The sequence below is a fragment of the Deinococcus aestuarii genome, assembly GCF_018863415.1.
Taxonomy (GTDB): Bacteria; Deinococcota; Deinococci; order Deinococcales; family Deinococcaceae; genus Deinococcus; species Deinococcus aestuarii.
On record NZ_JAHKSN010000024.1, the window covers coordinates 1 to 55382 of the forward strand.

A 55382-nucleotide genomic window follows, 5' to 3' on the forward strand; every position below is an offset into this window, starting at 1 on the left:
GCAGGAAATGATACGTCTCGTCATCGACATCACTCGGGTACCCTTGTCGCACCATCCCCCATTCTGCTCACCACAGACCCTCTCCCCTCAACTTGGAACGCCTTTTACACAGCCTCTAGGCCCCTGTACGAAAACCGGCCCCCTCGCCCCCTCCCTCCGCTCTACACTGGGGGGGTGAAGAGGGCTTGGGCCGTGGGTCTGTCTGCCGCCGCGCTGCTGGGCGGCGCACTCGCGCTGGGAGTCGCCGTGGGGGACGGCGGCGGCGGGCGGCTTGCCCCCGGATTGAAGGTCGCCGGGGTGGACGTGGGCGGCCTCACCCGCGAGGCGGCGGCCCTGGCCCTGGAGGAGCGGAGCGCTGCCCCCCGGGTCACGGTGACGGCGGGTCCCCGCACCTGGACGGTGGGCGCCGACCGGCTCGGCTGGCGGGCGGACGTGGGGGCGAGCCTGGACGCCGCGGCGCGGGCGGGCGCCGAGCGCACCGTGCTGGAGCGCATCCGAGGCCTCATCGGCCAGGCGCGGGTGCAGGAGTTCCCGCTGGTGACGAGGGTGGACGCCGCCCGGGCCCGCTCGGGGCTCTCGGCGCTCACCCGCGAGGTCAACACCCAGCCGAAGGATGCGACCGTCTTCTTCGACAAGGCCACCCTCCGCTACGCCGTGACCCCCGACTCTCCGGGCCGCCGCGCCGCCGTCGAGGTGGCCGCGAACGCCTACGCCGCGAACCCCGCCCTGACCACCCTGACCGTGCCCGTGACCGAGTGGAAGGCGCGGTACCCGGCCCGGGCCGTGCGGGCGCACGTGGAGCGCGGCAACCGCCTGATCCGGCCCCTTACCGTGCGGCTGGAGGGCACGGCTCTGGTGGGGGAGCTGAAGCCCCTCCAGGTCGCCAACCTCTATTGGGTGCGCGGGTCGGGCATCGTCCTCGACGACGCGATGGTGCAGGCCGTCTTCAACCGCTTCGCCGGGGAGATGGACCGCCCCGCGCAGAACGCCCGCTACGTCCTGCGGGGCGGTGAGTTCGTGAGGGTGGGGGAGAAGGCGGGGCTCGTCACCCGCAGGGAGGCCGCCCTCGCCGCCCTCCGCAAGGCGATTCTCGACCCGGCGGTCACGACGCTCGTGTTTCCCAGCGAGGTGAGCCGCCCCACCCTGGGCCTCGCCGCGTTGCCCGATCCCGCGGGGCTCGAACTCATCGCCAGCGGGCGCAGCACGTACTTCCGCAGCAGCCCCGAGCGCCGGGCCAACGTCGCCGTCGCCGCCGCGAAGATCAGCGGGGTGGTGGTGCCCGCCGGGGAGGACTTCAGCTTCCTGAACGCGCTCGGGCCGATCACGCCCGGCAACGGTTTCGTGGGCGGGCTGATCATCAGCGGCGGGAGGACGGTGGACGGCCTGGGCGGCGGGGTGTGCCAGGTGTCCACCACGGCCTTCCGCGCCCTGTACTCGGCGGGGCTGCCCGTCGTCGAGCGCAACCCGCACTCCTACCGGGTGAGCTACTACGAGCCGCAGGTGGGCTTCGAGGCCGCCGTGTACGACCCCGGCGTGGACCTCAAGATGAGGAACGACACCGGGGCGCCCCTCCTGATCCGCACCGTGAACGACAACGCCCGCAGCACGCTGGAGGTGCAGGTCTGGGGGGTGAAACCGGAGCGCACCGTCACCGTCCACCCCGCCGTGATCCTCTCTCGCACGCCGCACCCGCCCGCCCAGTACGTGGCGAACCCGGAGATGCGCCCCGGCGCCCTGCGGCAGGTGGACTGGGCCCAGGACGGGTACAAGCTCTCCATCACGCGCACGATCAGGGACGCGGCGGGCACCCGCACCGACAAGGTGGGCACCGAATACAAGCCCTGGCGCGCGGTGTACGAGTTCGGCCCGAGGGACTGAGCGTCACCGGAGCGCCTTCCCCGCCAGCCGCGTGGGGATAAGCCGCTCCAGCAGCGTCACGAGGTCCGGGTCCATGACCCCGTACTCGTCGGGAATGCCCAGGGTGAGGAGGCGGGCGTCGGGCAGGGCGCCCCCCAGCTTCGAGCGTATCCAGTCGCGGTGCCTTTTTTTCATACACACGGCCACGTCCGCCCACTCCAGCAGGTCGCGGGTGAGGGGCGTGTCCGCGTCCCGCGCCGTGCCCGCCGAGGCGACCTCCCAGCCGGGGTGGGTGCGGAAGAGGGCCTCGGCGGTGGGGCTGCGCAGGCGGTTCTGGGTGCAGACGAACAGCACCCGCAGGGGACGGTCCGGGACGGTCAAGGTTCCCGCCCCCACGTCAGCCACTCGGCCTCGAACTCGCCCTGCTCCCGCGGGGCGTGCGCGCGTGCCCACGTGGCGGCGGCCTCCGTGTCGTAAGCCGTGCGGCGGAACTCGGCGGCCCAGGTCCCCTTCCGGCGGGTCAGCAGCACCCAGCGCGCGAGGGGGAGGCCGTCTTTCTGGCGGCTGACCGGGCCCGCGTTCACCACCGTCACCCCGTCCACCACGCTCAGCAGCTCGCGGTGGGTGTGCCCCACGACGCAGACGCGCCCCCCCGAGTCGAAGGTGAAGCTGCCCAGCCGTTCCCTCACCTCCCGGAAGCGGGCGGGCCGGGTGTGCTCGCCTTCTTCCGTGAGCAGCAGGTCCTCCCACGGGCTGCGCGGGCTGCCGTGGGCCACGCGGACCTCGCCGTCCGCCACGTCGAGGAAGGTGGGGAGGGCGGCCAGGCGGCCCGGCACCTCGGGAGGAAGCTGGGCGAGCAGCCACGCACGCATGGTCTCCTTGCCCTCCCGTAGCCCGGCCACGCGCTCGTCGGTGTTGCCGCGCACGGTGGGCGGGGCGTGTTCAGCCTGAAGGGTCCACGCACCCCCCGGGTCCGCCGCGCCCCACACCGTGTCGCCGAGGTTGCAGATCAGGTCCGGGGCCGCTTCCCCGATCTCGGCCAGCACCGCCTCCACCGCGAAACGGTTGCCGTGAACGTCCCCCAGAACGGCGAGTCTCATGCCTTCCTCCCTGCCCGTCGTCCCGGGTCGGTGAACCGTGGGTTTCGTCTGGCGACTGGAAACTGGCGACTGGCCGCCTTCCCTACTGCGGCCTGCGGATCGCCGCGAAGATCAGTCCGAAAAGGACGCAGGTGAACACGATGGCGAAAAGCGAGGCGGTCGCGTTGAAGGTGGGGCGCAGGGCGTCGCCCGTGAAGCGGTAGACGGCGTAGGGGGCGAGCCAGCCCAGGGCGTAGAGCAGGGCACGGCGGGGGTAGGCGCGGGTGGCCGCGGCCTCGGGAAACATGCGGGCCGGGACGATCATGGCGGGGATCAGGAGAAGTTGCGCGAGCCAGAACCACACGGGCAGGTCCCCGAACCCGTACTCCAGCCCGGCGAAGACCACGTTCAGGGCCGCGATGAGGAGGCCCGTCACGAGCATGGAACGAAGCAGCAGCGAGTTCACACCCGGCATGTTCGCACAGACCACCCGGCCCGGCCCGCGTCGCCCGGACCCACCGTCCGCGTGACGCTCCACGCGCCCCGGCGAGCGTCTTGTGGCCGGGGCCACCCGCCTCCATCATGGGCGGGATGACCGACCACGCGCACAAAGACCCCCTCCACGGCGTCACCCTCGAACAGATCGTCGTGCGGCTCGCGGAGCGCTACGGCTGGGCGGAGCTGGGGCGGCGGGTGCCGGTGCGCTGCTTCCAGCAAGACCCCAGCGTGACGAGCAGCCTGAAGTTCCTGCGGCGGGTGCCGTGGGCGCGGGCGAAGGTGGAGGCGCTGTATGTGACCCTGGTGCGTGACGAGCGGGAGACCTGAGAACAGCGACAGCCTCGCGCCCTCACAGATCATTTGACACAAAAATGCTGTCATGTTGAGCGCGGGAGAAGCACCCCCAGGCTGTGTACATGACCCCTCGCTTGCGCTCAGGGAGACGACTGTTCTTCCGTCAAACGTTCTGGGTACTTCTGGGAAGGAGGTGAGTCGTCAGCACGGCGGGGAGCCGTGGTCCGTCATCTCACATGGAGGGAGATCGTCGGACCACTGCCGTCCTTCCGGATGCGGTGGTGAGCCTCAGCGGCTCAGCCTGAGCACCCGCCCGCTGCCGTACTCGACCACGTACAGCTCACCGGCCTCGTCCTCCCCGAAGGCCGAGGGATTTTGCACCTGCCCGATCCTGACCTTGTTCCAGTTCTGCCCGGCCGTGGGGGCGGCCCAGACATTGCCCGAGCCGAAGTCGCCGAAGACGTACCGGCCCTTGAGTGCCGGGACGGCATTGCCCCGGTACACGTACCCGCCCGTGATGCTCTGGCCCTCGGTGCGCCCGTACTGCAACACGGGGTCGGTCAGGCCCTCGGTGCGGCAGCCGTTCGGCGGGTTGAAGCACGAACGGCCCTCGCGGACGCGCCACCCGTAGTTCTCGCCGCCCCGGCTCGCGCGGGGCTGGCGGTCCACCTCCTCGAACTCGTTCTGGCCCACGTCGGCGATGATCAGGTCGCCGGACACGCGGTCGAAGGAAAAGCGCCAGGGGTTGCGCAGGCCGTATGCCCAGATGTTCGGGTTGGCCCCCGCCCGCGTCAGGAAGGGATTGCCGGGGGCGGGCCGGGCCGCGTCGCCGCCCACGTCGAAGCGCAGGATCTTCCCGAGGGGCGAGGCGAGGTTTTGCCCGTTGTCGAGGGGATCGCCCCCCGACCCGCCGTCCCCCAGCCCCAGGTACAGGAAGCCGTCGGGCCCGAAGGCGATCTGCCCGCCGTTGTGGTTGGCGTACGGCTGTTCGGCGGTGAAGAGGACGCGGGCGCTCTGGGGGTCGGCGCGGGAGAAGTCCGGGGTGGCGGTGTAGCGGGCGAGCACCGTATCTCCCTCGCGGTCGGTGTAGTGGACGTACAGGCGGCGGTTGGTCTTGTAGGCGGGGTCGAAGGCGAGGCCCAAGAGCCCGCGCTCGCCCCCCGCGCTCGTCAGGCCCTGGACGTCGAGGAAGGGCTGGTCGCGCAGCCTCCCCCCCTCGATCACCCGAACAAGGCCCGCCTGCTCGGTGGCGTACATCCGGCCCGAGCCGTCGCCCGCGTGGGTGAGGGTGGTGACCTGCTCCAGGCCGCTCACGAAGGGGGTGAAGCGGACCTGCGGCGAGGCGGTGTTCTGGGCGCAGGCGACCGTGGCAAGCAGGGCTGCGAGGGCCAGCGCGGCGGGGAGGCGGGTTGTCGACATAGGCCAGTGTGCCGGGTCGCGGTTACGGGAAGTGTGAGCGATTCGGGGCTCAGTCGTCCTCGTCGTCACCTTCCCCACCACTCGGGCCGCACGCCGCGAGGCTGAAGACGACGAGCCCGCCCAGCATCCACCGGATCCCGTTCTGCATGGGTCACGGTCGACGCGGGCGGGGGGTCCTTGCGTGTGGGGCCGTTGAGGAGGGCGTCCCGTTCTCCGTGCCGCCGGGAGCGGGTAGGCTGGGCCATGACGAAAACGGCGCCCACCCCCGCTTGGCTGGAGAAGTACCGCACCCCCGGCCCCGAACGGCTCAGGCTCCACGCCTCGCTCTTTGTCCTCCTCGCCGTGACCGCCGTGCTGGGCCGCGCCCGCCCGGATGACCTCGGTGTCGGCGGCACGTTGCGCCGGAGCACCTTCGCCCGCGTCATGTTCATGGATGTGGGGGCACTGAGCACCCTCGGGGCGCTCTCCCTCGTGCTGAACGGCAAGACGGCGGTGCGGGTGCCCGCGGCTCTTGCGACGCTCTTCGTCGGGAGCTTCGCGCTGCTGCCCGCGCTGGCGTGGGAGGACTGGGTAGAGATGCAGGAGGAGAAGTGAACTGGCAAAACTTTGGCGGATATGACCCTGCGAGACTCACGCTCTCCTGCTCGTAGGGAGAATCGGGGATGTCGCCGGATACGGAAAGTGAAGCCCAGAGGGACGTCACCCTGCGATATCTCGGAGATGCTGTTCGGGCGTTGGCGCAGCCTGCCTTGGTTCAAAAAGAATTGTGTGCTGAAAATCCTCTGGCTGGTGATGAGCTGGCGGTGGATTTCGAGGCCTGGTATGAGCCCGCGGTTCGCAACGGACTTCTGAGCGACTGGTTGGCGGAGCAACGTGAGGCGATTGAGCAGGTTGACGCCCTTTTAACCAAAATGGCATCGCTGAACGACATGGGGCTATGGACGCAGGAGGCGTTGGAGACGAGCCCGTGGTGGGAAAAAATGCGAGTTGTCGCCCGTCGTCTGCTGATAGCAGTGGGCTGGTCATTGGAACGACCGTTGACCGTAGTGAATGTCATCGTCGTCGACCCAAAGGAGTGAAGGAGTTCTGCTAGACCCCCATGTGGAAGGAGGCGCCTGGAGTGGCAGTGTCATTCTCCGCTTCCGTGGTTGGAACGACTATCCTGCTGCTGGCCGCACTGCGTCGGCGCGGCCGAAAGAAAGCCGCCCAACCCTCCGGACGGCCTCTTCTGACGGGTTCGGCTTACGCCTCCGCCGCCTCCCCCTTCTTACCCCGCTTGTACGGCCCCTTCTCCTTCCACTTCAGGCGCACGGGGACGCCGGCAAGCCCCAGGTCCTCGCGGATGCGGTTTTGCAAGAAGCCCTCGTAGGCCCGGGTCACGAACTCCGAGCGGTTGCAGAAGATGGCAAACGTCGGCGGCGCCGTCTCCACCTGCGTCATGAAGTACATCCTCAGCGGCTTGCCGTGGAAGTTGGGCATGGCCTGACGCATCTGCCAGACCTCCAGCCAACGGTTGAGTTCGGCGGTGGGGATGCGGCTTTGCCACTTCTCGTGCAGCTTCATCGCCTCGGCGAGCATGTCGTGGATGCCGTAGTCGTTGATCGCCGAGGTGTACACGCGCGGCGCGAAGGCGATGTGGTGGAGCTTCTGGTTGAGGTCTTTCTCGGTACGTTTGAGGTCCTCGTCGGGCACGAGGTCCCACTTGTTCACCACGACGATCACGGGCTTGCCGCTGTCGTAGGCGAGGTTGGCGAGCTTGAGTTCGTGGTCGCCGATCTCGGTGGCGTTCACGACGAGCCAGATCAGGTCGCTTCTCCCGATGGCCGCCTGGCTGCGCTGGATCGCGTAGTCCTCGATGGCCGTGTCGGGCTTCTTGCGGATGCCCGCCGTGTCCACCAGAACGAAGCGCTGCCCGCCGTAGTTCCACTCCACGTCGAGGCTGTCGCGGGTGGTGCCGGGCCTGTCCGCCACGATGGCCCGCTCGCTCTGGGTGATGGCGTTCAAGAGACTCGACTTGCCCACGTTCGGGCGCCCGATCAGGCTGATTCGGATGGGCGCGACCTCCGGCACGTCCTCGTCGTCCTCGGGGAGGTGGGTCATCACCCGGTCCATCAGGTCGTCGAGGCCACGCGCGTGTTCGGCGCTGACGGCGACCGGATCGCCGAAGCCCAGGCCCCACAGCTCGGCCAGATACACGTCGTGCTTGGGGCTGTCGATCTTGTTGGCGACGACGATGACGGGCTTGCCCAAGCGGCGCAGCCACTCGGCGACCTCGTAGTCGGCCGCGGACAGACCCTCACGCGGGTCGAGGACGAAGATGACGGCCTGGGCCCCCTCCATCGCCCACTCGGCCTTCTCGCGGATGGCCTGCTCCCACTCGTCCCCGCTCCACAGCCCCCCGGTATCGACCAGGGTGATGCGGTGGTTGTGGTAGAGCATCAGGCCTTCCTTCGCGTCCCGCGTCACGCCCGGGAAATCGGCCACGACGGCCTCGCGCCGCCCTACCAAGCGGTTGAACAGGCTGGACTTGCCGACGTTGGGCCTACCCACGATGGCGACTTTGTGCATGTGGACGCTCCTTTCGGTGTCGAAACTTCCCTGGCGTCAGCAGGAGGTTTCGCCGCTGCCCGCCGCCTGTCTCAAGGCTGGGCGGGCCATAGACCAAGAAGATTAACAGGGAGAGACCTGACGGTTTGAAAGCTGAGTCGCCGTGTAAGCGTCCGCACCGTCTTGAGGGCGGCGGCGGGCGAACATCCCCCATGCGGAAGAGAAGTTGGGGGCTGGGCCTCCTCCTGGCGGGGGGCGGGGCGGTGGCCTGGGCGCACTACGCGCCCGCCCTGCCGGACAGCGCCATAGCGAAACCGTCCCGGCAGTTCGGGCTGCCCTTCGCCGGGGCGCCGGGGCCCGAGACGTGGCTGCTGGGCCAGGGCTACGGCAACACGACGGGGGCGTACCGCCAGCGCCGCTCGACCTACGTCAACCTTCAGGGCGTCCACGCGGGGCTGGACTTCAGCGCCCCCTGCGGCACCCCGGTCCGCGCCATCGGGGACGGGGTGGTCGCCGAGGTGGACGGCCCGCACGGCAGCCCGCCGCACAACGTGGTGATCAACCACGCGGGGAACCTCAGCAGCCTGTACGGGCACCTGCGGGTGCGCTCACCCTTGCGGGTGGGGCAGCGGGTCACGCGCGGGCAGGTCATCGGCGAGAGCGGCGACTCGCAGTTCACCTGCGTGAGCGCCCCGCACCTGCACCTGGAGCTGCGCGACCGCTCGCACCAGCGGTTTTTCAACCCCCTGCCCTACATCGCCGCCGACTGGGATTCCCTGGCGCTGGCGGGCAGCTTCGGGCGCGGCTACGAGTACGACCTCGCCGCGCCCCGCAAGTGGCAGACGCCCGAGTCGCAGCCTGAAGTGCGGCGGGGCGGGCGCATCCTCAACGAGTTCGCCCGTCCGTGGCCGCCCTCGCCGGGAGGTGCCAGGTGAGACGCGCCCTCGCCCTCGCCCTGGCCCTCGCGCTCCCGGCCTCTCCCCTCGCCGCCACCCTGCCGTCGCGGGCCGTGCTCTCGGGAACCTGCTGCCCCGGCGCGGTCTGGACGCCGGACTCCCAGGCCCTGCTCTTCCTCGACGGCCCGCCCGCACGCCCCACCACGGGCATCTATCAGGTGTCGGCGGACGGCGAGACGGTCAACCGCCGCTTCTCCACCGTCGCCTTCTTCTCACCGAAGCTGCGCTGGGCGGTCAGGCCGGGCACGGGGGAGAACACGACCATCGAGCGGCTCGCGGACGGGCGGAGATTTACCCTCCCCACGCGCGGCGGGGACGTGACGTGGACGGCTTCCGAGAACCGCCTCGCCTACACCCGCAGCGACACGGCGGGCAACTTCGACCGCCGCTCCACCCGCGTCTTCGTGGCGGACGCGTTCGGCTCGCCGCGTCAGGTCGCCACCCTGTACGGCGGCGGGATCAACGGGTGGCTGAACGAGACGACCCTCCTGCTGAACGGCAAGCGCAGCGCGGCGAACCGCGACCGCGAACTCTTCACCCTGAACACGCGCACGGGGGAGCGCCGCCCCCTCGCCTCCGCCCTCTCCTTCCGGGGAGTGAGCGCCAGCCCCGACGGTTCGCGCGTGATCTACTACGTCGCCTTCGACTCGGCGGCCCGCAACGGCCTGTGGCTGCGGCCCACCTCGGGCGCCGCGCCGCGCAAGCTGGACGCCTTCGGCTCCTACCGCTGGCGCGACGCCCGGCGCCTCCTCCTGATTCCCCTCAAGGCCGACGGCTCCCCCCACGTCCTGCGCGAGTACGACGCCCAGACGAACGCCTGGCGCACCCTCGGCGACCTCGGCGATCAGGTCCGCCAGGGCGACTGGAACGTCAGCCCCGACGGGAAAAAGGTGTCGTACCTCAGCGCGCGCGACGGAAACGTGCGGGTGGTGGAGCTGCCTTGAGAGCGGTCAGCTTTCAGCCGTCAGCAAAAACGGTTCTGCTGAAAGCTGATGGCTGACAGCTACGTCAAAAACAGCCGGTACGCCGCGTTCCCCGTCATCTCCGTCGCCGGGTAGCCCACCCCCCGGAGGAAGGCGGCGAACGCGCCCAGCTCCTCGTCGGGGACCTGGATTCCGGCGAGGACGCGGCCATGCGCGCTGCCGTGGTTGCGGTAGTGGAAGAGGCTGATGTTCCAGCCCGCGTGGAGGTGGGTCAGGAATTCGAGGAGGGCGCCGGGCCGCTCGGGGAAGGTGAAGGAGTACACCCGCTCGTTCGTGGCCTCGGGGGCGCGTCCCCCGACCATGTGGCGGATGTGGACCTTGGCGATCTCGTTGTCGGTGAGGTCGGTGACGCCGTACCCGTGCGCGGTGAGGGCGTCCACGAGTTCTGACCGCTCGCCGGGGTGCCGGAGCTGCACGCCCACGAAGATGCGGGCCTCGGGACGGGGAGCGTAGCGGTAGTTGAACTCGGTGATGGCGCGCGGGCCGATCACCTCGATAAAAGTGCGGAAGGCGCCGGGCCGCTCGGGAATCGTGACGGCCAGGGTCGCTTCGCGCCGCTCGCCGATCTCGGTGCGCTCGGCGACGTGGCGCAACCGGTCGAAATTCATGTTCGCCCCGCAGGTCAGCGCCACCAGCGTCTCCCCCGCGAGGCCCCGCTCGGCGGCGTACTTCTTCAATCCCGCGACCGCCAGCGCCCCGGCGGGTTCCATCACGGCCCGCGTGTCGTCGAACACGTCCTTGATCGCCGCGCACACCTCGTCGGTGTTCACCCGCACCCAGTCGTCCACGTAGCGCCGCGTCAGGTCGAAGGTGTAGGCGCCCACCTGCTTGACCGCCACCCCGTCCACGAAGATGCCCACGGTGCCCAGCCGCACCCGCGTTCCCGCTTGCAGGCTCTGGTACATCGCGTCGGAGTCGTCGGGCTCCACGCCCACGATCCGCACGTCGGCCCACAGCGCCTTGAGGACCGACGCCACCCCCGCGATCAACCCGCCGCCCCCCACCGGCACGAACACGGTGTAGACTCCGCCCTCGACCTGCCGCAGGAGTTCGAGCGCGATGGTGCCCTGCCCGGCGAGCACCAGGGGATCGTCGTAGGGGTGCACGAAGGTCAGCCCCGACTCGCGTTGCAGCCGGTAGGCGTGGGCCTCCGCGTCGCTGAAGGAGTCCCCGTGGAGGACGACCTCCGCGCCGCGCGACCGGCACGCCTGCACCTTGATCTCGGGGGTGGTCACGGGCATCACGATCACCGCCTTCAATCCGAGTTCCTGGGCGGCGTAGGCGACCCCCTGCGCGTGGTTGCCCGCCGAGGCGCAGATCACGCCGCGGGCGGCCTCCTCGGGGGTGAGGTGGCTCATCTTGTTGAAGGCGCCGCGCAACTTGAAGGAGAAGATGGGCTGCTGGTCCTCGCGCTTGAGCCATACCGTGTTGCCGCAGCGGGCGCTGATGCCGGGCGCGGCGCTCAGGGGCGTCTCCACCGCCGCGCGGTAGACCCGGCTCGTCAGCGCCAACCGCAGCACGTCCTGCGCGTCCAGCGAGCCGGGAGTAAAGTCCTGGGTCTGCGTCATGTCCTCATTCTCCTCGCCAAGAAAAGGCCCCCGCCTCGTGCGCGGGGGTAAACGTGGGGCGCGCGGGCCCCGGCACCGTCAGTCCCCGGGAGCCCGAAAAATTCGCGCCGCCTGCATGGGGAGAGGATAGGGGCGGGGCGGGGCAGCAAGGGGGCGCAGGGGTAGACAAGGGGCGCGGCTTTCCGTCCACGGGTTCGGGCGGTCGGTGGGAACAGGCCCTCTCGTGACGTGGCCCAGGTTGCGGCCCCCGCCCTCAGCGTCCCCTCAACTTCTCGGCCCTGTCCTGCGCGGCATGGGCGAGGTCTTCGAGGGCCTGGACCTGCTCAGAAGGGGTGGTGCCCGTCTCTCCCACCTTCTCGACCACCGCCTCCCCGATGCGGGCCAGGACCCCCAGTTGGCGGGAGTTGGCCTCGTCGAGTTCGGCGATACGTTCCACGACCTCCTCGCCGATCTCGCCCAGCGCCTGCACCTCCTCCTGGGCGCCGAGCTGCCGGATGGCCTCCACCCGCTGGAGGTGATCGGCACTCACCCGCTCCAGCCGGGCGATCTGTTCGAGGGTGTCCGATTGCGCCCGCGCCGCCTCGATGATGGTCGAGAGGGCGCCGACCTGCGCCTGCAACCGCTCGTGAATCCGGCGCAGGGCCTGGACGCTCACCTCGCTCACGGGCGTCCGGGCCACCTCGTCGAGCGCGCGGCGCACCAGCGCGTCGAGGGCCTCGGAGGCGCCGAGCTGTTCCTCGCCGCTCTGGACGATCTCCGAGAGCGCCTGCGCCTGCGCCTCGCGCGCCTCGCCCGGGGCGGCCAGCGGCAGCGTCCGTACCTGCTCGGTCGTCAGGCGCACGACCTGCCGCAGAGCGTCCGTCGCGGCCAGGCCCTCCCGCCCCGCCCGGATGATCGCCTCCAGCGTGCTCGTCTGCGCCCAGCCCGCCGCCCCCACGTGCTCGCGCGCCCGCGCCTCCGCCACCCGGCGCCGATGCTCGCTCACCGCCTGCTGTGCGTTCGCCAGCAGGGCGTCTCTCTTCTCGACCGACCCGTCCACCCGGCCATGTTGTGCCCGGCAGATCATGAGAAAAGTGTCCCAAACCGGAAAGCGCCAGGAGCGCGGGAAGGCAAGCTCTGCCGTGGGCCGGTGAAGGCGGGATGAAGCGGACGGGACAGGCCCCTTGAGGTCCGGGCGCCGGGGCGGCTATACTTCCCAGGCTCGCCCCGTGCCCGCCGCGCGGGAGCCGCACATCAGGCCAAGAACGTCTCTGCCCGGCTCAGCCGGGAGGTGGGGCGGTCCGCTGGCGAAGGAGTCCAAGATGCAAAGTGCCGTCAAAGTCAACCGTGGCGCGATCCTGCGCGCTGTCGAGCAGCCCCACGTCAAGCAGGGGCACCCCGAGTTTCAGCCGGGGGACACGGTGCGGGTCGAGACCAAGGTGGTCGAGGGCAACCGCACCCGCAACCAGGCCTTCGAGGGCGTGGTCATCGCCGTCAACGGCACGGGCAGCCGCAAGAGCTTCACCGTCCGCAAGATCAGCTTCGGTGAGGGCGTCGAGCGTGTCTTCCCCTTCAGCAGCCCCCTGCTCGCCAAGGTGACCGTACTGGAGCGCGGCAAGGTGCGCCGGGCCAAGCTGTACTACCTGCGCGAGCTGCGCGGCAAGGCCGCCCGCATCAAGAGCGACCGCAGCCGCGTGATGAAAGACGCCGCCCGCGCCAAGGCCAACGCCGCCGCGCCCGCCGTCACGGCCACCGAAGCGGGAAGTGACTTCACGCCCGTCGAGACCCTCGGCGAGTAGGCGCATCCCGCCCCTCTCCGCCCGCCCGCGACGGTGGGCGGTTTTCTTTGGCGTGTGTTTTCCCGACCTGGGCTTTTGCCCGCCCCTCACGTTCCCCCCCGGGGAAGGCTTGCTAGGCTGCCCCGCGTGACCACGCCCCGCCTCCTGCCCGCCGAGTTGCCGCTTCTCCTCGCCTTCGACCTCGACGGCACCCTGATTCCCGACCAGGGCCGCGAGGTGCCGGAGGCGAGCGTGGCGGCCCTGGCGCGGCTGCGGGGGGTGGGCGTGCGGGTGGCGATCATCACGGGCCGCGACACCGCTCCCCGCCCCGTGCGCGAGGCCGTGCGGCCCGACGCCATCGCCTCCAACAACGGCGGCCGCATCGAGGTCGGCGAGGAACTGCGCGCCGAGGCCCGCTTCAACCCCGCCGAGCTGGCGGCGGTGCTCGCCCACGAGCTGGAGGATGCCCGCGTGGTCGTCTTCACGCCGGACACGCTCTACATCGACCTCCCGCCGGGCCGCGAGCCCGAGCCGTGGATGCGGATGCGTTCCTGGCGCCCCCTCGCCGAGGCGCCCACCGACGGCGTGCTCAAGGTCGGCTTCTACCACCCCGGCGTGAGGGACTTCGCCGCCCGTCTGAAAGCCAAGCACCCCGGCCTCGTGCTCACGGGCGCCCAGCCCCCCTATGACCACTTCCTCACCGTCACCCCGGTCGGCGCTCACAAGGGCGCGGCCCTCACCCTGATCGCGGAGGCGCTGGACATTCCCCTGGAACGCACGGTGGCCTTCGGCGACAGCGACAACGACGAGGCGATGCTCGAACTCGCCGGGTACGCGGTGCAGCTCGGCACCCTGCCCCTCCTCGCCCGCCACGCCCACGCGCAGGTGGAGGGACCGGAGGCGTTGGGAGCCTTCCTCGACGCGCTGGCCGATCGGCTGGAGGAGACGTTGGCGCCGCAGACCAGCGGGTTATAGGCGACGGCTAAACACCTCCCGCCCGCCCCCCAGGTGCAGGTGGTGGCTCAGACCCGGCGGCGCGTCCGCAGGGCGGTGAGCGATCACCATGACGTGCGTGCCTTGCCTGGCGAGCCCCGGCAACAGCGCGAGGAAGCGGGCGCGGGCCTCCGTATCCAGAAAGTCCAGCCCCTCGTCGAGCATCAGGAGGCGGGGGGCGTGCGCGACGGCGCGGGCGAGGAGCAGGCGGCGCAATTGCCCCTGAGAAAGGGTCTCGGCGCTGCGGATGAGCAGATCGCTGACGCCGAGGTGCGCGGCCAGCGCCTCGACCCGCCCGGCCCGCTCGGGCGTGAGATCGGGGGCGAACCCCTCCGTGCCGCCCCACGCGCTGCCGATCACGTCCCGCCCCGTCCACTCGCGCCGCTGCCGGATGCCGACCTCGGCACCGACCAGTCCTATCGTGCGCCGCCGTGAGGTCAGCAGGTCACGGGCCAGGTAGGGCCGCTCGACCGTGCCGCCCAGGACCGGGTGGAGTTCCCCGGCGATCAAGCGGGCGAGGGTGCTCTTGCCGCTGCCGTTCTCCCCGGTGACGAGCCAGTGCTGCCCGGCCTCCCACGTCCAGTCCAGCGGGCCGAGGGCGAGGTGGCCGTTGCGGTAGACCCGCGCGTCCCTCACCCGCACGAGGTCGCCGGAGCCGGGGGGGGTGGGGAGGGACACGTCCGCGTCCGCCGCCGCGTGTGGCCCGCCCTCCGCCGTGACCCGCCCCTCCCTCACGTGCAGCGTCCGCCAGGGCAGCGGCGGCGCCTCCTCGGGCCGGTGCGTGGCGAGCACGACGGCGACGCCCGCCCGGTGCACCCTCGCCAGCACGCCGCCCAGCTCCGCCCGCGCCTTCCCGCTCAGCCCGTCGGTGAACTCGTCGAGGAGCACGGCCTCGGGACGCGGCATCAGGGCCCGGGCGAGAACAGCCCGCCGCCGCTGCCCGTGGCTGAGGGTGCGGAAGTCGCGGGCGAGGAGGGGCAGGGTGCCCGTGAGCGACACGACCTCCTCCAGCCGGGCGAGGGCTTCCGGCGTGGCCTCCCACAGCCGCAGCGTGTCCCCCTCGAAGCCCGCCAGCAGCACGTCGCGCACGGTCTGGGCCCACTCGCGCGTGAGGTAGAAGGCCTCGGCGTCCGGCCCGACGACGGAGAGCGTTTGTCGTGCTCGCACCGCCGACCGCTGCACCTCACCCCCCAGTCGGTAGACGCGCCCACCGTCGACCGGGGCGACCTCTCCGGCGAGCAGGCGCAGCAGCGTGGTCTTGCCGCCGCCGTTCGGGCCGCTCAGACGCAGGGCCTCGCCGGGGTGCAGGCAGAGGGTCACTCCTTCGAGCAGCGTTCGCCCGCCCGCCCGCACCGTCACGTTCCTGAGTTCCACCAGCGGCCCCGTCATCGCCGCCGAGTGTAGAGCGGGAACCTGTTTCCCCGCCCCCGCGTAGGGAAGACAGGAGGCCACAACCTATGGGCGTACTCATTCTCGTCAGCGTTCTCGTGCTGCTCGTCATCGTGACCCTGCTCGCGGGCGTCAAAAGCGTGCCGCAGGGCTACGAGTGGACCCAGGAGAGATTTGGCAAGTTCCTGCGCACCCTCAAGCCGGGGCTCAACCTGATCATCCCCTACATCGACCGGGTGGGCCGCAAGGTCAACATGATGGAGCAGGTCCTCGACGTGCCCTCGCAGGAGGTCATCACCAAGGACAACGCCCTCGTCACCGTGGACGCTGTGGTCTTCTATCAGGTCCTCGACGCCGCCAAGGCGAGCTACGAGGTCCGCAACCTCGAGCAGGCGACCCTCAACCTCACCATGACGAACATCCGCACGGTGATGGGCGGCATGGACCTCGACGAACTGCTCTCCAACCGCGACCAGATCAACGCCCGGCTGCTGCTCGTGGTGGACGAGGCGACCGAGCCGTGGGGCGTCAAGGCCACCCGCATCGAGGTCAAGGACATCCGCCCGCCCGCCGATCTGGTCGCCAGCATGGCCCGCCAGATGAAGGCCGAGCGCGAGAAGCGCGCGAACATCCTCGACGCCGAGGGCTTCCGACAGGCCGCCATCCTCAAGGCCGAGGGCGAGAAGCAGGCCGAAATCCTGAACGCCGAGGGGCGCAGGCAGGCCGCCTTCCTGGAGGCGGAGGCGAGAGAGCGCGGCGCCCAGGCCGAGGCCGAGGCGACCCGCCTGGTCAGCGAGGCCATCGCGGCGGGCAACGTGCAGGCGATCAACTACTTCATCGCGCAGCGGTACGTGGACGCGCTGAGGGACATCGCCACCGCCCCCAACCAAAAGACCCTGATCCTGCCCGTCGAGGCCACCAGCATCCTCGGCAGCATCCAGGGCATCGCGGAGGTGGCGCGTGAGGCCTTCGGCTCTGGAACCAGCATGAACACTTCCATGAACAGCCTCGGCAAGATCGAGAGCCCGGTCCTGAGCGGTCCCCGGAGGCCCTGACGGTGGACTGGCTGCCCACCTTCAGTCAGGTGCAGCCCTGGCACTGGTGGGTGCTGGGGGCCCTGCTCCTCCTGCTCGAACTCGCCGCGCCGGGCGTGTTCTTCGTGTGGCTGGCCCTCGCCGCCTTCACGCTGGGCCTCGTCGTCTTCGTGCTCCCGCTGCCCGTGACCGTGCAACTCCTGCTCTTCGCGGCGCTGAGCGTGGCCTCTTTCGTGATCGGGCGCCGCCTCGTGACCCGCCTCCCCGGCAGCGAGGGGGAAGGCACCCTCAACACCGGGGCGACCCGCTTCCTGGGCCGCACGGTCACCGTCACCGCCCCCATCGTGAACGGCGTGGGCCGCGTGCGGGTGGGCGACAGCGAGTGGCGCGCGACCGGGCCCGACCTCCCCGCCGGGAGCCGCGTGCTGGTGGTCGGGGCCGAGGGCACGACCTTGCAGGTGGACGTGGAGCACAGGACGTTGGAGAGGACCTAGGGCAGTCTGGCCTTCCACAACCCACCCCCCAAACAAGAAGCCCCCTCCAACCTGGAAGGGGGCTTTTCTGTGCCGCGTTCGCTCAGCGCTTGCTGAACTGGGGTGCGCGGCGGGCCTTCTTGAGGCCGTACTTCTTGCGTTCGACCTCGCGGGGGTCACGGGTGAGCAGACCCCGGGGCTTGAGCTGGGCGCGGAAGTCGGGGTTGACCTTGAGCAGCGCGCGGGCGATCCCGAGCTTGATGGCGTCGGCCTGACCGCTGGGGCCGCCGCCCGCCACGGTGATCACGGCGTCGTAGCGCCCCGCCGTACCCGTCTCGCGGAAGCCCTGGAGGGCGTGGACGGCGCGCAAGAGGCCCCGGAAGTAGGTCTGGAACTCCTTGCCGTTGACGATGATGCGGCCCTCGCCGGGGCGCAGGAACACGCGGGCGACGGCGGCCTTGCGGCGGCCCGTGCCGTAGAACTGTTCAATAGCCATGATTTAGCGAACCTCAAGCCGCTGGGGCTTCTGAGCGATGTGGGGGTGCGTCTCGCCCGCGTAGACCTTCAAGCGGCCGTGCATCGCGCGTCCCTGGCGGCCCTTGGGCAGCATCCCGAAGACGGCGTGCTCAATCACGCGCTCAGGGTGCTTTTGCAAGGCCACGCGGGCCGTCTCGGTCTTGAGGCCGCCCTGATAGCCGCTGTAACGGGTGTACACCTTGGTGTCCAGCTTGCCGCCGGTCAGCACGACCTGGGCGGCATTGACCACGACCACGAAGTCGCCCTGGATGATGTTGGGCGTAAAGTCGGGGCGGTGCTTGCCGCGAATGCGGCTGGCGATCAGGGTCGCCAGGCGGCCCAGCGGCACGTTCGCCGCGTCCACCACGACCCAGTTCTGCTCGTCGTTTTTGGGTACGAAAGTCTTCACGTCTTGCCTCGTGGGGGGAATTTGGCTGCGAGTGCGCCCCGCACCTCGGGGGAAAGGTCTGCGTGCGCCTCCGGGAGCCTCCCGAACGTTTCGGCTCTACCAAGCGCGAAACACCGCCAGCGAGTGTATCAGGGCAGGGGGGAGGGGGGCAAGGGCAGCGAGAGTGGAGTCTGTGCCTCAAGCTGGCGCCGAACGAGGTCCCAGTTGTTCTCGAAGACCTCCATCTGCGAGGCGTTCAGGCGCGCGTCAAAAGCGGCGGGGTTGCGAGGACGACACCAAGGTTCCTTGCGTCCCTCCATGTAGGACCGATACGCCGGGGCCATGATGTTCTGCACTTCCCGTTGAGTGAGGACGAAGAAGCGATCTTTCGCGCGTTCCTCTGCTCTCAAGGCGTTTTTGTCTGCGATAGCTACGAACACGTAGATCAAGTTTGGGTGGTCGAGCTTCCGGTCGCCGTGGTCCACCTGCCTGTTACCAATAACTTCCAGATTGACCCAGTTGTTCGCAGGAGACAGCCATTGTGGCCCCCGCGCCGCCTTGACCTGAATGGGAATGGAATGGCACCGCTCGTCTGCCACCAGCAGGTCAAATGCGGGCACGTTCCCTGCGAAAGGCGTGGCGACCACATCCAGTTGTCTCCCAAGCTCGGCGCAAACCAGAAACTCGCCGATCTGCCCCGTCAATTTGCTGCTCAGTCCACTCGCCATTTCACCCTCCTCCCAGCAAAAACTCCAGCGCCCCCGGCAGCCTCCGCGCCCACGCGCGCTCGTGGTGGATGCCCTCCGGCTCGGCCACGAAGCGCAGGCGCCCGCCTATGCCCCGTTCGAGCAAGAGGTCGCGCATGGCGTGGGCGTCGTCCCAGTAGGCCCGCTGCCGCTCCGGGTGGTCGTGGCTCTCCTGGCCTCCGATGTCGAGCCAGAGGCGGCCTGTGGGGGTGGGGCTGCGCCGGACTCGGGTGAAGGCCTCGTTCGGGCAGGCGAAGAAGGCGGGGCTCATCACCCCCGCGCCGCCGAACACGTCGGGCCGGGTCAGCAGGCCGTGGAGGCTGATCAGCCCGCCCATGCTGGAGCCGATCAGGGAGGTGTGCCCGGCGTCCGTCAGGGTGCGCAGGCTGCCGTCTACCAGCGGTTTCACCGTATCCGTCAGGAAGGCGATGGAGGCGTCCGCGCCGCCCCCGCCCTCCTCCGGCCACTCGGGATTGACGGACGTGCTGTACTCGTGAAATCGTCGCTCGCCGCCGTGGGGAAGGCCGACGGCAAGGGCCTCCACCCCCCGGGCCGCCAACGCGGTCAACGTCTCGTCCGCCTCCCACTCGGCGCCGAAGGGATTCGTGGCCGCGTCAAAGACGTTCTGCCCGTCGTGGAAGTAGACGACCGGGTAACGGCGTTCCGGCTCCTGATCGTAGGACGGGGGCAGCCACGCGAGGAGGGTGCGCGGGGCGTGGTTCGCGTCGCCCACGCCTTCCCACTGAAGGAGGGTGCCGGTCACCGTGCTCTCAGGCCGGGCCTCGTAGGGCCGCCAGCTCAAGACCCGCTCTCCGTCAGGGCCTCCATCGCCAGGCGGTAGCCCAGGAAACCCAGGCCGCTGATCTTGCCCCGGCAGACGGGCGCGGTGACCGACGTGTGCCGGAATTCCTCCCGCGCGTCCACGTTGCTGATGTGGACCTCGACGGCAGGCAGGGGCTGCGAGGCGATGGCGTCCCGCAGCGCGTAGGAATAGTGGGTGAGGGCGCCGGGATTGATCACGATGCCGGTGAAGCCCTGCTCCTGCGCCTCGTGGACCCATTCGAGAAGCTGGCCCTCGAAGTTGCTCTGGCGGCAGGTCACGGTGACGCCGAGTTCGGCGCCCCATCCTTCGCACAGGCGCTCCAGGTCTTCGAGGGTCTGCGAGCCGTACACGCCCGGCTCCCGCAGGCCGAGGCGGTTGAGGTTGGGGCCGTTGAGGACGAGGATCAAGGGGGGCACCTCTGCTTTGCAGTTCTGCGAGTCCGGTGTAGGTCGTGTGGCCTGTCGCCTGTCGAAAAGCGACGGCCTGGACTTTTCTGTCCCTACAGGCTACACGCCACGGGCCAGGGGCCCCTCAACCTCTTCCCTCCACCCCGCGAACTCCCGCCGCAACACGTCCTCCGGTACCCGCGCCAGGTAGGGCTGGGCCAGATCATGCAGCAGCACGAAGCGCACCCCCTCGGCGTCGGCCTTCTTGTCGCGCGCCATGTAGGGCCACACGTCGTCGAAGGTCAGCGGGGGAAGGGGCTGGGGCCGCTGCCACCGCAGGAAGGCGAGGGTGGGCCCGGTCAGGTCCGCCCCGCCGAGTGCGCGCGCGAGGCGGGCGGCGTAGTGCATCCCGTACCCCACCGCCTCGCCGTGCGTCACCGCGTGGTCGGTGACGGCCTCCAGCGCGTGCGCGAGCGTGTGCCCGAAGTTCAGGAAGGCCCGCTCGCCCCTCTCTGCCAGGTCGCGGGTGACGACTCCGGCCTTCACGGCGATGGCGTCGGCGAGAGTGTCTTCCAGACCGGGCCCGCCGGGGCGGAAGTCGGGGGACAGGACGCGGGGCAGCAGCGAGGGGTCGGCGATCAGGCCGTGTTTGTACGCCTCCGCCGCGCCCTCCGCGAAGACGGCGGGGGGCAGGCTGGCGAGCGCGCCTACGTCGCACCACACCGCGCGGGGGGGCCAGAAGGCGCCCACCAGATTCTTGCCCTCGGGGAGGTTCACGCCCGTCTTGCCCCCCACCGCCGCGTCCACCATGCCGAGCAGGGTGGTGGGCAGGGTGTAGAAGGCGACGCCCCGCAGGTAGCTCGCCGCCACGAAGCCCGCGAGATCGGTCGCCGCGCCGCCGCCCAGCCCCACGACCGCCCCGTCGCGCGGGAGGTTGGCCTGGGCCAATGTTGAAAGCACCCCCGAGAAGACCTCCAGCGTCTTGCAGTCGTCGCGGGCGGGGACGGGGACGGTCACGGTCGGGGAGAAGGCCACCTGTGCCGCCTCCACGAACTGTCCGGGCAGGTCCACCGGGTGGATAAGCGCGACGTGCCGCTCGGGAATGTGGGCCCGGGAGATCAGCCCCGCGCCGACCTCCACCGCGTAGGGCCGGTCGCCCCCGACCTCAATCCGTCGCACGCTCGGCCCCGACGAGTTCCGCCTCCACATCGGCCTCGGCCCAGTCCCACAGCCGCTCCACGATCTCGGCGGCGATCTCCTCGGCGGGGCGCCCGTCGCTGTGGACATGGAGGGTGCCCTGACGGTAATGCTCCTCGCGCTCGGTCATCAGCGTGCGGATGCGTGAGAGGGGATCGAGCGTCTGGAGGAGGGGGCGGTCGCTGTGTTTCGTCCGCTGGTAGACCGTCTCGGGGCTCGCCCACAGCACGACGACCGGCCCGCGCTCCAGCAGGGTGCGGCGGTTGGCCTCATGGATGAAGGTGCCGCCCCCCAGGCTCACGACCGCGTGGTCGAGGCGGGTGACGCGGTGGACGACCTCCTGCTCGCAGGCGCGGAAGTAGCCTTCGCCCTCCTGCGCGAAGACCTCGGGGATCGTCTTGCCGACCACGCGGGTGATCAGCTTGTCGGTGTCCACGAAGTGCAGGGCGAGCATCCGCGAGAGTTCCCAGCCCACCCGGCTTTTCCCGGTGCCCATAAAGCCCGCCAGCGCCACCCACGTGACGGGGCGCTCGATCAGGCCGGACCCGTGCATGGGGGACAGTCTAGTGGAAAGCCCGTCCGTGAGCGTGACCGCCACACCCTGCCCGCCCGCCACACCCTCGGGAACGTCCGGTGAGGCGAGGTACGCCGTGAGCCCGGCCTCCACCCGCTCCGCCAGAGGCGACGACACCGGGCTCCTCAGTAGGTCCGCGCGTAGGCCCGCGCCGCCTGCACGCGCTCCTGAAGTTCCGGCAGGGTGTCGCCCCCGAACTTCTCCAGCAGCGCGCCCGCCAGCACCCAGCCGATCACGCACTGGAGGATCACCCCGGCGGCGGGCACGGCGGTCGTGTCGCTGCGTTCGCGCGCCGCGTCCGACGCCTCGTGCGTGACGACATTCACCGTCGGCAGCGGCTTCATCAGCGTGGCGATGGGCTTCATGGCGACCCGGACGATGAGTTCCTCGCCGTTCGTCATGCCCGCCTCCAGACCGCCCGCCGCGTTCGTCTCGCGGGCGTACCCCCCCTCCCCGTAGTACACCGCGTCGTGCACGCCGCTACCGGGCTTGACCGCGTTCTCGAAGGCCCGCCCGATCTCCACGCCCTTCATCGCCTGCACGCTGAGGCATGCCTGCGCGACCTTGCCGTCGAGCTTGCGGTCCCAGTGGACGTAGGACCCCAGGCCCACTGGCAGGCCCCGGAACCGCACCTCCAGGATGCCGCCGAGGGTGTCGCCGTCCTTCTTGGCCTGGTCGATCCGTTCGCGCATCATGACCGCCGCGTCCGCGTCCGGGGTGCGCAGGTCGGATTCCTCGATGGTCTCCAGCGCGTCCCAGGAGAAGGGCTGCCGGGTCTCGATCCCGCCGAGGCTCGCCACATAGTTCGCCCCCTCGACGCCGAGTTCGGAGAGGAGCTTGAGGGCCACCGACCCGACCGCCACGCGCGCCGCCGTCTCGCGCGCCGAGGCCCGTTCCAGCACGTCGCGCAGGTCCTTGTGGCGGTACTTGATGCCGCCCGTGAGGTCGGCGTGGCCGGGGCGGGCGTCGGTGAGGGCCTTTTTGCGGGGCTCTCCGCCGGGCTCGGGGGACATGATCTCGGTCCAGTTGCGGTGGTCGCGGTTCTCGATGGCGAGGGTGACGGGCGCCCCCGTGGTGCGGCCCGCACGCACGCCGCTGAGGATCTGGGCCTCGTCGGTCTCGATCACCATGCGGCGGCCCCGCCCGTAGCCGCCCTGCCGACGGCGCAGCCAGGGGTCGATGTCACCCTTGCCCAGCGGCAGGTGCGAGGGCAGCCCCTCGATGATGGCCGTCAGTTGCGGCCCGTGCGACTCCCCGGCGGTCAGGTACCTCATGCGGGGACTGTAGCGTCGGGGGCGGCAACGGCTGGGGGGGCTGCCCAGACGGCGGCGGGGGAGGGGAGACGGGCGGCCCCCCAGGTGGAGAGCCGCCCGCCTGAGTCTGCCCGAGGTTACTTGACGATGCTGCCGGTGATGACGACGAGGAGCTGCGTGGCCTTTTTCGTCGTGGTCTGCTTGCCGAACAGGCCGCCGATGACGGGCAGGCTCGACAGGAAGGGCGTGCCCCCCTTGCCGCTCGTCTCGGTGTTGCCGAGCAGGCCGCTCAGCAGCACGGTCTGGCCGTTCTTGAAGGTGATGATGGTCTGGGCCTCGCTGTTGGCGAAGTCGAGGACGTTGGGCACGGAGGTCGGCGTGATGGTGGACTTAGGCGTGTTGACCTGTCCGCGCACGCGCAGGGTGATCGTGCCGTCGGGGGCGACCTGCGGGTCGAAGAAGTCGAGGTTGACGCCGTAGTCGATCTGCTTCTGGATGGGGGGCACGTTCGCCGCGCCTGAGGGGATGTTGAGTTCCAGCCGTCCGCCAGACTTGATGGTGGCTGCCGCGCCGTTCGACGAGTTCTGCGTGCTGCCGCTTCCGCCCAGCGACCGCTGCCCGCTCTGCATGGTGATGCTGCCGTCGTAGACCTGCTTGCTCAGGCCCTGGTTCTCCTGGGCCTTGAGGGTCGGGAAGACGTTGAACCCCATCAGGCTCTGGGTGGGATCGAAGGCGGCGCCGAGCCCGCCCCCCCCCAGCGTGACGTTGAAGCCCCCGAAGCCCACCTTCCAGTCCACGCCCAGGCTGCGGCTCGCGTCCTCGGTGACCTCCTGAATTCGCACCTGCACGTTGATCTGCGGCACGACCTGATCGAGCTGCGGGATAAGTTCGGCGATCTGCGCCACCTGCTCCGCAGTGCCACGCACGATGAGGATATTACTGCGTTTGTCGGCAACGAAGACGGGGTTTATGCTATTTGCTGCCGCACTCTTATCTGATGGGCTTTGAGCGGTCGTAGATGCCGTGGGCGTTATCCCTGTAATAGCGCCCGGTTGTCCAGGTAGAGCGTAGGTAGTGCTGTCATACGTCTGACCGAGAGCCGTGTTAATTGCAGAAGAGGTAGTGGCTGTGGTTGCAGCCCTGCCCTCCAGCGTCGCCTTGACCTCCTCGGCGCTCGCGTTCACGAGCTGGAAGACGCGCTGGACCGTCTGCGGCCCGGCCTGGGGGGGCGGCGCCGCGCGGTCCACCTGGGCGAGCAGGGCGAGGGCCGCGTCGAGCTGGCCCGTCTGCCCCGTGATCACGAGTTGCCCGGTCTGCCCGACCGGCGTGACCTTGAGGGCGGGGTACTGCGCGCCGAGGAGCGCGGTGATGTCGGCCTGCTGGCCCTTGACACTGTAGACGCGCTGCACGTCGGGCGTGGGGGCGGCGGGCGCCGGGGCCGGGGCGGTGCGGACCGCCGGGGGCTGCACGGCGACGATCTCGTCCAGCAGCCGCTGAACCTGCGCCACCTCCTGATTCGTGCCCCGGATGATCACGCTGTTGGAGGCGGGCTCCGCGATGATGCGCATGGTGGGCGAGTCGAGCACGACTTCCTCGCGGGTGGTCTCGGTGGTGCTGCTGCTGGCCCCCTGGGCCGAAGCGGCGTTGCCCTGACTGTTGCTCACGGTCTTCAGCGTGCCGAAGGACAGCTTGAGCTGCCGTTCGACCAGCGGGGCACTGAGGGTGCCCGGCAGCTTGACGATTCGCTGAACGGGCTTGGCGCTCACCCGCAAGACGGGCTTGCCGCCGACCCTCAGGGTCTCGTAGCTCAGGCCGTAGAGGTCGAGCACGAGCGGCCAGACCTCGTTGAAGGGCTTTTGCACGAAGGAGTAGGACACCTGCGCGGGGCTGGCGGGGGCGGCGCCCTGGGAGCCGGGCACGTCGCCGCTGCCCTCTCCCCGCAGGACCGCGTTCACGCCGGGTTCGAGGAGGATCTCGTAGCCCGCGCTCATCGCCAGGGCCAGCAGCCGGGAGGTCATGTCGCTGCCGGGACCGGGCAGGGCGAAGGTCACGCTGGCGCCCGAGAGCTGCCGGTCGGCGAGGACGGAGACGGGGGTCGGCGCCGCCGGGGCGGGAGCGGGGGGCGTCTGCGCGGCGGCCATGCCGAGCGCGGCGGTCAGCAGGAGGGCGTATCTCTTCATGGCTCACCTTGGGTCGAGTGCGAGTTGCCGAGTTCGAGGAGCACGGTTTCCGTGCCGAGCACGAGGGTGGCCCCGGTGGCGGTCACGTCCCGGACCACCACGTCCGAGTCGGGCAGGGGTTGCCCCGCCGACACGACCAGGAAGCCGCCTTTCGAGCGCAGGATCGCGGTGTTCACCGGGCCGAGGACCCCGGCGTCGAAAGCGAGTTCACGCCGCCGCACGAGGTCGTCGAGCGGGCTCACGGGAGCGGCCGTGGCCGCCGCGTCCGTGCCGAGCTGCGTGATGGGCTGCGGCAGCTCGGGGGTGGGCAGGGGCGTGGCGGGGGCCGCTCCCGTGCCCGCCGCCGGGGCCGTGCCGCGCGGGGAACGTTGGCCGAGCAGCGCCGTCAGGTCGGGGGACCCGCCGGGCACGCGGACGCCCGCGACGGGGGGCCGAACCGGGGGGACCGGGGCGGTGGGTGCGGTCTCACGGCCCCCACTCGGCGGGGTCAGCGTGACGACGCCCGCAGGAGGGGCCGTGGGCACGGGGAACGCGCCGCCGCTCACCGGGGCGGAGGCCACCGCGACGGGGGTGGCCGCGCGCGGCAGGGGCGGGATGACGACGGGCTCGGCGGCGGGCGCCACATCGTCCTCCCCGGAGGGCACGCTCTCCAGCTCCAGGCGCCCCGGGGCCGCGAGGGTGGAGGGCGCGACCGCCGTCGGGGTCACGGTGACCGGTGAGGCCGTCACCGGGGCCGCCGTCACCGGCGAGGGGGCCGCGCCGCTGGCGCCCGCCGGGTCCTGCACGAGTTCGAGCGGCCGGAAGGGGTTGCCCGTCGGCAGGGCGGCCAGGGGGGTGTCGGGGTTGATGCCGCCGGGGGGGGGCGTGGGCTCGGGCTCCGGGCGGGCGGCCGGGGCGGGGTCGGCCCCGAAGGCCGGGATGGAGGGCACCTCCACCTGCCCGCCCTGCTGCACGCGCAGGCCCGCGTCGGGGGTCGACCCCTGGCCGTCTGCCGTTCCGGGGACCGGGGAGCCGGCCGGGTCGCCGCCGGGCGGGGTCTGGGCGAGGGCCTGCTCCTGCGAGCGGCCGCTCAGCCACAGGTACCCGCCGCCGATCAGGGCGACGAGCAGCAGCAGCACGAGCAGCACCTTCATCTCGCGCGAGAGTTTGAGGTTCGGGGAGGCGAGGGACACGGGGCTCTTCACTGGGTTCCCCCCTGGGCGGGCGGGGCGGCGGGAGCGGCGTCGGGGGCCTGGGGGGCCGCGCCCGCCCCCGCGCCCGCCTGGGTCTGGTCGAAGGTGTACACGGTCAGGCCGAGCGTGCCCTCAAGCTGGGGATCGAGGGCGTCCGCCTGGGGCAGTTGCAGGCCGAGGGCGCCCACGGTCGTGAAGCGGTTTTGCGTCTCCAGCGACCGCAGGGCCCGGAAGACCTCGGCGAAGCGCCCGCGCACGCTCAGGCTCAGGTTGATGGGGCGCACCCCGCCCGGCAGCCCCGCGACGTCGCCGCTCTGCACGGTGAAGGTCGTGAGGTCCGCGCCCGCCGCCGTGACGTTGCGCCGCACCTCGTCGAGCACGGTGCCGAACTGGGCGGTGGCGGGCAGGGCGCGCAGGAACTGGTCTTGTTCCACCTCAAGCCGCGCGACCGTCTGGCGCAGCTCGGGCAGGGCCCGCTGGGCGGCCCGGTACCCCTCAGCCCGGCTGCGGGTGAGCTCCAGGTCGCCGCGCAGCAGCGTGATCTCCTGCTGGCGCGGCCCGAAGCGCAGGAAGTACCACATCATCGCCGCCAGCACGCACGCGGCGAGAACGATCAGGAAGACCCAGCGCGGCGCGAGCTTAACGGACATCGTCGCCTCCAGCCGCGCTCCCGGTGGAGGCCGGGGTGGGGGTGCCCTCCGCCGGGGTCCCGGCCGGGGCGTCCGTCGGGGCCGCCTTCCCGACCAGTCCCACCGAGGCCGCGAAGGTGTAGCGGCCCGTCTCGCCCTCCTGGCCCAGGCTGCGGAAATTGACCGCGAAGTTCGGGTCGTTCTCGTAGACGTTCAAGAAGTTCACCACCGCCTGCTGGCTGCGCGCGGTGCCCGAGAGGTCGATCTCGCGCACCACGTTCTTGCCCAGGTACACGCCCCCCTGTTGCAGGGTGCTCAGCGTGCCCGCGTCGAGGGGCTTGACGTTCATCGAGGTCAGCGCCACCCCGCCGCCCGCCGGAAGCTGCGCGGAGAAGGCCGCCACGTCGTTCGTCCAGTACGTCTTGCCGTCCCGCAGCCTCCCGGCCACCGCCGTGACCTCCTCCAGCGTGCGCTGGGTGGCCGTCAGGCGGTCGTATTCGCTCTTGGTGGCGGCCAGGGCGGCGATCTCCCCGTTCAGGCGGTCCTGCTCGGCGCGCAGGGCCCCGAGCTGACGGCCCACGAGCAGCTCGGGGACGAACAGCGCGAGGATCGTCACGGGCGGCAGAACGAAGGCCGCGTACTTCCAGACGTTCGGCTCGCTGCGTTTGCGCTCCTGTGGGGGAAGGAGGTTGAGTTCAACCACGGCCCGGCACCCCCCTCAGCGCGAGGCCCAGCGGCACGGTGAATTCCGCCGCGTGGGTCTGGAGGTAGCCGCCGTCCACGTTCGCCCCGTCGGTCTGCACCCCGAGCCACGGGCTGGCGACCTCCACCCGGAAGCCCAGCGCGTCCCCGATGGCGGCGGCGAGCCCGCGCAGCTTGGCGCCGCCCCCGGCGAGAAGGGTCCGGTCGATCACCACGTCGCCCGACTGCACCCGGTAGAACTCCAGCGAGCGCCGGATCTCGGTGATCAGGTCGCCCAGCACCGGGCGCACGACCTCGAAGACGCGGGCCGGGGAGTACTGCTCGCGGGCGAGGTCGAAGTTCAGCAGGTCCTCCTCGTCCTCGGTGGGGGTGGTGGCGGTCGCGTAGCCGAGCTTGACCTCCTCGGCGGCGCCGAAGTCGAGGTCGAAGGCCTTTTGCAGGGCGGTCGTGAAGTCGTCCGCCGACACGCCGATGTTGCGCGCCATGAGCACCCGCTCGCCGCGCACGAGGCTGATCACCGAGCTGCTCGCGCCGATCTCCAGCACCAGCCCCACCTCACCGCTGGGACCCGCCCCGGCGACCGTCGTGCCGTCGAGGGTGCTCGCCGCCGCCGGGGACTCGCCGAGCAGGTTCCCGCGCAGCGCCCGCAGGGCCGCGAAGCTCTTGAGGTCTACCACCGTGGGCTCCAGCCCCGCCAGGCGCAGCACCTCGATCTGCCGGGTGATCGCCTCGCTGGGTGCCGCCGCGATCACGACCTCCATCTGTCCGTCCTCGGGGATGGTCGCCGGGTCGTCGAGAAGGTCGAAATCGAGGCTCACCTCGTCGATGGGGTAGGGGATGTAACGCTCGGCCTCCCACTTGATGGCCTCCTGGAGGTCCTTGCGGTCCATGCGGGGCACCATGATGTTGCGGGTGACGACCGACTGGTTGGGCACGGCCGTCACCGCGTGGCGCGCCGTGATGCGGTGTTCGGCGAGCAGGGCCCTCAGTTCACCCGCGACCGCCTGCGGCTCCACGACCAGCCCGTCGCGCATGGACCCAATGGGCGTCGGCACCATCACCGCGTGCGAGAGCACCGGCGGTGAGCCCGGGCGCAGGGCCACCACTTTGATGGCGCTCGTGCCGATCTCCACCCCGATGGCCGCCGGGCGCGGGTTGAGTAGACGTTGTAAAAGGCTCGACATTCTCCCTCCAGGGTTTTGGCTGGCTTTAACGTGTCCTCATGCTCGGGTGGGTCCTCGTAGGTTCGGGGGGGGCCGGAACGGACAGAGGCGGGGGTGCATCAACGGCTCATGCAACCACCCGCCCACTTACGGAACTCTGACAGTTTTCAGGACCCGTCCCAGTTTTTCGCCGTGCCAGGCGCGGAATTTCGCGTCATCCCAGGAAGGGACGGTGCCGTGCCCGCCGTGCCCGGGTCATGCCCCCACTGCGTGAAGGTTCCCGGGCGAGGAGCCTGGTGGGCGGCTCACCTCCGGGGTCAGTTCAGCGGGTCAGGGGCCGGAGGTTCTCGTCGAAGACCCCCACGCGGCCCCCCGGCGAGACCGTCACCACGTCACCGCCGACGAGCCCCACCCGGCCCGGCCCGTGGGGCACGCTCGCCAGCACCCGGCCGGAAACGTCCGCCCGTTCGAGCGCGGCGCCCGTCAGGCGGTAGGTGCCCGAGGCGGTGACTACCCCGGGTGTATTTGCCGTCGTGACGCCCGTCGGGGTCACCCACAGGAAGGGCCGCGGCGTGCGGTCGAGAATCACCCCGTCGGCCACCCGCCGCAGCGTCCCGGCCAGGAGCACGTAGTCCTGCCCGTCCCCCCCCGTCACCGCCGCCGAGGGGGCTCCCGCCACGCTCCCCGCCGCCGCGCCCGCGTAGGTCACGGCGCTGCCGTCCTCCCGGTAGGCGCGGATGCTCGACAGCGCCACGACCCGCCCCGCCGCCACCGAGCGCGCGGCCCGGTCGAGGGTCACGATCACCCCGGCGGCAGGCACCGCCGCCCAGGCGTCCCCGCCGTTCCAGGCGACCGCCACCACCGGGGGCAGCGCCGGGCAGACCGGGCGGTAGGAGGGAGCCCGCGCCACGCAGGCCCGCCCCCCGTCCACCCACGCCACGCCCTCTATCCCGAAGGCCGCGTCGAAGGTGGGGGCGCGGGTCACCGTTGCGGGCGCACAGGCGGTCAGGGGCAGGAGGCCGAGGGCGGAGAGCAGAAGGCGGCGCATGGCCCGATTCTCCCCGGATCACCGCTGAGGGGCGTGAACCCTCCCGGGGGGCCGCTCAGGTCCAGCGTTCGCCCCAGACGTGCATGGCGTCGATCACGCCCTCCAGCGCCCGGCCCTTGGGGGTCAGGGTGTACTCCACCCGGGGCGGCACCGCCGGGTAGACGGTGCGGGTCAGCACGCCCCCCTCCTCCAGCTCGCGCAGCTTGTCCGTCAGGGTCTTGGGGCTCACCCCGGTCAGGGCCGCGCGCAGCTCGCCGTACCGCCGGGTGCCCCGCAGCAACTCCCGCACGATCAGGGTGGTCCACTTGCCCCCGATCACGTCCACCGTCCGCTCGACGCTGCACTCCTTCCGGCGCACCCGTTCCTCGTAGTTCATTTCCTGAAACTATGTTCCTTTTCGGTGCCTTCTTCAACTGGGGATGCGTGGCTGCTAGGGTGGGGACGCGGAGAGATGTGGGGACGCCGGGTGCACGTTCACCCGGCCGGAGGAACGGCGGGCAGGCAGGACGCGGGCGACGGGCCCACGTTCCACCTCCGGCCTGTCCCGGCCCGCGCCCTCCCGGGGGAGTGACCATGCAGACCATTCTGGTGACGGGAGCCACGGGCTCGCAGGGAAGACCGGTCGTTGAGAAGCTGCTGGAGGCGGGGTACCGGGTGCGGATGCTCGCCCGCCACCCCGAGCGGGCGGGCGACCTGACGGAGAAAGGCGCCGAAGGCTACGCGGGCGACCTGGGTGACGTGGAGGCCGTGCGCGCGGCGGTGCGGGGCGTAGACGGCGTGTTCCTGCTCGCGCCCTTCTTCGCCGGGCCGGGGGCGGCGCTGGAGTACGGGCGCAACGTGATCGCGGCGGCGCGGGAGGCGGGCGTGCGCCTGATCGTCTGGAACCCGACCGGGGAGATTCCCCCCGTGCCCACCGGGAACCCGGCCCTCGACCTGCGGCGCGAGCTGCTCGCGGACCTGGAGGCGAGCGGCGTGCCGTACGTCGTGCTGCAACCGACCGCCTACCTCGAAAACCTGCTGGGGCCCTGGACCCGCGAGGAGGTGGCGCAGCGCGACACCTTCGCCTACCCCACCCCCAACGAGGTCCGCATCCAGTGGATCGCCACCGCCGACGTCGCCACCTTCGCCGTGTCCGCCTTCGGGCACCCCGACCTCGCGCCCCTGAACCTCAAGGTCAGCGGTCCCGAACGCCTGAGCGGGGAGGAGGTCGCCGAACGCTTCAGCCGTGCCCTGGGGCGCAGGGTCACCTTCCGGCCCATGCCCCCGAGGGAGTTCGGGGAGAAACTCGACCGCGTGTTCCCCGGCAGGGGCGCGGGTGTGACCGGTGCCTACGAAATGGCCTACGCGAACCCGGAGATGGCCTCGACCCACGTGGACCTGGGCGCGGCCCTGGCGCGGCTGCCCGTGCGTCTCACGACGGTGGAGGAGTGGGTGCGCGAGCACGCGGCGGCGTTCAGCCCGGCGATTGAGCCGGAACGCGTGGGCTGAGGTCGGGGAAGAGTACGGTCTCGGGTGGCCGCGCCCTCAGCCGTCCCGGTGCCGGAGCAGGGCGTCCACCACCCCGTCCAGCCCGACGCCTTCCTCGGCGCGTTTCCCGGGCGTCCAACTGATGCCCCGGCTCGCCTTGACGAGCACCACGTCGCCGTCGCGGACTTCCGAAAGAAGGTCGGCGAGGAGCCCCGGTACGGTGCGGAAGGCCCGCTCCCCGAGTTCAGACGCGAACGCCCCCACCCCGTAGGTCAGGTCGGCCCGCTCCCGCGCGTGGGCGCCGACTCCCGCGTGCAATTCCCGCTCCGTCTCCCCGAGTTCGAGCATCCGCCCCAGCACGCTGATCCGGCGTCCCGGAAAGGCGGCGAGGGCGTCGAGCGCGGCCCGCACGGCGAGGGGCGAGGCGTTGTAGGCGTCGTCGATGAGGGTGAAGCGGCCGGGGTGGACCCGGTAACGGCCTCCGGGGACCTGTACGCCCGCCAGCCGCGCCGCCGCCTCTTCCAGGGGCACCCCGGCTCTTTCCGCCAGTGCCAGCCCCAGCACCGCCGCCTCCGCCTGCACCCGCGAGGCGAGCGGCAGGGTGACGGTCACGCTCCGGAAGGAGAAGCGGGCGTCCTCCGGCGTGACCTCCAGGTTCTCCCCCGCGAAGGTCGCTTCTGCGCCGAAGCCGTAGGTGTCCACGCCCGGGAACCAGGGGGCCGCCTGCGTACTCACCAACCCGCGTCGCCCCTTCAGGATCACGCCCTTCTCGCGTGCCACGCCCTCCACGCTGCCCAGCGCCTCCAGGTGCGCCTCCCCGATGCTCGTCACCACGCCGACGCCAGGCCGCACGAGGTCCACCAGCTCGGCCATCTCGCCCACCCGGTCGATGCCCATCTCCACGACGAGGGGCTGAGGACTCCCCCCGAACTCGATCAGGAAGCAGGCGATGGCGGGCATGGTGTTGTAGACGGGCATAAAGTGCGCGTTCAGGGCCGCCGCCGCGTAGCTTTTGGCCGTCGTCTTTCCCACGCTCCCGGTGATGCCGACGACGAGTCCGTTTCTCGCCCGCTCCGAGCGGGCCCAGGTGAAGAGGGCCTCCCGCGCATCGTCGACGCGTACCGCCCGCTCCACGGCGAGGTCGGTGAGGACGAAGGGGGCGCCCGCCGCCAGCGCCGCCTCCACGAAGCTGTTGCCGTGCATCCGCTCGCCCGGCAGCGCCACGAAGGCCACCTCGGGGCCCGCCTGCCGCGAGTCCCAGGTCAGGCGCGCGGCGGGTCGGGCCTCTGGATGGACAGTGGCGGGAAAGGGGAGGGAAGCGTGGGGGTCGAGCATGGGCGGAGGATACCCGTACCCTGTGCCCCATGAGCGACCACCACCTCGGTACCGCGCACATCCACACCGTCTGGGACCGCGACCTGCCGCCCGCCCTCAGCATCCAGCCCGGCGACACGGTGACCTTCGGGACGCTCGACGCCTCGGACGGTGGGGTCGCGCGGCGGGTGGTGGCGGGCGAACTGGGGGCGCCCGCCGAGCTGGCGGGCCTCATTGCCGCCGACGCTTTCCCAGCACGGGAGGGTCCACGCGGCCACCCGCTGACGGGGCCGGTCTTCGTCGAGGGGGCCGAGTCCGGCGACGCGCTGGTGATCGAACTGCTGGACGTGCAGACCGCCGCCTGGGGTTGGACCGCCTGCCGCCCGAACGGCATCGGCCTCCTCGACGCCGTGCTCGCCGAGGAGGGGTTGCAATCCTCCACCCACCTCTGGGACCTGCGGGCGGGCACCCACGCCGACTTTCGCCCCGGCATCCGCATTCCGCTCGCGCCCTTTCCCGGCGTGCTGGGCGTTGCTCCCGCCGCTCCCGGCCCCCACCCCACCGCCCCGCCCCGGCAGGTGGGCGGCAACATGGACATCCGGCAACTCGTGGCGGGCAGCACACTCTCTCTGCCCGTCGAGGTTCCCGGCGCCCTGTTCTCGGTGGGCGACCTGCACGCGGCCCAGGGGGACGGGGAACTGAGTGGCACGGGGATCGAGTGCGCGGGGCAGGTCACACTGCGCTTTGGCCTGGAGCGCGGCGCGGGGCTCTCCACCCCCGAATTCATCACGCCCACCCACGGCGGCACGAGTCGGCGCTGGCACGCGACCACCGGACACGACCCCGACCTGATGACGGCGGCCCGGGTCGCTCTGCGCGCCCTCTTGCGCCGCCTCCAATCGCGCGGGTTGAGTCTGGAAGAAGCCTACGTGCTGTCGAGTGTCTGCGTGGACCTCAAAATCAGCCAGATCGTGGACGCGCCGAACTACACCGTGAGCGCGTTTCTGCCGCTGGACATTTTTGAGGAGGCATAACGAGGCAAGGGCAGAGAGCCGCTTTCGCCCTCTGCCCGTCATCGTTCGGCTTTCTCTCTCTCCTACACCTCCCCCCGCGCGAAGCCCACCATCACCCCCGGCGCGGCGCTGTCGAAGCCCACCACGTCGAGCATGTCCGCCCGGTTGGGGTCCGCGATGCTGAAGCCGGTCGCCGTCAGGCCGACCACGATCAGGCGCGCGGGGAGGCCGGTCTTCTGGCGGTAGCGGTCGAGGGCGACGGTGGGGTGGACCTTGCCCGCCCAGGTCTCGTTGTCGGTGTAGACCACGAAGGTCTCGACCTTCACCCCGTTCTGGGCCGCCCACAGCATCGGCAGGGCGCAGTCGGTGGCGCCGAAGCTCGCGGCCTGGGCCTTGCGCATGGCACCCTCCAGCGTGTCCCCCGGGGTGATCCCGAGCTTGCGGAACTCGTGGGCAAAGCCCAGCGTCAGCGCCTGGGGCTCGGTGCGCAGGGCGACGAGGCTCATCGCGGCGGCGGCCATGTTGGGGGTCAGGCCGGGCGTTCCGGCGACCTGGCCGCAGGTCATGCTGCCGCTCACGTCGAGCGCGAGCAGGTGCCACGTTCCGGCGGGCCGCACGTTCCCGAAGGCCGTGTGGAAGGCGTCTTCCAGCGCGTCCACCACCCGGGGCACGGGCACCCACTCGCCCCCGCCCTTCACGCCGCGTCCCTGGCCGTACACGAGGCGGGCCTTGAGCGCGTCGAGGGGGTGGATGCGGCCTCGCTTGAGCCCCACAGGGTCGGTCACGCGCTCGATCACCGCCCGCGTCACCTCGGGGTCGTTGACGCTCAGCACGCCCACGCGACCGAGGTTGCCCAGGTTACGCAGCAGCCAGGTCAGGCCGTTTGTCTCCATCGCCGCGCGGTAGACCTCCGCCCCGCGCAGGTGGGTGGGCACCGCCTCGATGGGCAGGTGGAAGTCGCGTATCAGCCGCGCCGCCTCGGCGTCCGTCCCCGCGTTCAGGGCGAGGAGGTGGCCCTCGATCACCCGCAGGGCGGGATCGCTCGCTCCCTTCAGCACGCCGTTCACCATGAACCGCAGCACCGCGGTGCGGGCCTCGTCCGTGGTCCTGGGGTGCGCGAGGCGCAGGGCGTCGCGCTGGCTCCAGCCGTCGCGGGCCTTGTACTTCACGGCCCACAGCGCCAGGCGCTCCAGGGGCGCGTCCTCGTACACGCGCGCCACGCCCCGGCGGGTCAGGCGACCCCAGCCGCCCAGCGCGTCCGCGAAGGCCAGGAAGTGCAGCAGCATCGTGCCCGTGCGCGCCACCTCGGGCAGCGCGTTCCAGGCCGCCTGACGGTCCGCCACGTTCGGCGCCGTCTTGGCGATCAGCGCGAGCACCAGCAGGGCGGGGTCCGCCTTGGGCGCCCGGTTGCCGCGCACCACGTCCAGCGTCACGCGCAGGGCGGTGGCTGCGTCGCGCTGAACGAACTCGCGCACGAAGTCGGTGGCCTGCACCGTGTGCGCCCGCTCGCCCGCGTAGAAGGTGCCGCCGTCCGTGCCCAGCACCAGGAAGCGGGTGAGGCGGCCCTCGTCGGGGAGGGCATACACGAATCCGCCCGCGTTGTTCTTGACCTGTCGCGCGTCCAGGCGCTCGGTCTGCTTGCGGCTCTTCGGTGAAATGACCTTCAGGAGGTTCTTCATGGCTTCGGCCCTCCTTTCAGGGGCAAAGGGAAGAGGGGCGCTGGAGTCACCAGCGGTGACCGGGTACGGGGCGTGCCGAGTGGGGAAACGGGCAGGGGTCGAACCTGCGGCCTCCCGGTTCGCCACCGGGTGCTCTTTCCGTCTGAGCTACCGCTTCGTATGGGTGTGGTGGGGTGGAGCGGGCGGGACTCGAACCCGCGACCCGGCCATTAACAGTGGTCACCTTCCCGCTTCGGCCCGGAAGGCAAGGGATGCCGGAAGGGGTTTTCCTGCTCTACCAACTGAGCTACCGCTCCACGCGGGGAAAAGGGCGAAAAGGTGGGAACGGGCGGGAGTCGAACCCGCATCTGGCCCGTGGGAGGGGTAACCTTCGTGCTTCGGCCTGTCACACCGTCCGGCGTGGGGCAAGGGGCGCAGAAGATGTTGCCTGTCCTGTCCGTTAGACGACCGTTCCGAAGGGATTGTGCAAAAGAGAATCTCGATGCGGCGGGGCGGGAATTGAACCCGCGACCTGGCGATCCCGTAACCCTTCCACGTCGGACCACTGAGGGGCAAGGAGGTGTGGGAGGGTATTCGTCCGCTCTCCCGCTGAGCTACCGCGCCGCGCCGAGACGGGTGGATGGGGTGGGACTCGAACCCACAGAAACCGAAGTTTCCGGTTTTACAGACCGGCGCGACTCGCCATCGTCGCCGCCCATCCATGTGGCCGGGAGGTGGGCCTCCCGGCGGGGCCGTGTGGGGTGGGTGTTTGGAGTCGAACCAGGTTCACCGAGAACCCTCGCGCGTCGGCCCGCCGGGCAAGCCGGGGACAAGGGATGCGGAGGGGTTGAACACCCACCATAGGAGGTCGGGGAAGCGTAACTCTCTCGCTTCGGCCCAGAAGAATCGGGCGAGGAGGGGCGGAAGGGGAAGATTCCCCGTGGAGCAGGCTGGTCGCCAGTACCATCAAGCAGGGGCACCGCCGTCTCCCCGCTGGTCGCGGGGCATCTTGCTGCCAGACGAAACCTGCATAGGAACTCAGGGCAAGGGGTGGGCCACGGGATGTGCACGTGCGCGAAGCACGGTTTCCTCGGGATGGTGAAGAAGAACCGTAACCCTTCGGCCCTGAGTGTTGGCGATCCCAGCGGGAATCGAACCCGCGTTCTCCGGCAGACAACCGGGCGTCTTGGCCGCTAGACGACGGAATCGGGATGGAGACCGGGCAAGGTATGACGTTGGGGCATGGTCTACAGTCGAGGGAGGTAACCCAGCGTCTCCGGCCCGGTCGGTGGGGCTGGGGCGCGCGGCCTCGTCCTCACCTGGGGCAGAGTCTACGGAGGGGGCCGGGGGCGGCACATTCGCCGCTTGGCGCAGGGGAAGGCTAGGCCGAATCGCGCAGAAGGGGCGAAAGAGCGGGGGCCGGGGCGGCGAGGCTCCGGCCCCCGCTGCCCGCCAGCTACTCAATCGTCACGAGGTAGTCGTACAGGTCCGGCCCGCCGGGATGCGCCTCGACCTCGGCGTCCGGGAACGCTTTCCCGATGCGCCCCGAGAGGGCCTGGAGGTCTTCTTGCGTCTTTTGCGGCCCGCCGAACACGGTGACGATCTCCTGGCCGCCGTAGCCCCGGCCCAGCATCTCCATCACGGAGTCCTCGGGGGTGCCGCCCGACTGCACGAGTTCGTCATCTTGCAAGCCGATCACGTCGCCCTCGGCAATCGCCAGGGTGCGGCCGTCCCTCGTCGTGATGTTCGTCGTGCGGCTCGCGCGGGTGACCTCGAAGGTGGTGACGCGGGCGGCGGCCTCCTCCATCTCGGCCCGCAGACTCCCCGCGTCCCCGTCCGGCTGAAAGGCGAGCGCGGCGCCCATGCCCTGCCCGAGCGTGCGGGTGGGTACGACGACCGCCCGGCCCTCCATCAGCTCCATCGCCTTCTCGGCGGCCATCAACACGTTCTTGTTGTTGGGAAGGATCAGGACCTTCTCCGCACTCACGCTGCGCACCGCGTCCACGATGTCCTGCACGCTGGGGTTGCTGGTCTGCCCGCCGCTGACGATGCGCGCGCCCAGCGAGCGGAAGAGCTTGACGAGCCCGTATCCGCTGGCGACGGCGACGAGGCCCGAGGGCGGCACCTCCTCCTCGGCCCGGGCGGCGGCGCCCGCCATGCCCAGGATCTCGGTGTGCTGCTCGGCCATGTCCTCGACCTTGGTCTTGAGCATCCGCCCGTAGCGGCCCACCGTGGCGAGAAGTTCGTCGGGCTCGTTGGTGTGGATGTGGCCCTTGACGTAGCCCTCCGCCCCCACCACGAGCAGGCTGTCCCCAAACGGCGAGACGAGTTCGCGGATCTCCTCGATGGGCTTGGTCGAGTCCGACATCAGGAATTCGGTGCAGTAGCCGAACTCCTCGGTCTCGAACCCCTCCTGCGCGTAACTCGTGATCTCGGGCGCCTCGGGCAGCGCGTCGCCGCGCAGGGCCGCGAGCATCCCCTGCACCACGTACAGGTACCCCTGCCCACCCGAGTCGATCACGCCCGCCTGCTTGAGGGCCGGGAGCATCTCGGGCGTCTGGTCGAGCAGGCGCTGCCCCTCGAAGAGGGCCTGTTCCAGCACGGCGTCCACCGTCTCGCGCTCGCGCGGCCCCTCCGCCCCGTCGGCCACGCCGCGCGCCACGGTGAGGATGGTGCCCTCGACGGGCTTCATCACGGCGCCGTACCCCGCCTTCTGGGCGGCGCGGAAGGCGGCGGCGAGCGTGCGTGCGTCCACGGCGGGCTTCTCGCGCACGACCTCCGCGAAGCCCTTGAGGAGCTGCGAGAGGATCACGCCGGAGTTGCCGCGCGCCCCCAGCAGCGCCCCGTAGCTGATCGCGCGGGCGACCGAGGCCATGTTGTTCTCGTCGCAGGTGTCGAGTTCGCGCCGCACCGACTGCATCGTCAGGTGCATGTTCGTGCCCGTGTCACCGTCGGGGACGGGGTAGACGTTCAGGGCGTTGACCTGCTCGCGGTACACGCCCAGCCAGTCGGTCGCCACCCGCAGCATCCGCGCGAGGTCGGCGGGGTTGAGACTTGCGACATGCTCAGGCACGCTGCACCCCCACCGCGTGAACGCGCGTCGCCTTGAGGGTGATGCCCGCCTGGGTGCGCACGATGTGCTCCACGCGCTCCACGATATTGCGCGCGACCGTGGGGATGCTCACCCCGTAGGCGACCACGACGTACAGGTCGGCGAGGTGATCGGGTCCCTCGCGGCCAATCACGACCCCTTCGCGGGCGTTGGCGCGGCCCAGCACGCGCGACAGGCCCTCCTTGAGGTTGGCGGGGGCCATGCCGACCACGCCCGGAACCTCGTGCGCCGTCAGGCCGATGAGAGAGGCGAGCGCCGCCTCGGTGATGTTGATGGTGCCAGTCACAGTAGAGGTCAGTATACGCGAGCGTGAAGGAGGGCCGGGCCGTGGCACCCCGGTGGAGAGGGCCTCTTGTCGCGTCTGATTTGGTGTACAGGCCCTGATCGAGACAAGTCGCCCACGTGGTGATCGATCCTCGCCTCTTCACCCCATTCCCTATGAACGAGCCTGGTTGGTCGGCCGTGGGTCAGGGGTGTACACTTTTTCACACACCATTTGAGCTTCTTAGCGGAGGACTCATGCGGAAAGACGCTTCCCACGTCGGCCCGCACGAGGGGCCTCAGGGGGAGAGATGGACCGGTCTACTTATGGAATGTCTTCCCGCTCCGAAACTCCAGCCCAGGAGCCCGGGCGCCAAGCTCAACCGGGCGTGGAGGCTTCCCTGCACCCACGGCGCGTTGTCACATTCCTGATGACGTGTGCGGGGTTCCTCGTCGTGTGTGGACTGGCAGGTGAGCTGACCGTTCTTCGGCTCCCGGACTTTACGGGACGGGACGTGTTCGCCCCCTGATGGACCTCCGTGCAGAATCCATCATTCCCTCAACCTTCTCCGCACTGATCCTGCTTGTGGCCGGATTGTTGTTTTGGTCGATTTCGGCGGGCAAGTAAGCTGTGCATGATCGCTTCGCCATCACATGACGGGGGCTTGCGTTTTTGCTCTTCTACGTGGCTCTGGATGAGAACACTCAAATCCACGAGCGTACAAGTGCGATCACCCAGCGTCATTTTCATACAGACGGGCTGCTGCCCTATGCATGGGTCATTCCATACGCCATCCTGGCTCTTTTGATCGGCTTGGTCCTTCTTCGTTTCCTGAACCACCTCCCTGCCCGTATTCGCATGTTGCTGCTCCTGTCCGGCGCGATGTACCTGTCTGGTGCTCTGGGCTTCGAGATGCTGGAGGGGCGGGCGACCTCCGCAGACGTTGTTGACCAAGTGCGCTTGATTCTATTGACCTCGGTCGAGGAGGGTCTGGAAATGTTCGCCGTCATCGTGTTGATCGGGGCTTTGCTGGAGTACATCCGTACCCAGATGCCCAGGCTGCTCGTGCGGGTACGGATCAGTCATGAACGGGGCTAGGTGCCTGACACAGCAGGGGGACCGGCCCCAAAAAGAAAAGCCCCGTCTGGAACGGGGTTTGTGGTGCCGAGAGCGGGACTTGAACCCGCACGGGTCGCCCCGGCCGATTTTAAGTCGGATGCGTCTACCGATTCCGCCATCCCGGCCCGGGGGAAGTATAGGGAAAAACCCCGCCGGGGTGGCGGGGCGGGTGGTGGAGGTGGGCGGAGTCGAACCGCCGTCCAAAGGTCCTTCCAGCGTGCGTCTACGTGTGTATCCCGCTCTTTGGTTGTCGGGTCGCAGGCCACCAGCGGGCGGGTTTCCTTTGACCGTAGTTCCATTTGTTTTCGCCGTCAGCTATGAAACGTCGCCTGGGCTAGCCTTCTTTTGTTGCAGTTCGCGCCGCGCCAAAGGCCGGGCTAGGCGGTCACTGTCTCACTTAAGCAGCGAGAGCGTAGTTCTGGTTGCCAGTTAATGGCTTTGCCGTTTGTTTACGAGGCCAACGGCACCTCGACACGCAACATCACCTTCGGTTCCCCTGTCGAAACCGGGTCACCCCCAGCCCGAAAAGTGTACCAGAACGCCGCCCCGAGCATCCTGAGCCTTCCCACGATCTCTCCTCATGCGCGCAGGCGGGCCGTCCGCCCAGCCGGTTATTCCCCTCGCCTGAGCCGTCCATTCAACACCCGCCATTGCTTGCGCCCGTAGGCGTAGACGGGGTGGGTCCAGCGTCCGGCCACCACCCCCTCGCGCAGGGCGGCGATCAAATCCTCGGGCGTGCGGATGATCCGGAAAGGTGTCTCCACCCACGCCTCGCCGATGTCGCGCAGGGTGTGGGCGTCACTCCCGGCGCACTCCGGCAGGGCGCGCTCCCGTGCCCAGGCGGCGGCGACGAGGTTCCAGCGGTGGCGCGAGAGGCGGGAATTGAAGGTCTCCACGATGTCCACCTGAGCTGCGATCCGCGCCGTCGCCTCCGGCTTCAGGCGGTAGCGTTTGAGGGGGTCGAAGCCGTGCTGGAGCATCACCAGGCCGCCCTGCGCCTTGATCTCGCGGACGGTCTCCTCGGGGGTGAGCCCTGGCGGAATGCGCTCGTTCAGGAAGAGGCCGATCAGCTCACCCTCCGACGTGGTGACTTCCTCGCCGGGAATGACGCTGAGGCGGTCGTCCAGCCCCAGGTCGGCCACGATGCGGGCGAGCTCGGGACCGCCGCGCTGCTGGTCGTGGTCGGTGACGGCGACCACCCGGGTGTTCGTCCGCAGCATCCAGGCGGGGACGCCGCGCAGCGGGGTGCGGCAGTCGTGGCTGACCTCGCTGTGGATGTGGAGGTCCACTCGCATGACCTGCACGCCGTCGCGGAAGACGACGTTGTTGATCAGGGTCGGCATGTGCCTAGCCTCCCTCCTTCGGCGGCACGAGCACCCGGAGGGCACCCGGCCAGACCTCGATCCTCACGGTGCCCATCACGCCCGGTCGTGCGCGCCGCACCTCACCGTCCACGTGGAAAGCCTGCCCGACATAGGGAAGCTCGACCACCCGCGCCTCGTCGCTGGACACGCTCGGCAACGCCTCGAACTCGTCGCGTGCTAGGGCCGCGAGGTAGGCGATCAACCCGTCTTGTTGCTCCCCGTTCACCCGGATGACGTTCAGCCGCCCGTCGGTGGGATCGGCGGTGGTGGCAAGCCGCAGGCGGGGGCCGGTCGCCCTCGTGTTCATCACCTCCATGAGCGCGCAGGCGGCCTCCGGGTGCACCTCTCCGTCGAGTGTGAGGGCCAGCGGCGGCGGCTCGAAGCCGCGCAGGGCCGAGGCGAGCGCCTGCACGGCCCGCAGCGGGCTCTTGCCCCCTTCCGGGTCGTACTCGGCGAGCACGTGGGCGAAGGCGCCGCAGCCGCACGCCTCCACGAAGAGGTCCTCGCCCCAGGGGGCCGTCACCCGCCCGAGGTCGAGGGGCACGGTCCGGGCGTTCGCGGAGCGGGCGAGCACGTCCAGGGGCGCTCCCTCGATGCCCAGCGTCCGCCCGATGTTGTTCGCGGTGCCCATCGGGAGGATGCCGAGCCGCACGCCCGCCTGCCCGGCGAGGTGCAACGCCGCCGCGCGCACCGTGCCGTCGCCGCCCGCCACGAAGACGGTGCCGCGCACGTCCGCCAGGGCGGAGGCGAGGTCCGCCTCGTCGTCCGTCGCGCGGTAGACGGGCCGGTAGCCGAGCCCGTACAGCGCCTCCACGAGGAGGTCGGGGCTGGCGTGTTCGCTGCCGCCCGCCCCCCGGTTGAAGATCAGCGTGGCGTCCGTCACGTCCGCGCCCGGCACCTGAGGGGCTGCCGGAGAGTCGAGGGTCATGGGAGGACTGTAGCCTACTCCGCACGAAGCGCGACAGCCGGCCAGCGGGGGAGGTCAGGGGTACTCGACCAGGAGAGGACGGTGATCGCTCCCCGCTGGCGCTAGGACGCGGGCGCGGGTGGGGGTCAGGCCGCGCGCCATCACGTGGTCTATGCGCAGGAACAGGCCGGGGAAGGTCCAGCCCGGGCCATGCCCCGCCGCGCCGTGGGCATCCGGGCCAAAAGCTCTTTGAAGCTGGCGGTACACCAGTCCCCGAGGGGGCGTGTTCAGGTCGCCGCCCAGCAGGAGCGGGCCCGGCTGCCGCGCGGCAATCTCCGTGAGGAGGGCCACCTGCGCCGCCCGCACGTCCCGGGTGCGTCGCACCGTGGCGAGGTCGCCGCGCAGGGCGCTGGAGACGAGGACGGTGTTCAGGTGCGCGTTGACGACCCTCACGCTCTGCCCCCGCCAACGCACCTCGGTTTCGAGGAAGGCCCGTCCGCTGCCCGGAGCCGGGTCAACTCGCGTGGCGAGGACGGGCAGGCGCGTCAGGGTCGTCACCTCCCGCGCTGCCTGCACCCGGTAGCCGGGCAGGGCGGCGAGCAGCTCGGGCCCGAAGCCCACCCGCACGAAGTTCGTCTCCTGAAGCAAGATCACGTCCGCGTCCGCCGCCCGCAACGCCCCCGCGATCTGGCCCGGCGTGCCCAGCGTTCCCCGCGCCACGTTGTAGGTGACGACCCGCAGCGTGCCGCCCGGCTGGGGCCGCCAGTGGAGGAAGTCCGCACCCCACAGGGCCAGCAGCGTTCCCGCCAGCGCCACGCCCACGCCCCGCCTTTTCCAGAAGGTCCAGGCCAGCACGAGGGGCGCAGGCAGCACCCACACCCCCGCCGGGAGGTAGGCGAGCAGGAGGGTCGGCACCGTCCGCTCGCCGACGAACTCCCCGAGGAGCCACGCCAGGGCCACGGTCAAGAGGTACGCCCACGCCAGCCGCATGGGAAGAAGCCTCTCACCCGGGGGCAAGAGGCGTCGCCTATCGAAAGGGGGAGAGGTTGTGAACGGTCAGAGCAGGGTTTGGGTTTGGTAGGAGACAAGGGACTCGAACCCTTAACCGCCCCCTTAGAAGACGGGTGCTCTGACCGCTTGAGCTAGCCTCCCGTGCCCACACGCTCCGTCGCTGACATCTCAGCGGCGTGGTGCGTGGGCGATATTCGCAGGGAAGCCATCGTTGTCATCGTAGGTTCCTCCATGTGCGTCAGGTAGGCACCGGGCTCGGTTCCAAGCTTACCTGTACTCCGCCGCCCGCACCTGCGCCTCCTCGCGCTGGGCGAGTTCCTGGCGCTGCACCTGCCCTACTGCGTCGGCGAGGGCGTCCTTGAGTTGCGGGAGGCCGATGTTCCGCAGGGCGCTCACGGGCACCCCGCCCAGCCGCTCGCGCTCGCGGTCCAGCGCCTCCGGGTCGGCGGCGTCGGCCTTGTTCAGCGCGACGACCGTAGGCATCTCGCGGAAGCCGAGGTCTTCCAGAATCCGGTTGACCGCCTCATAGCGGGTGTCGGCGCCGGGGCTCGCCGCGTCCACCACATGCAGGAGCACGTCGGCGTCGCCGATCTCCTCCAGCGTGGCACGGAAGGCGCGGGAGAGGTCTTTGGGCAGGTCACGGATGAAGCCCACCGTGTCGGTGAGGACCACCGGGCCCACGCCCTCGATGTACCCCTGGCGGCTCGTGGGGCGCAGGGTGGCGAAGAGCTTGTTCTCGGCCAGCACCCGGCGCGGTTCCTCGGCGGCGTGGGTGAAGGCGTTGAGGAGCGTGGACTTGCCCGCGTTCGTGTACCCGACGATGGAAACGACCGGGATGTCGTTGCGCGCGCGGCCCTTGCGGCGCTCCTCGCGGCGGACGGCCACGCTCTCCAGTTGCTTCTCCAGGAAGGAGATGCGGTCGTTGATCCGGCGGCGGTCGAGCTCCAGCTTCGTCTCACCGGGGCCGCGCGTCCCGATGGAACCGCCCGCCGCGCTGCCCGCCGAACCACCGATGCGCGAGAGCTGCGCGCCCGCACCGAGCAGCCGGGGCTTCATGTACCGGAGCTGCGCGAGTTCGACCTGAAGCCGCGACTCCACCCCCTGCGCGTGCAGGGCGAAGATGTCGAGGATCAGTTGCGTCCGGTCGAGAATCTTCAGCCCGGTTGCCGCCTCGATCTCGCGCGCCTGGGCCGGGCCCAGTTCCTGCCCGAAGATCAAGAGGTCCGCGTCGAGGTGGTACGCCCGGCTCGTCAGCTCTTCGAGCTTGCCCGCGCCGACCAGGGTGCCCGGCTTGAGGTTGCGGCGGTACACGAGTTCCTTGTGGACGACCTCCGCCCCCGCCGTGCGCGCGAGTTCGCTCAGCTCCTCCAGCCGCTCCTCGGCGTCGAACTCGCCCTGGTCGATCTGGACGAGGATGGCGCGCTCGCGGTCCTTTTTCGCCTCGCGGGTGCGGCTGGCGCGGGCAATTTCTTCCTCCAGCGCTGAGACCTGCGCGCCGAGGTCGAACTCGTCGATCTGGAAGCTGGGCACCGGGTCGAGGATGCGCCAGTCTTCTTCTTCGCCCACCGTGCCGGGCGGGGTGAGGTGCGCGGTGTGGACGAGGCCGGGCTGTCCCTCGTTCCGCACCTCGATGGCGCTTACGGCGTCCAGCCGCTTGAGGAAGAGGGTGGAGAGGTCGCCCTTGCTCAGCCCCCCGCCGCGCGGGTGCGTGTGCAACAGGTGGAAGCCCGCCAGCCGATTCTCGCCGAGGCGCAGGTCGGGCAGTTCGGCGCCCTTCGCGTCGGCCACGCTGACGGAAATGACGCGGCCCCGGCGGTCGATCAGGACGCTGACCTCGCGCCGCACGTCGTCGGAAAGTTCGGCAAGGTTGCGCGCGAGTTCGGGCGAGCCCACCCGCCCCGGCTCGATGCGGCGGCGGTAGAGGTTGCTCAGGGACTTCAGTTGGGCCGGGCGCAGGCCCGAGGTGTTGCCGTGGACTTTATCTATGGTTCGTCACTTCCTTCGCGGGATGATGGGAGGCGGAACGTGGGGACACGCACCCGAGGCCACCCGGATGCGGTCCGCGCGGCGGGAGGGAGGCACATTTCAGCATTGCCCCCAGTATAGGCCGGGGAACCCGGAAAAGGTGTGCCTTTACTGAAGAAACTTGATCATGGTGCGCTCAGCTTATGGCGGAAGTCAGGTCGGACGCATCCGCCGAATGACGCAGCCGGGGATGAGGGCGTTGGCCGACAAGGAACGCCGCGAAGAGGTCGTGGGCGTGGGGTAGGCAGCCCCGACCCTCGTCGCCCGGCCTGCGTCCTACACTGCCCCATGCACTCACAAGCTGGCCCGGCCCCGGTCAGCGGCCTCCGGTGATCGTCTCCGCCCTGCTGGTCCTCCTGGCCGCCGGGTGGGTGGCGTGGACGGGGTGGCGGGCAGGACCCGGTTCCCCCGCGCGGATGCGGGCGTCACGCTGGGCGGCGGGCCTGAGCATCGCGGGGGCGGCGGGGCTCCTGCCCTCCTACGTCCTCGCCTTCGCCGTGGGCGTGGGCAGCCTGCCCGGCGGAGACTTCGCCTGGCCCAGCCTGCTCATCCCCGTGCCGTTCCTGCTGCTCGTGGCCTTCGGGGCGGTGGCGCTCCTCCTCGCTCCCTCGGGGCGGCAACGGGCGCTCCTCGTGGGCCTGACCCTGCTCGCCGCGCTCCTCGTCTTGCTGGGGGGAGGGTGGTTGGGGCTGTGAGGTGTGCCCACCGCCCGCGCCCCAAAAACCTCACCCCCGACCGGGTGGGGTCAGGGGTGGGGGCTTGGCGAAGAGGGTGGGATTCGAACCCACGGTAGCCTTGCGACTACTTCGGTTTTCGAGACCGACCCATTCAACCACTCTGGCACCTCTCCGCGTGTGGTCGCTTCCGGCGCAGGTCCGGTGGGCGTCAGCGAATATAGCACGCCCCCCTGGGAGTTGGGGAGGGGGGAGGCGCTACAGTTGGCCCCGTGACCGTCCCGCCCGCCGCGCCCGATCCCAACCTCCCGCCGCAGGGCCCGGCCTCGCCCGCTCCGGCTCCGGCTCCGCGCCGCTCGCTGCGGGTGAACACCTTGATCGTGATGGCGGGGACGCTGGGATCGCGGCTCTCCGGGATCGTCCGGCAGCAAATCATGAACCTCTTCGGAAACACGCTGCTGGACGCCTTTCTGGTGGCGGTGCGTATTCCCAACCTGCTGCGGGAACTGCTGGCGGAAGGCGCGCTCGTCAACTCCTTTATCCCGGTGTACAAGACGCTGGACGCCGCCGGGCGCAGGCAGCTCGCCTCGGCCTTCAGCGGCGTGCTGATCGCGGTCAACCTGCTCCTGATGGCGCTGGGCATCCTCGCCGCACCGTGGATCGTGGACCTGCTGCTCGCCGGGCAGCCCAACGTGGACCGGGCGCTGGCGATCTACATGACGCAGCTCGTCATGCCCTTCCTGATGCTCATCAGCCTCGCCTCGGTGGCGATGGGGCTGCTCAACGCCGACGAGCATTTCCGCGAGAGTTCGTTCGCGCCCGTCGCCTTCAACCTGGCGAGCATCACCGCCCTGCTGCTGCTGCCGGACACGGCGACGTGGCTCGCTTTCGGGTGGCTGGTCGGTGGGGTGGCGCAGCTTGTCGTGCAGCTTCCGGCCCTGCGGCGGTTCGGACTGCTCCCCACGCCTGCCCTGATGCGGCACCCGGCGTTGGGGCGCGTGCTGCGGCAGATGGCTCCCTTCACCCTGACGGCGGGGGCGCGGCAGGTCCTCAACGTCTACGTCACCCGTCTCCTGAGCAACGGGCAACTCTTCCCGGCGGGCACCCAGGCCGGGTACGCCAACGCCGAGGCTCTCTTCACGATGGTCAACGGCCTCTTCGTGGTCTCGCCCGCCCTCGCCCTCTTCCCGCGCTTCTCGCAGCACGCCGCGGAGAAGAACTGGGTGGAATTCAAGAGCCTCACCGTGCAGGCGATCCGCACCACTACCTTCCTCGCCGCGCCGATGAGTGCGCTGCTCGTGGCGCTGGCCCCCTACGCCGTCAGCATCTTCAACCTGCGCCCGGAGTTCGATGCGGCGCGTTTCGCGGCGGGCACGGGCATCCTGCGGGGGTGGGCGCTGGCGCTCGTGCCGTGGGCGGTCGTCACCCTGCTGCTGCGGACCTTCTATGCCCGTGAGCGGGCCCGCGAGGCCGTGACGGTCAGCGCGGTGGGATTCTTGCTGGAGGTGGCCCTGTACCGGCTGCTCGTGCCGGGTCTGGGCTTCCTGGGTTTCGGGGTGAGCACGACGCTGAGCGGCCTGTTCATGTCGGGCGCGCTGATCTTCCTGTACCGCCGTACCCTGGGCTTTCCCTCGCGGGCGGTCGTCTCGCACCTGATCCGGGTCGTGCCGCTCGCGCTCGTCGCCGGAGTCGTCGCCTGGCTCGTCTCGCGGCTGATGCCTGCGCCGGGGTTCGTCGTGCCGGGGGTGATTGGGCTGGCGGTGGCGGGTGGGGTGGGGTTGGGGGTGTATCTGGCCGGGGCGCTCGCGTTGCGGATGCCGGAGGTGGCGGGGGTGGTGCGGCGGTTGAGGCGGTAGGGCGGTGGGGTTGGAAGGCGTGACCCCCACCCCCCAGCCCCCTCCCCCCAGGGGGGGCAGGGGGAGCGGCGCTGCGCTACGCAAGGGCACACGGGCGGCGTGGGTGGACGGGTTCCTGCAAGCGGAAGGTGTGATCTTGTCGCGTCCCAGTCGCTACCCCACCGTCTCGCTGCGCGAGCCGACGTGGCCGTGGGCCAGGGGCGTTCAGTCACGGGTACTCATCGGGCGTCCAGATCGACGGTTTGAACAGCGCAAAGGCCCCCGCCCTCTTTCTCCCTCTCCCCTTGTGGGAGAGGGCCGGGATGAGGGGGCGTGTGACCACCTCCCCCGCCCCTGCCTCCCTCCCTACCTCCCCACCCCCAGCAACGAGTACGCCAAGAGCGCCAGCTTCTCCCGCAGCAGGTAACGGCGGTCCGGTCGGTCGCCGAGGGGACTCGGGCTCGCGTTCGCGTTCATGTCGAGGGCGTGTGCGAGGGCCAGGGCGCGCGGCGCGTGGGCCTCGTCGGTGACCAGGGTGACGGGGGTGTGGGGGGGCAGGTACGCGCGGGCATTGCGCAGGTTCTCTACCGTCGTACGGCTGCGTGTCTCGGCGAGGAGGGCGGTGGACGGGACGCCGTGGCGGTGCAGGTAGGTCACGCCGACCTCGCCCTCGCTGTGGGGGTCGCCGGGCTGGCGGCCTCCCGTCACCACGACGGTCCGGATACCGCCCGCCCGGTAGAGGCTCAGGGCATGGTCGAGCCGACGCTGGAAGGCGGGGCTGGGCCTGCCCGCATACTGCGCGGCGCCGAGGACCACGAGGACGGGGTGGGGCGGCTGGGCGGAGGGTACGCGCGCACCGGGGGCCAGCAGGAAGGCGGCCACCAGCAGCAAGGCGAGGGCGAGCGGCAGCAGGGAGAGGCCCGAGCCCGTGGCGCGCATCGCGGCGAGCGTAGCACGGAGAAAAGGCGGCTGGGTGGGGAAAGAATGGGCCGGGAGGTTTCCGTGACATGCGGCGCCGTACCGTGAGGGGGGCTGTGCTACGCTCCGCGCAAGTTTCTCAGGGGAGCCTTCGTTATGTCCAGAACCCTCGTGATCGTCGAGTCGCCCGCCAAGGCCAAAACCATCGAGAAGTACCTCGGCAGGGGGTACGCGGTGGAGTCCTCCATCGGGCACATCCGCGACCTGCCCAGGAGCGCCGCCGACGTTCCCGAGAAGTACAAGGGCAAGGCCTGGGCCCGCCTCGGCCTCGACGTGGAGGACAACTTCAAGCCCCTCTACGTCGTCTCGCCCGAGAAGCGCCAGCAGGTCGCCAAGCTCCGCAAGATGGCCTCCGAGGCCGACGAGATCATCCTGGCGACCGACGACGACCGCGAGGGCGAGAGCATCGCGTGGCACCTCTACCAGGAACTGAGGCCCAAGGTCCCCGTCAAGCGGATGGTCTTCCACGAGATCACGAAGGAAGCCATCCAGCAGGCCATCGCCCACCCCCGCCAGATCGACACCAACCTCGTCGAGGCGCAGGAGGCCCGCCGGGCGCTTGACCGCCTCTACGGCTATGAGGTCAGCCCGGTCCTGTGGAAGAAGGTCGCTCCCAAGCTCTCCGCTGGCCGGGTGCAGTCGGTGGCGACCCGGATGCTCGTCGAGCGTGAGCGCGAGCGGATGCGCTTCGTGAGCGGGACGTGGTGGGACCTTCTGGTGACGGCGGCGACGAAAGACGGCGAGACCTTCCCCGCCCGGCTGACCGACGTAGATGGCGTGCGGCTGGCGACGGGCAAGGACTTCGATCCGCTGACCGGCAAGGTGAAGAAGGGGACGGAGGTGCGGTTGCTGGACGAGGCGGCGGCCCGTGCCCTGGCGGACGGCCTGACCGGGCAGACGCTCACCGTCACCTCCGCCGAGGAGAAGCCCTTCACCCAGCGGCCCTATGCTCCCTTCATCACCTCCACCCTCCAGCAGGAGGGGAGCCGCAAGCTGGGCTTCGCCGCTACGCGGACCATGCGGGCAGCGCAGCGGCTGTACGAGCAGGGCTACATCACCTACATGCGGACGGACTCGACCAACCTGTCGCAGGAGGCGATCAACGCCGCACGCACGCAGGTCAAGGCGATGTACGGTCAGCAGTACCTCAGCCCCCAGCCGCGCGTCTACGCGAAGAAGGCGAAGAACGCCCAGGAAGCGCACGAGGCGATCCGCCCCGCCGGGTCGAGCTTCCGCACGCCGGAGAGCCTGCGCGGCGAGCTGAGCGGCGACGAGTGGCGCCTCTACGACCTGATCTGGAAGCGTACCGTGGCCTCTCAGATGGCGGACGCTCGTGGTCGGAGCCTGCGGGTGCGGCTGGCCGGGAAGGCGACGGGTGGGGAAGAGGTGGGGCTCAGCGCCTCGGGTCGCACCATCGACTTTCCCGGCTTCCTGCGCGCCTACGTGGAGGGCCGTGACGACCCGAACGCCGCGCTGGAGGACCGGGAGACGCCCCTGCCGCCCCTTAAGGAAGGCGACCGCGTGACCGCTGAGTCCGCCAAGCCGGAGGACCACGAGACCCAGCCGCCCGCCCGCTACACCGAGGCCTCGCTGGTGCAGGCGTTGGAAGCCGCCGGAATTGGCCGCCCCTCGACCTACGCGAGCATCCTCGGCACCATTCAGGAACGCGGCTACGCGGTCAAGAAGGGGCAGGCACTCGTCCCCACCTGGACGGCCTTCGCCACCTCCGCCCTGCTGGAGCACCACTTCGGGCGGCTGGTGGACTACGACTTCACGGCGCGGATGGAGGAAGACCTCGACGACATCGCGGGAGGGCGGGCCCAGCGGGTGCCGTACCTCCGCCGCTTCTACCTGGGCGAAAACGGGGAGGGCATGGCCCTGCGTCCCCTGATCGACTCCAAGATGGGCGAGATCGACGCGCGGGGCATCGCCACCATCCACGTCCCCAAGCTCGACGGCAGCGGCATCGAGGTGCGGGTGGGCCGGTACGGGCCCTACATGCAGCGGGGCGAGGAGAAGACCAACCTTCCTGAAGACCTCGCGCCGGACGAGTTGACCGCTGAGAAGGCCGCCGAACTGATGAACCGCCCGACCGGAGACCGGGTGATCGGCACGGACGAGGCGACCGGGCATCCTGTGGTTGCGCGCGCCGGACGCTATGGGCCTTACGTGACGCTGGGCGACGGCAACCCTCCTATCCGCTCGGCAAGCTTGTTCCCAGGTGACGACCTCAACACGATGACCGTAGAGCGGGCCTTGCGTCTCCTCAGCCTTCCGCGTCTCGTCGGCACCTCTGAAGGCGAGGAAATCTGGGCGCAGAACGGCAAGTTCGGGCCGTACCTGAAACGCGGCAACGACAGTCGCAGCCTCGCCGTCCACGAGCAACTGTTCACGGTGTCTCTCCCCGAGGCCGAGGCCCTCTTCATGCAGCCGCGCTTCCGGGCGAGGGGCGCCGCCGGTCCCCTGAAGACCTTCGAGTACGAGGGCCACGCCCCCATCCAACTCAAGTCGGGCCGCTACGGACCCTACCTGACGGACGGCGAGCGCAACGCGACTCTGCGGAAGGGGGAAGAGGAGGGCAACCTCTCTCCTGAACGCGCCCTGGAGATTCTGGAGGAACGCGGCAAGGAACCCAAGAGCAAGGCGGGCAAACCGGGCCGCAGGACGGCAATCTCGAAGGCCAGCGGGACGAAGGCGAAGACGGGCGGCACCAAGACGACTGCCCGGGGGAGCACGGCACCCCGAACCCCGGCGACGAAAACTCCAGCCCGAAAAGCCCCGGCGAGCCAGACGAGCGCGAGGAAACCCGCCGCGAAGGTCACGCCGACCAGAACTAAGGCCGCCCCCAAAGCCCCCGCCAAGACCGCCCTCACCTGGGCCGACCTCAAACCGCACCTCGGCGTGCTGAGCGAGCAGGAACGCGCCCTCGTCACCGCCACCCGTGATCAGGGGCGCAAGGTGGAGGAGGTCGCCCCCACCCTCGGCCTCGACGTGAAGAAGGCGAAGGGGATGGCGCTCCAGGCGAGCAAGAAGCTCAACCAGGCGGCACGCGGGGAGTAGCTTGCCCAGCCGTCCGCCCCTCCGGCGCAGGCCCCCGCCCCAGACCCTGCACCTCGCGCGGCTGGCGCAGGGCACGCCGGGGGAGTGGGTGGCCTTGCCGGGGGGCCTCCTGCGAGTCCTCGCGCTGGGCGGCAAGGTGGACGGTCCCGCCGCGACGGGCTGGCTCACCTGCCTGACGGGCGAGGCCATCCTCGACCTGCCGGAGCGCGAGTTCGTCCGCCTGCGCCCCGCCGAGACCTACCGCGTCACGCTGGGGGAACCGTGGACGGCGCTGCCCGTGCGGGAAGGAACGGTGCTCCTCCTCGCGCCGGACGGGGAGACAGGCCGCTCCTCCTGAATCGCGTCTCACGGGACGCTTGCCGCCCCCTGCCGGTGCTAGCGTGACCCCATGTCCTCCGGTGCCGAACTCCTCCAGAAGGCCGCCTCCGGCGTGCGCCTGAGCGCCGCCGAGATCGAGGCGCTGTACCACCTCCCGCTGCCCGAGGTGGCCGCCGTCGCCCACGGGCTGCGCCTGGAGCGGCGCGACCCCGACGTGGTGACCTTCCTGATCGACCGGAACATCAATTACACCAACGTCTGCAACGTGGGCTGCAACTTCTGCGCCTTCTACCGCACCCGCCGCCAGAAGGACAGCTATACGCTGGACTACGAGGAGATCAGCGCCAAGATCAGGGATCTGGAGGCGGTCGGCGGCACCCGCATCCTCCTCCAGGGGGGCGTGAATCCCGAATTAGGGCTGGACTACTACACGGGCCTCTTGTGGCACGTCAAGGCGCACCACCCCACCATCCGCATCGACGCCTTCTCGCCGGAAGAAGTGCTCTTCATGGAGAAGACCTTCGGGCTGAGCCTGGACGCACTCCTCGACACGCTCATCGAGGCGGGGCTCGACGGGCTGCCGGGGGCGGGCGGGGAGATTCTGGAGGACGAGGTGCGTCAGGGAGCGGCCCCCGCGCGCATCCGCTCGGACGACTGGTTCCGGATCATCGACGCGGCGCAGCGCAAGGGGCTGTACACGATTTCCACGATGGTGATCGGCTTCGGGGAAAGTTTCGCCCAGCGCGCGGCCCACCTCCTCAAGATCCGGGAGCAGCAGGACCGGGCGAACGCGCTCTACGGCGGCAACGGCTTTTCGGGCTTCGCCATGTGGACCCTCCAGACCGAGCACACGCGGCTGCACGGCAAGGCGCCTGGCGCGACCGCCCACGAGTACCTTCAGCAGCTCGCGGTGGCGCGCATCGCCCTGGACAACGTGCCCAACATCCAGGCGTCGTGGCCCGCGCAGGGCTTCAAGGTGGCGCAGGCGTCGCTCTACTACGGGGCGAACGACCTCGGGAGCACCATGCTGGAGGAGAACGTGGTCTCAGCGGCGGGCGGGCACGGGCGGCACAGCGCCACCGTGCGCGAACTCGTGCGCATCGCCGTGGACGCGGGCTATACCCCCGCCATCCGCAACAGCCGCTTCCAGATCATCGCCTGGCCCGACGCGGACGCCCTGCTGAACCGCACCGAGGCCAACCCCGAGGCGGAGCGGGCCGTGGGAGCGGTGGGGTAGGGTCTTGGCCGGAGCTTGGGTTCGCCACCCGCGCCTTTACCTTCAAGATGAAGTAGTTCACAATGGGTCCATGTGTTGTGGGTTGACCGGGGGTTTCCTCCCGTTGATGGACGGAGGAAGAGAGGACCCGGCCAGACGGGTGTCGTTTGTTTTCGGGGGGGGCCTTTGCTCGCGTTCGTGATCTGCGAGGCCCTGGACGGGAAGGTGTGGCAGGCGGAGGCGCGGTTTCTGGTGCGCTCGGCACGTGACCTGCGGGCGCTGCTCGCCTCGGCGGGGCTGGGCGACCGGGGCCACCAGCCCGACGTGAGCGTGACCGTGCGGGGCGACCTGCTGATGGAAGACCGCCGGGTCAGCGGGCGTACGGTCCTGACCACGGAAGAGGTCGCCCGCCTCGCGGAGATGGCCGAGCCCAACGAGCGGGCCCAGCTCCTGGCGTGGCACGCCTTCGCCCAGACGTTGGAGGACGCCGGACGATCCGCGCGGCTGATCTTCTGGTTCGTGGGGTAGGGGAGGCGAGCCCCGCTCAGGCTGCCCCGTCCACCTGTTCGTCCACCCGCGCCCGCCGTTCGAGGTCGTCGAGTGCCCGCTCGTAGAGGTCTTGGTCGAGACCGGGCACCACCGCGAGAAAGGTCGCCGCGTCCTCTAGCGCGGCGTGGAGGCTGTCGTGGTGCCAGCCCGGCCCCTCGGCGATCAGGCGCACGCGGCCGGACGTGAGGAGAAAGCGCACGCGCCCCTGGCTCGTCCGCGTGTCGCTGAAGTGCCGGGTCACGTTCATGTCCTCAGCGTAGAAAACGGGCGTGAGGCCAGCATCGACCAAAATGATGAGGCGTTCAGGGTGCGGGCAGGCGTCATGGGCGGTGTGTTCCCTTCCCTCTCGTCACCGTGCGGGTGGTCCCGCCTCAATGCCGGTCCCGGTGCCGTGGCGAAGCGGGATTTCGGGCCGGGCAGGGTGGGAGTGCGCGCCTTGTTCATCGCCCGGTAGAGGCAGGGGCGGGGGTGGGGCACGGCGGCGATGCTCGCCCTCGCCATCTGGCCGCGCGAACACCGGCCCGAGGTGCGGCGCGTCGTTCTCAGCGTGAAGTTCAGGACCCCGGGTCCACCCGCGCTGACCGGAGGGCGGGCTTCGTCATTCGGGGGGTGCCGGGCCGCAGGAGGTGATGGAGCTGGAGTCGACTGTACCCACCGGCCCCTCATGAAGCGGCGTCCAGAGGTCCCTCACGGCCCTGGGACCTTCACCCCACACACTCGGGGCGATGAGCACGCGCATTGCCGGTCAGAAGGTCCTCGCCATCGTCCTCGCGGGGGGGAAGGGCAGCCGCCTCGCTCCGCTGACGACCGAACGGGCTAAACCCGCTGTGCCCTTCCTGGGCACCTACCGATTGATCGACTTCTCCCTCTCCAATCTCGTGAACAGCGGCGTGGGCGACGTGTGGGTGATCGAGCAGTACCTCCCGCACGGCCTGAACGACCACCTCTCGGGCGGTCGGCCCTGGGACCTCGACCGCACGCGCGGCGGGCTGGTGGTGATGCCGCCCTTTTCCAGCCCCGAGAACGAGGACGGCGAGTTCGCCCAGGGCAACGCGCACGCCCTGGCCCAGCACGTCCGGCTGATGCGCGAATTCGCCCCCGACGTGGTGCTGGTGATGAGCGCCGACCACGTTTACAAGCTCGACTATTCCGACGTGATCCGCGAGCACGTCCGCCACGGCGCCAGCGTCACGATGGTCACGACCGACCTGAAGGACGCCGCGCAGGCCACCCGTTTCGGCAATGTGCGGGCGGACGGCGAGGGCCGCGTCACCGAGTTCGCCTACAAGCCGGACGAGCCGCTGGGGGAGACGGTCACCGCCGAGGTCTTCGTCTACGACGCGGACATCCTGATGGACACCCTGGAGGAGCTGGAGCGGCAGGGCGACTTGGGTGATTACGGCGAGGAGTTGCTGCCCGCCCTGGTCTCGCGAGGGGACGCCTACGCGCACCCGCTGGAGGGGTACTGGATGGACGTGGGCACGCTGGACGCCTACCTCCAGACCCACCGGGATTTCCTGGACGGCCACGGCTTCCCGCTCGACACGCGCGACTGGCCCTTCATCACGAGTTCGATCTCCCGGCCCCCCACGCGGGTGCACGGGACCGCCCGGCTCGACCGCGCCTTCCTCTGCGGCGGCGCCGAGATCGCGGGCGAGGTGATCGGCAGCGTGGTCGGCCCCAACGCGGTCGTCGAGGAGGGCGCCGTGGTCCGCGACAGTATCGTGCAGCCCGGCGCGGTCGTGAGGTCCGGGGCGCGGGTCGTGCGCGCCATCGTGGACGCCCACGCCGTCGTGGAGGCCGGGGCTGAGGTCGGTGCGGCGGAGGGGGACGGCCCCCCTACCGTGGTCGGCGCCCACAGCGTCGTGGAGGCCGG

Annotated in this window: 53 protein-coding genes, 9 tRNA genes and 1 other RNA gene (1 of these 63 running past the window's edge); 20 read left to right on the forward strand and 43 right to left on the reverse strand. The window is 70.4% G+C overall.

Annotation, left to right across the window (positions count from 1 at the left end; translation table 11 throughout):
• Positions 1-174 precede the first annotated feature (174 nt).
• On the forward strand, positions 175-1878 hold the full coding sequence (locus IC605_RS20465; RefSeq protein ID WP_216328452.1) for a VanW family protein: 1704 nt from the start codon (positions 175-177) through the stop codon (positions 1876-1878).
• A gap of 3 nt (positions 1879-1881) precedes the next feature.
• Here IC605_RS20465 and IC605_RS20470 read toward each other — a convergent pair whose 3' ends face one another.
• From IC605_RS20470 to IC605_RS20480, 3 genes are all read right to left on the reverse strand, one after another.
• Complete coding sequence (locus IC605_RS20470; RefSeq protein ID WP_216328454.1) at positions 1882-2238, reverse strand: low molecular weight protein tyrosine phosphatase family protein; 357 nt, start codon at positions 2236-2238, stop codon at positions 1882-1884.
• Positions 2235-2957, reverse strand: coding sequence for a metallophosphoesterase family protein (locus IC605_RS20475; RefSeq protein ID WP_216328456.1), 723 nt, complete (start codon positions 2955-2957; stop codon positions 2235-2237). Before IC605_RS20475 ends, IC605_RS20470 begins: the two co-directional genes overlap by 4 nt.
• Positions 2958-3039: 82 nt before the next feature.
• Positions 3040-3411, reverse strand: a complete 372-nt coding sequence (locus IC605_RS20480; protein ID WP_246581115.1) for a hypothetical protein — start codon at positions 3409-3411, stop codon at positions 3040-3042.
• Positions 3412-3527: 116 nt separating this feature from the next.
• Between IC605_RS20480 and IC605_RS20485 the strand changes: the two genes are divergently transcribed.
• Complete coding sequence (locus IC605_RS20485; protein ID WP_216328460.1) at positions 3528-3761, forward strand: VF530 family protein; 234 nt, start codon at positions 3528-3530, stop codon at positions 3759-3761.
• A gap of 255 nt (positions 3762-4016) precedes the next feature.
• Here the strand turns inward: IC605_RS20485 and IC605_RS20490 are convergent, their stop codons facing one another.
• The gene (locus IC605_RS20490) at positions 4017-5147 is read right to left on the reverse strand and encodes a PQQ-dependent sugar dehydrogenase (protein WP_216328462.1); all 1131 of its coding nucleotides are present in this window, start codon (positions 5145-5147) and stop codon (positions 4017-4019) included.
• 243 nt (positions 5148-5390) lie between these two features.
• Between IC605_RS20490 and IC605_RS20495 the strand changes: the two genes are divergently transcribed.
• Entirely contained in the window at positions 5391-5741 is a 351-nt protein-coding gene (locus IC605_RS20495) for a hypothetical protein (protein WP_216328464.1), read from the forward strand.
• A 68-nt stretch (positions 5742-5809) separates the two neighbouring features.
• On the forward strand, positions 5810-6226 hold the full coding sequence (locus tag IC605_RS20500; protein WP_216328466.1) for a hypothetical protein: 417 nt from the start codon (positions 5810-5812) through the stop codon (positions 6224-6226).
• A gap of 163 nt (positions 6227-6389) precedes the next feature.
• Here the strand turns inward: IC605_RS20500 and der are convergent, their stop codons facing one another.
• Positions 6390-7715 carry a ribosome biogenesis GTPase Der gene (gene der, locus IC605_RS20505; RefSeq protein ID WP_216328468.1) on the reverse strand — a complete coding sequence of 442 codons (1326 nt, stop codon included), beginning with the start codon at positions 7713-7715 and terminating at the stop codon, positions 6390-6392.
• A gap of 191 nt (positions 7716-7906) precedes the next feature.
• Here der and IC605_RS20510 point away from each other — a divergent pair, with 191 nt between their 5' ends.
• Together IC605_RS20510 and IC605_RS20515 are read left to right on the forward strand one after the other, a co-directional pair.
• Positions 7907-8629: a M23 family metallopeptidase gene (locus IC605_RS20510; protein WP_216328470.1), complete on the forward strand. Its 723-nt coding sequence runs from the start codon at positions 7907-7909 to the stop codon at positions 8627-8629.
• Positions 8626-9594, forward strand: coding sequence for a hypothetical protein (locus tag IC605_RS20515; protein ID WP_216328471.1), 969 nt, complete (start codon positions 8626-8628; stop codon positions 9592-9594). The genes IC605_RS20510 and IC605_RS20515 overlap by 4 nt, the downstream gene beginning before the upstream one ends.
• Before the next feature lie 59 nt (positions 9595-9653).
• Here IC605_RS20515 and ilvA read toward each other — a convergent pair whose 3' ends face one another.
• Together ilvA and IC605_RS20525 are read right to left on the reverse strand one after the other, a co-directional pair.
• Positions 9654-11201: a threonine ammonia-lyase, biosynthetic gene (ilvA, locus tag IC605_RS20520; protein ID WP_216328472.1), complete on the reverse strand. Its 1548-nt coding sequence runs from the start codon at positions 11199-11201 to the stop codon at positions 9654-9656.
• A 253-nt stretch (positions 11202-11454) separates the two neighbouring features.
• Complete coding sequence (locus tag IC605_RS20525; RefSeq protein ID WP_216328473.1) at positions 11455-12267, reverse strand: hypothetical protein; 813 nt, start codon at positions 12265-12267, stop codon at positions 11455-11457.
• Positions 12268-12502: 235 nt separating this feature from the next.
• On the opposite strand from IC605_RS20525, the gene rplS reads away from it, so the two are divergent.
• Both rplS and IC605_RS20535 read left to right on the forward strand, forming a co-directional pair.
• The gene (gene rplS / locus IC605_RS20530; protein WP_216328474.1) at positions 12503-12979 is read left to right on the forward strand and encodes a 50S ribosomal protein L19; all 477 of its coding nucleotides are present in this window, start codon (positions 12503-12505) and stop codon (positions 12977-12979) included.
• 126 nt (positions 12980-13105) lie between these two features.
• On the forward strand, positions 13106-13933 hold the full coding sequence (locus IC605_RS20535; protein ID WP_216328475.1) for an HAD hydrolase family protein: 828 nt from the start codon (positions 13106-13108) through the stop codon (positions 13931-13933).
• On the opposite strand, the gene IC605_RS20540 is transcribed toward IC605_RS20535, so the two are convergent.
• Positions 13928-15340 carry an ATP-binding cassette domain-containing protein gene (locus IC605_RS20540; protein WP_216328476.1) on the reverse strand — a complete coding sequence of 471 codons (1413 nt, stop codon included), beginning with the start codon at positions 15338-15340 and terminating at the stop codon, positions 13928-13930. The genes IC605_RS20535 and IC605_RS20540 overlap by 6 nt on opposite strands.
• Positions 15341-15408: 68 nt before the next feature.
• On the opposite strand from IC605_RS20540, the gene IC605_RS20545 reads away from it, so the two are divergent.
• Together IC605_RS20545 and IC605_RS20550 are read left to right on the forward strand one after the other, a co-directional pair.
• Positions 15409-16395 carry an SPFH domain-containing protein gene (locus tag IC605_RS20545; RefSeq protein ID WP_246581116.1) on the forward strand — a complete coding sequence of 329 codons (987 nt, stop codon included), beginning with the start codon at positions 15409-15411 and terminating at the stop codon, positions 16393-16395.
• A gap of 2 nt (positions 16396-16397) precedes the next feature.
• Positions 16398-16868, forward strand: a complete 471-nt coding sequence (locus IC605_RS20550) for an NfeD family protein (protein WP_216328477.1) — start codon at positions 16398-16400, stop codon at positions 16866-16868.
• Positions 16869-16950: 82 nt separating this feature from the next.
• On the opposite strand, the gene rpsI is transcribed toward IC605_RS20550, so the two are convergent.
• The 15 genes from rpsI to IC605_RS20625 form a co-directional block, all read right to left on the reverse strand.
• Positions 16951-17343: a 30S ribosomal protein S9 gene (gene rpsI, locus IC605_RS20555; RefSeq protein ID WP_102126873.1), complete on the reverse strand. Its 393-nt coding sequence runs from the start codon at positions 17341-17343 to the stop codon at positions 16951-16953.
• A 3-nt stretch (positions 17344-17346) separates the two neighbouring features.
• On the reverse strand, positions 17347-17772 hold the full coding sequence (gene rplM, locus IC605_RS20560) for a 50S ribosomal protein L13 (protein ID WP_216328480.1): 426 nt from the start codon (positions 17770-17772) through the stop codon (positions 17347-17349).
• A gap of 128 nt (positions 17773-17900) precedes the next feature.
• Positions 17901-18479: a hypothetical protein gene (locus tag IC605_RS20565; protein WP_216328481.1), complete on the reverse strand. Its 579-nt coding sequence runs from the start codon at positions 18477-18479 to the stop codon at positions 17901-17903.
• 1 nt (position 18480) lies between these two features.
• The gene (locus tag IC605_RS20570; protein ID WP_216328483.1) at positions 18481-19299 is read right to left on the reverse strand and encodes an alpha/beta hydrolase; all 819 of its coding nucleotides are present in this window, start codon (positions 19297-19299) and stop codon (positions 18481-18483) included.
• Positions 19296-19727, reverse strand: a complete 432-nt coding sequence (gene aroQ, locus IC605_RS20575; RefSeq protein ID WP_216328486.1) for a type II 3-dehydroquinate dehydratase — start codon at positions 19725-19727, stop codon at positions 19296-19298. Before aroQ ends, IC605_RS20570 begins: the two co-directional genes overlap by 4 nt.
• A gap of 99 nt (positions 19728-19826) precedes the next feature.
• The gene (gene aroB, locus IC605_RS20580) at positions 19827-20885 is read right to left on the reverse strand and encodes a 3-dehydroquinate synthase (protein ID WP_343216680.1); all 1059 of its coding nucleotides are present in this window, start codon (positions 20883-20885) and stop codon (positions 19827-19829) included.
• Positions 20872-21594, reverse strand: coding sequence for a shikimate kinase (locus IC605_RS20585; RefSeq protein WP_425514234.1), 723 nt, complete (start codon positions 21592-21594; stop codon positions 20872-20874). Before IC605_RS20585 ends, aroB begins: the two co-directional genes overlap by 14 nt.
• 8 nt (positions 21595-21602) lie before the next feature.
• Positions 21603-22751: a chorismate synthase gene (gene aroC / locus IC605_RS20590; RefSeq protein WP_216328489.1), complete on the reverse strand. Its 1149-nt coding sequence runs from the start codon at positions 22749-22751 to the stop codon at positions 21603-21605.
• 116 nt (positions 22752-22867) lie between these two features.
• Positions 22868-24910, reverse strand: coding sequence for a type II secretion system protein GspD (locus IC605_RS20595; RefSeq protein WP_216328491.1), 2043 nt, complete (start codon positions 24908-24910; stop codon positions 22868-22870).
• Positions 24907-26094 carry a hypothetical protein gene (locus tag IC605_RS20600; RefSeq protein ID WP_216328493.1) on the reverse strand — a complete coding sequence of 396 codons (1188 nt, stop codon included), beginning with the start codon at positions 26092-26094 and terminating at the stop codon, positions 24907-24909. Before IC605_RS20600 ends, IC605_RS20595 begins: the two co-directional genes overlap by 4 nt.
• Positions 26091-26732: a type IV pilus inner membrane component PilO gene (locus IC605_RS20605; protein ID WP_216328495.1), complete on the reverse strand. Its 642-nt coding sequence runs from the start codon at positions 26730-26732 to the stop codon at positions 26091-26093. The genes IC605_RS20600 and IC605_RS20605 overlap by 4 nt, the downstream gene beginning before the upstream one ends.
• Entirely contained in the window at positions 26722-27414 is a 693-nt protein-coding gene (locus IC605_RS25465; RefSeq protein WP_216328497.1) for a fimbrial assembly protein, read from the reverse strand. The genes IC605_RS20605 and IC605_RS25465 overlap by 11 nt, the downstream gene beginning before the upstream one ends.
• Positions 27407-28597 (reverse strand): type IV pilus assembly protein PilM, encoded by a 1191-nt coding sequence (pilM, locus tag IC605_RS20615; RefSeq protein WP_216328499.1) that lies wholly within the window; start codon positions 28595-28597, stop codon positions 27407-27409. Before pilM ends, IC605_RS25465 begins: the two co-directional genes overlap by 8 nt.
• A 301-nt stretch (positions 28598-28898) precedes the next feature.
• Positions 28899-29624, reverse strand: a complete 726-nt coding sequence (locus tag IC605_RS20620) for a hypothetical protein (RefSeq protein WP_216328502.1) — start codon at positions 29622-29624, stop codon at positions 28899-28901.
• Between the two features lie 55 nt (positions 29625-29679).
• Positions 29680-30000, reverse strand: coding sequence for a winged helix-turn-helix transcriptional regulator (locus IC605_RS20625; protein WP_216328504.1), 321 nt, complete (start codon positions 29998-30000; stop codon positions 29680-29682).
• Between the two features lie 197 nt (positions 30001-30197).
• On the opposite strand from IC605_RS20625, the gene IC605_RS20630 reads away from it, so the two are divergent.
• Positions 30198-31112: an SDR family oxidoreductase gene (locus tag IC605_RS20630; RefSeq protein WP_216328506.1), complete on the forward strand. Its 915-nt coding sequence runs from the start codon at positions 30198-30200 to the stop codon at positions 31110-31112.
• Between the two features lie 36 nt (positions 31113-31148).
• Here the strand turns inward: IC605_RS20630 and murF are convergent, their stop codons facing one another.
• Positions 31149-32426 carry a UDP-N-acetylmuramoyl-tripeptide--D-alanyl-D-alanine ligase gene (murF, locus tag IC605_RS20635; protein ID WP_216328508.1) on the reverse strand — a complete coding sequence of 426 codons (1278 nt, stop codon included), beginning with the start codon at positions 32424-32426 and terminating at the stop codon, positions 31149-31151.
• A gap of 29 nt (positions 32427-32455) precedes the next feature.
• Between murF and IC605_RS20640 the strand changes: the two genes are divergently transcribed.
• Positions 32456-33439, forward strand: coding sequence for an acetamidase/formamidase family protein (locus IC605_RS20640; RefSeq protein WP_216328509.1), 984 nt, complete (start codon positions 32456-32458; stop codon positions 33437-33439).
• Between the two features lie 62 nt (positions 33440-33501).
• Here the strand turns inward: IC605_RS20640 and rsr are convergent, their stop codons facing one another.
• The 9 genes from rsr to IC605_RS20685 all read right to left on the reverse strand — a co-directional run bounded on the left by rsr (position 33502) and on the right by IC605_RS20685 (position 38474).
• Positions 33502-35097 (reverse strand): RNA-binding protein Rsr, encoded by a 1596-nt coding sequence (gene rsr, locus IC605_RS20645; RefSeq protein WP_216328511.1) that lies wholly within the window; start codon positions 35095-35097, stop codon positions 33502-33504.
• 80 nt (positions 35098-35177) lie between these two features.
• Positions 35178-35254 (reverse strand) — tRNA-Arg (locus IC605_RS20650).
• Between the two features lie 17 nt (positions 35255-35271).
• Positions 35272-35393 (reverse strand) — tRNA-OTHER (locus tag IC605_RS20655).
• A gap of 24 nt (positions 35394-35417) precedes the next feature.
• Positions 35418-35551: transfer RNA gene (locus IC605_RS20660), tRNA-OTHER, on the reverse strand.
• Between the two features lie 28 nt (positions 35552-35579).
• Positions 35580-35702, reverse strand: a tRNA-OTHER gene (locus IC605_RS20665).
• A gap of 11 nt (positions 35703-35713) precedes the next feature.
• Positions 35714-35797: transfer RNA gene (locus IC605_RS20670), tRNA-Tyr, on the reverse strand.
• A gap of 412 nt (positions 35798-36209) precedes the next feature.
• Positions 36210-36284: transfer RNA gene (locus tag IC605_RS20675), tRNA-Asp, on the reverse strand.
• Positions 36285-36532: 248 nt separating this feature from the next.
• A complete protein-coding gene (locus tag IC605_RS20680) occupies positions 36533-38104 on the reverse strand; it encodes a DAK2 domain-containing protein (protein WP_216328594.1) in 1572 nt (523 codons plus the stop codon).
• A 37-nt stretch (positions 38105-38141) separates the two neighbouring features.
• A complete protein-coding gene (locus tag IC605_RS20685; protein WP_216328514.1) occupies positions 38142-38474 on the reverse strand; it encodes an Asp23/Gls24 family envelope stress response protein in 333 nt (110 codons plus the stop codon).
• Positions 38475-39134: 660 nt separating this feature from the next.
• Between IC605_RS20685 and IC605_RS20690 the strand changes: the two genes are divergently transcribed.
• Positions 39135-39548, forward strand: a complete 414-nt coding sequence (locus IC605_RS20690; protein ID WP_216328515.1) for a hypothetical protein — start codon at positions 39135-39137, stop codon at positions 39546-39548.
• A 61-nt stretch (positions 39549-39609) separates the two neighbouring features.
• On the opposite strand, the gene IC605_RS20695 is transcribed toward IC605_RS20690, so the two are convergent.
• The 7 genes from IC605_RS20695 to hflX all read right to left on the reverse strand — a co-directional run bounded on the left by IC605_RS20695 (position 39610) and on the right by hflX (position 44837).
• A tRNA-Leu gene (locus IC605_RS20695) sits at positions 39610-39694 on the reverse strand.
• A 45-nt stretch (positions 39695-39739) separates the two neighbouring features.
• Positions 39740-40087: a transfer-messenger RNA gene (gene ssrA / locus IC605_RS20700) on the reverse strand.
• A gap of 93 nt (positions 40088-40180) precedes the next feature.
• Positions 40181-40912, reverse strand: coding sequence for a PHP-associated domain-containing protein (locus IC605_RS20705; protein WP_216328518.1), 732 nt, complete (start codon positions 40910-40912; stop codon positions 40181-40183).
• A gap of 4 nt (positions 40913-40916) precedes the next feature.
• Complete coding sequence (locus IC605_RS20710) at positions 40917-41861, reverse strand: diacylglycerol/lipid kinase family protein (protein WP_216328520.1); 945 nt, start codon at positions 41859-41861, stop codon at positions 40917-40919.
• Positions 41862-41915: 54 nt separating this feature from the next.
• Positions 41916-42830 carry an endonuclease/exonuclease/phosphatase family protein gene (locus IC605_RS20715; RefSeq protein WP_216328522.1) on the reverse strand — a complete coding sequence of 305 codons (915 nt, stop codon included), beginning with the start codon at positions 42828-42830 and terminating at the stop codon, positions 41916-41918.
• An 85-nt stretch (positions 42831-42915) separates the two neighbouring features.
• Positions 42916-42992: transfer RNA gene (locus IC605_RS20720), tRNA-Arg, on the reverse strand.
• Positions 42993-43118: 126 nt separating this feature from the next.
• Positions 43119-44837, reverse strand: coding sequence for a GTPase HflX (gene hflX / locus IC605_RS20725; protein WP_216328596.1), 1719 nt, complete (start codon positions 44835-44837; stop codon positions 43119-43121).
• 368 nt (positions 44838-45205) lie between these two features.
• Here hflX and IC605_RS20730 point away from each other — a divergent pair, with 368 nt between their 5' ends.
• Entirely contained in the window at positions 45206-45571 is a 366-nt protein-coding gene (locus tag IC605_RS20730; RefSeq protein ID WP_216328524.1) for a hypothetical protein, read from the forward strand.
• Positions 45572-45636: 65 nt separating this feature from the next.
• Here the strand turns inward: IC605_RS20730 and IC605_RS20735 are convergent.
• A tRNA-Ser gene (locus IC605_RS20735) sits at positions 45637-45726 on the reverse strand.
• A gap of 96 nt (positions 45727-45822) precedes the next feature.
• Between IC605_RS20735 and murJ the strand changes: the two genes are divergently transcribed.
• Positions 45823-47406 (forward strand): murein biosynthesis integral membrane protein MurJ, encoded by a 1584-nt coding sequence (murJ, locus tag IC605_RS20740; protein WP_216328526.1) that lies wholly within the window; start codon positions 45823-45825, stop codon positions 47404-47406.
• A 345-nt stretch (positions 47407-47751) separates the two neighbouring features.
• Here the strand turns inward: murJ and IC605_RS20745 are convergent, their stop codons facing one another.
• The gene (locus IC605_RS20745; RefSeq protein ID WP_216328528.1) at positions 47752-48324 is read right to left on the reverse strand and encodes a YdcF family protein; all 573 of its coding nucleotides are present in this window, start codon (positions 48322-48324) and stop codon (positions 47752-47754) included.
• 135 nt (positions 48325-48459) lie between these two features.
• On the opposite strand from IC605_RS20745, the gene topA reads away from it, so the two are divergent.
• The 4 genes from topA (at position 48460) to IC605_RS20765 (ending at position 53485) form a co-directional block, all read left to right on the forward strand.
• The gene (gene topA, locus IC605_RS20750; protein ID WP_216328530.1) at positions 48460-51423 is read left to right on the forward strand and encodes a type I DNA topoisomerase; all 2964 of its coding nucleotides are present in this window, start codon (positions 48460-48462) and stop codon (positions 51421-51423) included.
• 1 nt (position 51424) lies between these two features.
• Positions 51425-51760, forward strand: a complete 336-nt coding sequence (locus IC605_RS20755) for a hypothetical protein (protein ID WP_216328532.1) — start codon at positions 51425-51427, stop codon at positions 51758-51760.
• 51 nt (positions 51761-51811) lie between these two features.
• Positions 51812-52978 (forward strand): cyclic dehypoxanthinyl futalosine synthase, encoded by a 1167-nt coding sequence (mqnC, locus tag IC605_RS20760; RefSeq protein ID WP_216328534.1) that lies wholly within the window; start codon positions 51812-51814, stop codon positions 52976-52978.
• A 165-nt stretch (positions 52979-53143) separates the two neighbouring features.
• Positions 53144-53485, forward strand: a complete 342-nt coding sequence (locus tag IC605_RS20765; RefSeq protein ID WP_216328536.1) for a hypothetical protein — start codon at positions 53144-53146, stop codon at positions 53483-53485.
• Between the two features lie 16 nt (positions 53486-53501).
• On the opposite strand, the gene IC605_RS20770 is transcribed toward IC605_RS20765, so the two are convergent.
• Complete coding sequence (locus IC605_RS20770) at positions 53502-53753, reverse strand: hypothetical protein (protein ID WP_216328538.1); 252 nt, start codon at positions 53751-53753, stop codon at positions 53502-53504.
• A gap of 478 nt (positions 53754-54231) precedes the next feature.
• On the opposite strand from IC605_RS20770, the gene IC605_RS20775 reads away from it, so the two are divergent.
• Positions 54232-55382, forward strand: the 5' portion of a protein-coding gene (locus IC605_RS20775; RefSeq protein ID WP_216328540.1) for a glucose-1-phosphate adenylyltransferase family protein. 109 nt of this gene lie beyond the right edge of the window; 1151 of the gene's 1260 nt are visible here — the first part of the coding sequence; the start codon lies at positions 54232-54234; its stop codon lies off the right edge, out of view.

What these genes read in the sequence shown, in the direction of transcription:
- IC605_RS20475 (WP_216328456.1), bottom strand. Translation starts at nt 2,957, where the DNA reads ATGAGACTCGCCGTTCTGGGGGACGTTCACGGCAACCGTTTCGCGGTG.
- IC605_RS20480 (WP_246581115.1), bottom strand. Translation starts at nt 3,411, where the DNA reads ATGCCGGGTGTGAACTCGCTGCTGCTTCGTTCCATGCTCGTGACGGGC.
- IC605_RS20485 (WP_216328460.1), top strand. Translation starts at nt 3,528, where the DNA reads ATGACCGACCACGCGCACAAAGACCCCCTCCACGGCGTCACCCTCGAA.
- IC605_RS20490 (WP_216328462.1), bottom strand. Translation starts at nt 5,147, where the DNA reads ATGTCGACAACCCGCCTCCCCGCCGCGCTGGCCCTCGCAGCCCTGCTT.
- IC605_RS20495 (WP_216328464.1), top strand. Translation starts at nt 5,391, where the DNA reads ATGACGAAAACGGCGCCCACCCCCGCTTGGCTGGAGAAGTACCGCACC.
- IC605_RS20500 (WP_216328466.1), top strand. Translation starts at nt 5,810, where the DNA reads ATGTCGCCGGATACGGAAAGTGAAGCCCAGAGGGACGTCACCCTGCGA.
- der (WP_216328468.1), bottom strand. Translation starts at nt 7,715, where the DNA reads ATGCACAAAGTCGCCATCGTGGGTAGGCCCAACGTCGGCAAGTCCAGC.
- IC605_RS20510 (WP_216328470.1), top strand. Translation starts at nt 7,907, where the DNA reads ATGCGGAAGAGAAGTTGGGGGCTGGGCCTCCTCCTGGCGGGGGGCGGG.
- ilvA (WP_216328472.1), bottom strand. Translation starts at nt 11,201, where the DNA reads ATGACGCAGACCCAGGACTTTACTCCCGGCTCGCTGGACGCGCAGGAC.
- IC605_RS20525 (WP_216328473.1), bottom strand. Translation starts at nt 12,267, where the DNA reads ATGATCTGCCGGGCACAACATGGCCGGGTGGACGGGTCGGTCGAGAAG.
- rplS (WP_216328474.1), top strand. Translation starts at nt 12,503, where the DNA reads ATGCAAAGTGCCGTCAAAGTCAACCGTGGCGCGATCCTGCGCGCTGTC.
- IC605_RS20540 (WP_216328476.1), bottom strand. Translation starts at nt 15,340, where the DNA reads ATGACGGGGCCGCTGGTGGAACTCAGGAACGTGACGGTGCGGGCGGGC.
- IC605_RS20545 (WP_246581116.1), top strand. Translation starts at nt 15,409, where the DNA reads ATGGGCGTACTCATTCTCGTCAGCGTTCTCGTGCTGCTCGTCATCGTG.
- rpsI (WP_102126873.1), bottom strand. Translation starts at nt 17,343, where the DNA reads ATGGCTATTGAACAGTTCTACGGCACGGGCCGCCGCAAGGCCGCCGTC.
- IC605_RS20565 (WP_216328481.1), bottom strand. Translation starts at nt 18,479, where the DNA reads ATGGCGAGTGGACTGAGCAGCAAATTGACGGGGCAGATCGGCGAGTTT.
- aroC (WP_216328489.1), bottom strand. Translation starts at nt 22,751, where the DNA reads ATGAGGTACCTGACCGCCGGGGAGTCGCACGGGCCGCAACTGACGGCC.
- IC605_RS20595 (WP_216328491.1), bottom strand. Translation starts at nt 24,910, where the DNA reads ATGAAGAGATACGCCCTCCTGCTGACCGCCGCGCTCGGCATGGCCGCC.
- IC605_RS20605 (WP_216328495.1), bottom strand. Translation starts at nt 26,732, where the DNA reads ATGTCCGTTAAGCTCGCGCCGCGCTGGGTCTTCCTGATCGTTCTCGCC.
- pilM (WP_216328499.1), bottom strand. Translation starts at nt 28,597, where the DNA reads ATGTCGAGCCTTTTACAACGTCTACTCAACCCGCGCCCGGCGGCCATC.
- IC605_RS20620 (WP_216328502.1), bottom strand. Translation starts at nt 29,624, where the DNA reads ATGCGCCGCCTTCTGCTCTCCGCCCTCGGCCTCCTGCCCCTGACCGCC.
- IC605_RS20625 (WP_216328504.1), bottom strand. Translation starts at nt 30,000, where the DNA reads ATGAACTACGAGGAACGGGTGCGCCGGAAGGAGTGCAGCGTCGAGCGG.
- IC605_RS20630 (WP_216328506.1), top strand. Translation starts at nt 30,198, where the DNA reads ATGCAGACCATTCTGGTGACGGGAGCCACGGGCTCGCAGGGAAGACCG.
- murF (WP_216328508.1), bottom strand. Translation starts at nt 32,426, where the DNA reads ATGCTCGACCCCCACGCTTCCCTCCCCTTTCCCGCCACTGTCCATCCA.
- IC605_RS20640 (WP_216328509.1), top strand. Translation starts at nt 32,456, where the DNA reads ATGAGCGACCACCACCTCGGTACCGCGCACATCCACACCGTCTGGGAC.
- rsr (WP_216328511.1), bottom strand. Translation starts at nt 35,097, where the DNA reads ATGAAGAACCTCCTGAAGGTCATTTCACCGAAGAGCCGCAAGCAGACC.
- IC605_RS20680 (WP_216328594.1), bottom strand. Translation starts at nt 38,104, where the DNA reads ATGCTGCGGGTGGCGACCGACTGGCTGGGCGTGTACCGCGAGCAGGTC.
- IC605_RS20705 (WP_216328518.1), bottom strand. Translation starts at nt 40,912, where the DNA reads ATGCCGACCCTGATCAACAACGTCGTCTTCCGCGACGGCGTGCAGGTC.
- IC605_RS20710 (WP_216328520.1), bottom strand. Translation starts at nt 41,861, where the DNA reads ATGACCCTCGACTCTCCGGCAGCCCCTCAGGTGCCGGGCGCGGACGTG.
- IC605_RS20715 (WP_216328522.1), bottom strand. Translation starts at nt 42,830, where the DNA reads ATGCGGCTGGCGTGGGCGTACCTCTTGACCGTGGCCCTGGCGTGGCTC.
- IC605_RS20745 (WP_216328528.1), bottom strand. Translation starts at nt 48,324, where the DNA reads ATGCGCGCCACGGGCTCGGGCCTCTCCCTGCTGCCGCTCGCCCTCGCC.
- topA (WP_216328530.1), top strand. Translation starts at nt 48,460, where the DNA reads ATGTCCAGAACCCTCGTGATCGTCGAGTCGCCCGCCAAGGCCAAAACC.
- mqnC (WP_216328534.1), top strand. Translation starts at nt 51,812, where the DNA reads ATGTCCTCCGGTGCCGAACTCCTCCAGAAGGCCGCCTCCGGCGTGCGC.
- IC605_RS20770 (WP_216328538.1), bottom strand. Translation starts at nt 53,753, where the DNA reads ATGAACGTGACCCGGCACTTCAGCGACACGCGGACGAGCCAGGGGCGC.